Genomic DNA, 56281 nt, shown 5'->3' on the forward strand with positions numbered 1-56281 from the left:
CAAGCTTACAGGGACGTACTTGCAGCGTCCCCGCACTCCGACACCGCCCCGCCATCCCACGGAATACTCGCTTTTGAAGTTGACGTTGCCTTGGCTTGAAGCCTCTGCAGGTGCAGGGCGCAGCCCTGCCGAGCAACCCTTTACTTGACCTGCACCTCGATCACGCCGTCGCCAACACGGGCCTGCAGGGCGTCACCCGGCTGCACCTGGTCGACGTGCCGCACCAGGGCACCATCGTCACTGCGGGTCAGGATGCTGTAACCACGCGCCACGGTTGCCAGCGGGCTGACGGCTTCCAGCGAACGCGCCAATCCGCGCAGGCGCAGTGCATCGCGTTCCAGCAGGCGCTGCATCGCAATCTGCGGGCGCCCGCGCAGGGCTGCCAGGCGGCGCTGCATCGCGTCGAGCTGGCGTTGCGGATGGTGCCCGCGCAGCACCGCCGCCGCATGGCGCAGGCGTGCGGCACGGCGTTCCTGCTGCTGGTTGAACGCGGCATGCAGGCGTCGGCCCAGATCGAGCTGGCGACGGCGCAGCAGGTCCAGCCGCGCCTGCGGGCTCTGTGCGTTCAGGCGCAGCAGGGCACGATCGGCGCGCTGCATCGCCTGCTGCATCGCATGCCGTTGCAGCTGCACCATGCGCGCTGCAGTCCGGCGCAGGCGCAACGCCAGTTCGCGCTGGTCCGGCACCAGCAGTTCGGCCGCCACCGACGGCGTCGGTGCGCGCAGGTCGGCGGCAAAATCGCTAAGGCTGAAGTCGGTTTCGTGTCCCACCGCCGACACCACCGGGGTGCGGCTGGCGGCGATCGCTCTGGCCAGGGCTTCATCGTTGAAGGCCCACAGGTCTTCCAGCGAGCCGCCGCCGCGGGTCAGCAGGATCACGTCGTAGCGGCCACTGGCGTCGGCGGCCTGCAGCAGGCGGGTGATCTGCGCGGCGGCGCTGCTGCCCTGGACCAGGGTCGGCAGCAGGTCCACTTCCAGCAGCGGGAAGCGGCGGCCGAGCACGCTCAGCACGTCGCGCACGGCGGCACCGGTGGGCGAGGTGATCACTGCCAGGCGCTGCACGTGCGCCGGCAGCGGCCGCTTGCGTGCCGGGTCGAACAGGCCCTCGGCCTCCAGGCGTGCCTTCAGCTCCTCGAAGGCGCGGCGCAGCGCGCCTTCGCCGGCTTCTTCCATGTGGTCCAGCACCATCTGGTACTCGCCACGGGCGTCGTACAGGGTCACCTTGCCGCGCACCAGCACGCGCATGCCTTCGCGCGGCACGAACTTCAGGTACTGCGCCTTCATCCGGAACATTGCTGCGCGCAGCTGCGCACGTGCGTCCTTCAGGGTGAAATACAGGTGCCCGGAGGCAGGGCGCGCCACGCTGCCGAGTTCGGCCTCGACCCAGATCGCCGGGAAGCTGCCTTCCAGCAGGTCGCGGGCCAAGGTGTTGAGCTGGCTGGGGGTGAGGATGTCGTTGTTGCGTGGCTGCATGGGTACGGCGTGCGGCGGGTGGAACGGGCGCTCAGGATCGCACGTCAGCGCGGGGCGTGCTGGGCCAGCGCCCACTGCACGTGTTCGCGCACCAGCGGCGAGGGATCGTCGATGCGGGTGTGCAGCGCGGCCAGGACCTCGGCCGATGCCGGCGCGTTGCCCAGCGCCACAGCGATGTTGCGCAGCCAGCGTTCATGGCCGCTGCGGCGGATCGGGCTGCCTTCAGTGCGGCGCAGAAACTCGGCTTCGTCCCAGGCGAACAGCTGGTCGAGGTGCGCGGTATCGAGGTTGTTGCGTGCGCGGAAGTCGGCTTCGTCGGTGCGCTTGGCGAACTTGTTCCACGGGCAGACCAGCTGGCAGTCATCGCAGCCGTAGATGCGGTTGCCGATCAGCGGCCGCATGTCCTCGGGAATGGCGCCGTCATGCTCGATGGTCAGGTAGGAAATGCAGCGCCGCGCATCCAGCCGTTGTGGGCCGATGATGGCCTGGGTCGGGCAGACATCGATGCAGCGCGTGCAGGTGCCGCAGTGGGCGGTGGCCGGCGCGTCGATCGGCAGCGGGATGTCGATGTAGATCTCGCCGATGAAGAACCAGGAGCCGCCATGGCGGTCGATGAGACAGGTGTGCTTGCCGATCCAGCCCAGCCCGGCATTGCGTGCCAGCGCGCGTTCCAGCACCGGTGCAGAATCGACGAATACGCGGTAGCCCAGCGGCGCAACTTCGTCGTTGATCTGCGTGGCCAGCTTCTGCAGCCGGTTGCGCATCAGTTTGTGGTAGTCGCGGCCCAGCGCGTAGCGGGCCACATAGGCGCGACCCGGGTCGGCCAGGGTGGCCCATGCTTCGGTATCGTCCTTGTGGCTGTAATCCATGCCGACCGAGATCACCCGCACCGTGCCGGGCAGCAGTTCGGCCGGGCGCGCGCGCAGCGTGCCGTGGCGCGCCATCCAGTCCATCGTGCCGTACAGGCCCTGGCCAAGCCAGTCGGCCAGGTGCGCCTCATCCTCCCCCAGCTCGATGCCGGCGACGCCGCAGCGCTGGAAGCCATGCGCACGGGCCAGTTCGCGGATGCGTTGCACGGCCAGGGCCGGATCGACGGAGGCAGGGACGGGGGGCATGCGCACCAGTATAAAATCCCTGCATGCCCGATCTTTCCCTTCTGTTCGATTCCGCTGCCGCGCGCAGGCTTGATGGACGCGCATCGGCGCTGGCCGGCGACGGCGGCTGGAGCCTGATGTCGCAGGCCGGTCTGGCAGGTTGGCAGTGCCTGCTGCAGCAGTGGCCGGAGGCCCTTCAGCCATGCGTGCTGGTGGGGGGCGGCAACAATGGCGGCGACGGCTACGTGCTGGCCACCCATGCCGTGCGGTCGGGGCGCCGGGTTCAGGTGGTCTCGTTGCCCGGCAAGCCGCCCGCCACTGGACTGGCGGCCCAGGCAGCAGCGGAATTTGTTGAGGCCGGAGGCAGAATCGTCGAGTTCAGCGGCCAATTGCCGGTCGCCGATGTCTATGTGGACGCGCTGTTCGGGCTTGGCCTGGACCGGGCACCGGCCGGCATGGCCCAAGCGGTGATCGAGGCCCTCAACGCGGCGCACGGGCCGGTGCTGGCGCTGGATGTGCCCAGTGGCGTCGACGCCGACAGCGGATGTGTGCCTGGCGTGGCGGTGAGGGCGGATGTCACGTTGCAGTTCATCTGCTGCCATCGTGGCCTGTACACCGGCGATGCGCTGGAGCACGTGGGTCAGCGGCGCCTGGCGCCCCTTGAACTGGCCGATCAGGTATGGGGTGGCATTCAGGCCAGCGCGCAGCGCTGGACAGGCGACCGTTTGCCAGCACTGCTGCCACCGCGACGAGCCAATACCCACAAGGGGGAGTCGGGGCATGTGCTGTGCATCGGTGGAAACCATGGCAGCGGTGGCGCAGTGGCGATGGCTGCGGAGGCCGCGTTGCGTGCTGGCGCGGGCCTGCTGAGCATCGGCACCCGTCGCGATCATGTTGGCCCATTGCTGGCCCGCCTGCCCGAGGCCATGACGCACGCGATGGAGGATGGTGATGCGCTGTCCGCGTTGCTGGAAAAGGCAGGGGTGGTGGCGATCGGGCCCGGATTGGGGCAGGACGAATGGGCGCGTGCATTGCTTACGCGGGTGCTGGCCAGCACTTTGCCGCTGGTGGTCGACGCCGATGCACTGAACCTGCTCGCGCAGGATCCACGGGCGCTGCCGGCCACGATCCTCACACCGCACCCGGGCGAGGCCGCGCGCCTGCTTGGCTGCGGCAGCGCTGAAATCCAGGCAGACCGCTTTGCCAGCGCACAGGCCCTGGCCGAGCGTTTCCACGCGGTAGTGGTGTTGAAGGGGGCCGGCAGCATCGTTGCGGCGCCTGGACAGACACCGCGGCTGATCGCCGCAGGCAACCCCGGCATGGCCGTCGGCGGGATGGGAGATCTGCTCACCGGTATCATCGCCAGCCTGCGTGCGCAGGGCCTGGCAGCTTTCGATGCGGCCGCCGCCGGTGCGCTGCTGCATGCGCTGGCAGGCGATGCCGCTGCCGCCGACGGCGCGCGCGGCCTGCTTCCTACTGATCTGCTGGCGCCACTGCGGCGGCTGGCCAACCCGGAACGCTCTGCATGACCGACTTCTTCCTCGCCGACAGCAATGCCACTGAACTGCTCGGTCAGTGGCTGGCGGCTACCCGTCCGCCGCAGGCACTGATTGAACTGCGCGGTGACCTGGGGGCCGGCAAGTCCACAACGGCCCGCGCACTGCTGCGCGCGCTAGGCGTGCAGGGTGCCATCCGAAGCCCGACCTACACCCTGGTCGAGCGCTATCCACTGGCCAGCGGCGGTGAGGCCTGGCACCTGGACCTGTACCGGATCGGCCAGGCCGGCGAGCTCGATTTCCTCGGGCTGGACGAGGGCAGCGCGGTGTTGTGGCTGGTGGAATGGCCGGAACGCGGCGCTGGTGCGCTGCCACCGACCGACCTGGTGGTGGCACTGGAGATCGAGGGGCAGGGGCGTCGTGTCCATCTCACTGGGGCCAGCGACGCCGGACTTGAATGGCTGAAACGGCTTCCGCAAGGGGGCGACTTGCAGGCCATTTCTGTCGGCTGACGAGAACAAAGACCGGCAGGTTACGGATTATTAAGGAAAAAGGTGTTGCATTCCGTTCAGCGCGGTGATTGAATCCTGAGCCATGCGCCTGGGGAACCGTCTCATCGCCATCTTTGCCGCCGTCGGACTGGGTCTGGCGAGCGTCAGTGCGTGGGCTGGCGAAGTCCGCCAGGTCCTGCTGAATACGGGCGCCACCGGTACCCGTGCCGAGATTTCGCTCGTGGGCAGTGGCGGCTACAAGACCCTGTCGCTGGCGGGCCCGAACCGCCTGGTGGTCGATTTCCCGGACTCCAGCGCCATTCGCAACCTGAAGATGCCGGCCGCGCAGGGCGTGGTTACGGCGGTGCGTACCGGACAGCCGGTGCCGGGGACCTTCCGTGTCGTTTTCGACCTCGCTGAATCGGTGGCGCCGTTCCGCCCGCAGATGCAGCGCGAGGGCAATGAATCCAAGCTGGTCATCGAATGGCCGGGTGATGGCCCGGCCGTGGCTGCCAGCCGTCCTGCGATAACGCCGGCGGTACAGCCACAGGCACCGGTCAACGCGCCCGCGCCGACGCCGGCGGAGAACGCGCAGTCGCGTTCCGATGCCGCACGTGCCACCGCGCTGCTGACCGCGCAGGTACGGCAGCAGGCCAGCGCCACTGCCGCCGCACCGGCAACGCCGACCCCGGCGCCGTCCACCGCGCCGGCCCAGGTTGCGGCTGCCGGTACCGTAGCCAGCAGCTCGCCTTCTTCCTCGCCGGCCGCGATCCTCGCCGGCCAGCGCACCGCCGCCGTGGTGACCACGCCGCCTGCTAGCGTGCCTGCACCGGCGCCGACGCCGGTGGAGCCGCCGCGTCCAGCCATGCCAAGCGATGCCTCGCGCATCCGCATGCAGGCCGGGATGCGTCATCTGGTGGTCGCCATCGATCCCGGCCACGGTGGCCAGGATCCGGGCGCGATCGGCCCGACCGGCAAGCGCGAGAAGGATGTCACCCTGGCGGTGGCGCGTGAGCTTGCCCGCCAGGTCAACGCCACGCCGGGCCTGAAGGCGTACCTGACCCGCGACAGCGATGTGTTCATCCCGCTGCCGATGCGTGCGCAGAAGGCACGTGCGAACAAGGCCGACATCTTCATTTCGATCCACGCCGATGCGGCCGAGAACCGTTCGGCCACCGGCTCGTCGGTCTATGTGCTGTCGACCAAGGGTGCCTCTTCGCAGCGCGCCCGTTGGCTGGCGGACAAGGAAAACGCGGCCGACCTGGTGGGTGGCGTACGCCTGCAGCAGACCGAGGGCACGCTTGCCAACGTGCTGCTGGACCTGGCGCAGAGCGGTTACATGAAGGCCTCTGAAGATGCCGCCGGCCACGTGCTGGGAGGCCTGAAGCGGATTGGCAACAATCACAAGCCGAACATCGAACGCGCCAACTTCGCCGTGCTGCGCACCTCGGACATGCCGGCGATGCTGGTGGAAACCGCATTCATCTCCAATCCGGACGAAGAGCGCCGCCTGATCGACCCGGCCTACCAGCGCAAGATCGCCGGTGCCGTGCTCGATGGTGTGCACACCTTCTTCAGCCGCCAGCCGCCGCCGGGCACCTTGTATGCCGCGCGCGCCCAGGCCGAGATCGACGCAGCCGGCACCATGGCCGGCGGCAGCAAGTAACCCGCTTCCTGTAGAACGCGGTAGAGTCGACTGTTAGTCGACTACGCGCGCAGCGCGGGGTTTTCGGTGCCTGAGCGAAGGGCAGTCGACTGACAGTCGACTCTACCGCGCGCAGCGCGGGGTTTTCGGTGCCCGGGCGAAGGGCAGTCGACTGACAGTCGACTCTACAACGGACGGCTCCGCTATCATCGACCCATGAAGTCTGCTGCCCATCCTCTCCCATGAGCGCGCCCGGTCCGCGCCCGATCCGGCCGTTGCCGGAAATCCTGATCAACCAGATCGCCGCCGGCGAAGTGGTCGAGCGTCCTGCGTCAGTGGTCAAGGAGCTGGTCGAGAACGCGATCGATGCTGGTGCCAGCCGCGTCGATATCGACCTCGAGGAGGGGGGTGTCCGCCTGATCCGAATCCGCGACAACGGCAGTGGCATCGCGCCGGAACAGCTGCCGCTGGCGGTATCGCGCCACGCCACCAGCAAGATCGCCGATCTGGACGACCTCGAATCGGTGGCCACCCTCGGTTTCCGGGGGGAAGCGCTGCCGTCGATTGCATCGGTCAGCCGATTCACCCTGTCCTCGCGTCGCGCACATGACGACCACGGTTCGGCGCTGCAGATCGAAGGCGGCAAGATCGGCGAAGTGACCCCGCGCGCACATGCGCCGGGCACCACGGTGGAAGTGCGCGAGCTGTTCTATAACGTACCGGCGCGGCGCAAGTTCCTGCGCGCCGAGCGTACCGAGCTTGGCCATATCGAAGAATGGCTGCGTTCGCTGGCGCTGGCGCGACCGGACGTCGAACTGCGCGTGTCGCACAACGGCAAGGCCTCGCGCCGCTACAAGCCGGGTGATCTGTATTCCGATGCGCGATTGGCCGAAACGCTGGGCGAGGATTTCGCCAACCAGGCCGTGCGCGTCGACCACAGTGGTGCCGGCCTGCGCCTGCATGGCTGGATCGCGCAGCCGCATTATTCACGCGCGAGTGCCGACCAGCAGTACCTGTACGTCAACGGCCGTTCGGTGCGCGACCGCAGCGTCGCCCATGCGGTGAAGATGGCCTACGGCGATGTGCTGTACCACGGCCGGCAGCCGGCCTATGTGCTGTTCCTTGAGCTCGACCCGACCCGGGTCGACGTCAATGTGCATCCGGCCAAGCATGAAGTGCGCTTCCGTGATTCGCGGCTGGTGCATGACTTCGTCTACCGCACATTGAAGGATGCGCTGGCCGATACCCGCGCCGGGATGTCGGCGCAGGAGATCGGTGTGGGTCCGGTGCATCCGGTGGACGTCGCTGCTGCACCGACGGCATCGAGCGCGGGCGCGTCGGGTTTCGGACTGGTGCGTGGGCCTGCGCCCGGCGCAGGCGGCGGTGGTGGTGGTTTTTCCGGCTGGCGCCCGCAGCAGCCCCTTGGGCTGCAGGTGGCTGATGCACCGGCGGCCTACGCCGCGCTGTATGCCACGCCGGCCGGTGCCGAACGCGGGGCGGCGCTGCCGCCGATGCCCACCGAGAACGGCCTGCCGGTCACCAGTGCCGATGCCGGTGTGCCTCCACTGGGCTATGCGATCGCGCAGCTGCATGGCATCTACATCCTGGCCGAGAATGCAGAAGGCCTGATTGTGGTCGACATGCATGCCGCGCACGAGCGCATCGGCTACGAGCGCCTGAAGAACGCGCACGACGGTATCGGCCTGCAGTCTCAGCCGCTGCTGGTGCCGATCACGCTGGCAGTGGGCGAGCGCGAGGCCGACACTGCCGAAAGTGAAGCCGAAACGTTGGCGGCGCTCGGCTTCGAGGTGACCCGCGCCGGTCCTGGATCACTGCATGTGCGCAGCATTCCAGCGCTGTTGGCACATGCCGAACCGGAGGGGCTGCTGCGCGACGTGCTGACCGACCTGCGCGAGCATGGCCAGAGCCGCCGCGTGGCCAGCGCACGCGACGAACTGCTGTCGACCATGGCCTGCCACGGTGCGGTGCGCGCCAACCGGCGCCTGACGGTGCCGGAAATGAACGCGCTGCTGCGCGACATGGAAATCACCGAGCGGTCCGGCCAGTGCAACCACGGCCGGCCGACCTGGGCGCGTTTTTCGCTGGCGGAGATCGACCGCTGGTTCCTGCGCGGGCGTTGAGGGGAGCATCGATGCGTTATCGGGGAATGGGCGGCCTGCTGGTCGCCATGCTGTTGGTTGCCTGCAGCCCGGCGACACCGCCGGCGCCGAAGGTCACTGAAGATCCGGCTTACGCGGCCATGCAGCAGCAATGGCGGGTGGCCCGCTACCAGGACCTGACCCGACCCGACGGCTGGACGGCCCTGGTCGGTCTGCACTGGCTGCAGAACAAATCACACTTCGTCGGCAGCGGGGCCACCAATGGCATCCGCTTGTCGGTCGGCCCTGACAAGCTGGGCCTGCTGCGTCGCGAGGGCAGCCAATGGTGGTTCACGCCCGAAGCCGGTGCGAACGTCAGCCTTGATGGCCAGCCGGTGCGCAGCCGTATCCGTATCGACACCGACAAGGATCCGCAGCCGACACTGCTGGCCTTCGACGGTGGCAATGGCCAGCTCAGCATCATCCGGCGCGGGCCGCGCGATGCGCTGCGGGTCAAGCATGCCGATGCAGCGGCGCGCCGTGATTTCGCCGGTTTGGAGTACTGGCCGGGTGGCCCGGACTGGCAGGTGCAGGCGCGCTTTGTCGCACATCCGCCGGGCAAGACCCTGCCCATCGTTGACATCACCGGCCTGACCACCGAAATGCCCAATGCCGGCGCGGTCGAGTTCCAACGTGATGGCCGCAGTTGGCGGCTTGAGGCGATTGGTGCGCCCGGCCAACCGCTGTTTCTGATATTCGCCGACCGCACCAGCGGCCGCGGCAGCTATCCGGCCGGGCGTTACCTGGATACCGATGCGCCGGCTGCCGATGGCACGGTACGCATCGACTTCAATCATGCCTATAACCCGCCGTGTGCGTTCACCGCTTACGCGACCTGCCCGTTGGCGCCGCCGGAAAACCGGCTGGACCTGCGTGTGGAAGCAGGCGAGAAGGCCTACCACCTGCCTGAAGGAGAAGGCTGATATGCCGATCAGATCCCTGTTGCGTGCCGCCGTGCTGTTGGCGGCCTGTGTGTTGGCACCGCTGGTTGCAGCGCGTACCGTGCAAGCCGATACCACTGGCGCAGCGGCGACCAAGCCGCCGGTGCCGTTGCTGTGGAAAGTGACCGGCCCGGGTGACGCGCGCCTCTACCTGCTCGGCTCCTTCCACCTGCTGAAGCCGCAGGACTACCCGCTGTCGCCCGATGCCGAACAGGCCTTCGAGGCCTCGCAGCGAGTCGTGTTCGAGTTGTCGCCGGAGGACATGCAATCGCCGCAACTGGCGAGCCGCATGGTGCAGGCAGCGGTCCGTACCGATGGCAGCGAGCTGAAGCGTGATCTTGATGCGGCGACCTGGCAGAAGCTGCAGCAGTTCGCAACGGAGAACAAGCTGCCGCTGGCGCAGATGCAGGGCATGAAGCCCTGGTTCGTCGGCCTGAGCATTTCGGTCGGGCAGATGCAGAAACTGGGTCTGGACCCTGCATTGGGCCTGGACCGGCATTTCATGGAGCGTGCGCAGAAGACCGGCCGCAAGACTGCGGGACTGGAAGACATCGACACCCAGATCGGCATGCTTGATGGAATGACGCTGCAGGAACAGCGGCAGATGCTGGCCGAAGCACTGGATCAGGCCGGCAAGGCCGATGAGCAGGCGCGCCAGCTGCATGATGCATGGCGCCGGGGTGACGAGCGGCTGCTGTGGACCCGGATGGCGGCGGAGATGCGCCAGCAGTACCCGCAGCTGTATCAGCGCATCAATACTGGCCGCAATGACGCCTGGGTACCGAAGCTGCTGCCGTACCTGCAGGCCGGGCAGGGGGGCACGCTGGTGGTGGTGGGCACGTTGCACCTGCTGGGCAGTGACGGCGTGGTCGAGAAACTGAAGGCGAAGGGCTACAAGGTCGAACGCGTATGCACGGGGTGCAAGGCGAAACGTTGATGCTCCGCCGGGGACACAGAACAAAACGGCGCGCCATCGGGCGCGCCGTTTTCGTATCCGCCGGTGCAGCGGCTCAGCGGCGGGTCTTGCCGCCGGTGCCAGTGCCCGGTTCGTTCGGCTTGTTGCCGGTACCTGCGCCGGTTCCGGTGCCACCCGGGCGCGGACCACCGAAACCGGTGCCCATGCTGCGCTGGAATTCCTGCCACAGCTCGAGGTTGCGCTCGGTCAGCTGGTTCATCATCGCCCACGGGGTCTGGCCCAGCAGGTTGCCCATCTGCTGCCGGAACTGTTGCTGCTGGTCGAGGAAGACCTGCATGCTGCGCTCCAGGTAATTGCCCATGAAGCCCTGCAGGGAGTCGCCGTAGAAGCGGATCAGCTGGCTCAGCAGCTGGGTGGACAGCATCGGTTCGCCGTCCTGTTCCTGGTCGGCGATGATCTGCAGCAGGACCGATCGAGTGAGGTCGTCGCCGCTCTTGGCGTCGCGGACTTCGAAGTCTTCACCGTCCAGGATCAGCTGGCGCACGTCCTCGATGGTGATGTAGCTGGAGATCTCGGTGTCGTAGAGACGGCGGTTCGGATACTTCTTGATGATGCGGGTCGCAGCCATGAAGCGGTACTCGTCACAGTAGACGCGCAGCATGGCGCAGTGCAGCAGCCGTTGCAACCGCCTCAGCCCCCGCCAGGCTTGGCTTTCAGTGATGATCATGTTGCGCAACAAGGGTTTGCGTGCTGCGCAGCATGACTCTTGGCAGGGGCCGGCGGCGTTCACCGCGCGGGCCCGCTGCGCGGCTTACCAACCCATATGGTGGCCGCCGTTGATGTCCAGGTTGCTACCGGTGATCCACGAGGCCTCGTCGGCGACCAGGAACGAGACGCCGTAGGCGATTTCCTCCGGCTTGCCGAGGCGTCCGGTGGGGATGTCGGCAATGATCTTGGCACGCACTTCTTCTGGAACCGCCATCACCATGTCGGTGGCGACGTAGCCGGGCGAGATGGTGTTGACGGTGATGCCAAAGCCGGCGTTCTCGCGCGCCAGTGAGATGGTGAAGCCGTGCATGCCGGCCTTGGCGGCCGCATAGTTGGCTTGGCCGTACTGGCCCTTCAGGCCGTTGATCGAGCTGATCTGGATGACCCGGCCCCAGCCGCGGCGGCGCATGCCCTCGATCACCGGGCGGGTGACGTTGAACACCGAATTGAGATTGGTGTTGATCACATCGTGCCACTGGTCCGCGCGCATGCGATGGAAGGTGGTGTCGCGGGTGATGCCGGCGTTGTTGACCAGGATCTCGACCGGGCCCAGCTCAGCTTCGACGGCGCGTACCAGCGCTTCGGCGCTGTCGGGATCAGAGACATCGCCCGGGAAGATCGACACGCTGTAGCCGCGTTCGATCATCGCCTGCTGCCAGGCGCGGGCCTTGGCCTCGTCGCGGTAATTGGTGGCGACCCGGTGGCCCTGGTCGGCCAGACGTTGGCAGATGGCGGTACCGATGCCGCCGGTTCCGCCGGTGACCAGTGCGACGCGAGAAGTCATGGAGTGCTGTCCGGGTATCAGGTGGGGGAAGGGGGATTCTGCAACATCGGCGCGGAAAGTGCGTCGGCTGGCAGCAGGATGTCGGTACGTGGCAGCTGCGCCGGGTCGAACGCCCGTTGGGCCGCAGCCAGCAGCGTGTCCAGATCGTGCGCAGCTTCCAGCGCCCCAGGTGCCTGGCCGAGCAGCTGCCAGAGCTGGCGCAGCACCGGCAGCGGGCGCGAACTGTCCACCGGCACTGCGGCCAGCGACTTGGACAGTTTGTGGCCCGGCGCATCCAGCAGCAGCGGGAGGTGCCAGTAGTGCGGCACCACCAGCCCCAATGCCTGCTGCAGCAGGATCTGCCGCGCGGTGGAGTCAAGCAGGTCGGCGCCGCGCACCACTTCGGTCACGCCCTGCGCGGCGTCATCGACCACGACTGCCAGCTGGTAGGCCCAGCAGCCGTCTGCACGGCGCAGTACGAAGTCGCCGACCTCGGTGTGCACGTCCTGCTGCTGCGGTCCACGCAGGCCATCGGTGAAGTCCACGATGCTGTCCGGTTGCACGCGGAAGCGGACGGCGGGGTCCGGCCGAGGTTGCCGGGCGACGCAACGATGGTGGATGCCGCCGCTGGCGGCCAGTTCGCTGCGGCTGCAGTGGCAGACGAAGGCCTGGTCGCTGGCCAGCAGCGCGTCCAGCGCGGCCTGGTAGGCCTCGCCGCGCGCGCTCTGCCAGAGGATCGCGCCATCATGGGCCAGCCCGAACGCAGCCAGCGCCTGCAGCTGTGACTCGGCGGCGCCGGGCACGGTGCGCGGTGGGTCGACGTCTTCGATGCGCAGCCGCCACAGGCCACCGTGATGGCGTGCGAGCAGCCAGCTGCCGAAGGCGGCGAGCAGGGATCCGGGGTGGAGCAGGCCGGTCGGCGAGGGCGCGAAACGACCACAGGAAATGGGGGAAGTCATGCTGGCTGAATCGTCGGTCAGGTTGGCGCTTGAATTCAAGCTGACCACACCGCAAATTGACCGGTATCGACCCCTTCCGAGCCGGATTTTTCCATGTTTACCCGCATTGCCCTGTTCCTGGCGACCAACTTCGCGGTCCTGATCCTCGCCAGCATCGTGATGTCGCTGTTGGGAACCGACCCGAGCAAGATGAGCGGTCTGTTGATCATGGCCGGCATCTTCGGTTTCGGTGGTTCCTTCATCTCGCTGCTGCTGTCCAAGTGGATGGCCAAGCGCTCCACTGGTGCGGTGGTGATCACCGAGCCGCGCAACCAGACCGAACGCTGGCTGCTGGCCACCGTCGAGCGCCAGGCCAAGGCGGCCGGCATCGGCATGCCGGAGGTGGCGGTGTATGAAGGCCCGGAGATCAACGCCTTCGCCACCGGCGCCAACCGCAACAACGCGCTGGTGGCGGTGTCCACCGGCCTGTTGCACAACATGAGCGAAGACGAAGCCGAAGCCGTACTGGGCCACGAGATCGCCCACGTCGCCAACGGTGACATGATCACCATGGCGCTGCTGCAGGGCGTGTTGAACACCTTCGTGATCGTGCTGGCCCGCGTGGTCGGCGGCATCATCGACAGCGCGCTGTCGGGCAACCGCGAAGGCGGCGGCCGCGGCTTCGCCTACTACATCATCGTGTTCGTGCTGGAGATGGTGTTCGGCCTGTTCGCCACCATGATCTCGATGTGGTTCTCGCGCCACCGCGAGTTCCGCGCCGACGCGGGCGGTGCCTCGCTGGCTGGGCGCCAGAAGATGATCGCCGCGCTGGAGCGCCTGCAGCTGAACCACGGTCAGAGCACCTTGCCGACCCAGATCGCGGCGTTCGGTATTGCCGGTTCGACGGCGAAGAAACTGTTCATGAGCCACCCGCCGCTGGAAGAGCGCATTGCCGCGCTGCGGGCGTCGACGGCGGCGTAAGCCCCCGTACTTCCACAGTTGTGCAGGAACGCCTGGCCCCGCGCCGGGCGTTTTTGTTTGTGGGGATGCATGCGCCGTTAGCGCGGGGCCATGCCCGGCGAATCGTTTTCGCGCCTGCGGAGAGGTGTCACTTTCTTTGCTCGTGCACCGCGCTGCAGGAGCAGCGCGGAACGGCGCAGCCGGCCCGTAGGGTGGCGCACATGGATGCGCGCCATCAAGAAAGTAACCAAAGAAACACGCCGCCGGCCGCGAGCCGATGCTGCGCATCGGTACCCTGTGCTCCTCGGCCCGCCGAGGGACGGTGCGGGAACTCGCTGCGCTCATACACCCGCACCTCTTCGCCCTCGCCGGACCTGCGGTGCTCGGCTCGCTTGAAGTCGGACTGGAAGGTCAAGATCAAGAGCAACAGCATCCACGCATGGCGTGAATCTACGGGGTGCAGCTGTGGCATTTGACCCTGGGTCCGCCTTGAGCGAGCCGAGCATCGCAGGGGAATCAGGGGCGAAGAGGCACCGATGTTTGAGCGAAGCGAGTTCGGCGCCGCCCCCTGATTCGCCGAGAAGCACAGGGAACCGTCGCGTAGCGACGGCTCGCGGCCGGCGGCGTGTTTCTTTGGTTACTTTCTTTGCACGAGCAAAGAAAGTGACAAGCACGATCACCGCGGATACGAAAACGGCACCTTCGCAGGTGCCGTCTCCATGAACCGCTTTACACGGAACCTCAGAACTTCGCGTCGAACTCGGCAGCGTAACCGGTGTTCACCAGCACCTTCTGCAGCGACTCGGCCACCTTCAGGTTGCCGGCCACGATCTGGTGGGTCTCCGGGCCGCGGTTGTCCATGCGGCCCAGGGTCGCGCCCTTGAAGTCGCAGACCTTGCCGCCCGCTTCGCGGACCAGCAGCAGGCCGGCGGCGATGTCCCACGCCTTCACACCGGCTTCGAAGTAGGCGTCGGCACGGCCGCAGGCCACGTAGGCCAGGTCCAGCGCGGCCGAGCCGGTGCGGCGGATGTCCTCGCCGTGCACCAGCAGGGCGTCGACCGCCTTCAGCTGGGCGCTGGCACGGCTGCGCTCGCGCGGGGCGAAGCCGGTGTGGATCATCGTGCCTTCCAGGTCCTTGCGATCGGCCACGCGGATGCGGCGGTCGTTCAGCACCGCACCGGCGCCACGGCTGGCGGTGAACAGTTCATTGCGCAGCGGGTCGAAGATGACCGCATCGGTCGGCTCGCCGTTCTCCACCAGTGCGATCGACACGCAGTAGTGCGGCACCCCACGCAGGTAGTTGCTGGTGCCATCCAGCGGGTCGATGACCCACATCTGGCGGCGCTCGCCCTGCACGCCACCTTCTTCACCGAAGATGCCGTAGTCCGGGTAGGCGCGCTTGAGTTCCTTGACGATGACCTTTTCCGCGTCAGCATCCACTTCGCTGGCGTAGTCCATCCGGCCCTTCTGCACCACGTTCAGTGCCTCGAGCTTGTTGATGTTGCGCAACAGGACGTTGCCGGCGAGGCGGGCGGCCTTGACCATGACGGTTACGGCGGGTTTCTGCATGGCGTGGGCTCCCGGAAAGGCAGAAGAGATGGACTGGCGGGGGAAAAGAGCGGGTCCGGCGCAGTGGCCGGCCGCACAGTTTACCATTGGTCATCGTCCAGCTCGACCTTTTCCCTGTTCATGTCCCAGTTTCCCGCCGCCACCCGCCTCCGATTCGTCCTGGTCGGTACCCAGCACCCCGGCAACATGGGGGCTGCCGCCCGCGCCCTGAAGACCATGGGCATGGCCCGCCTGGTGCTGGTCGCCCCCGAAAAACCGCTCGACGAGGAGGCCTTCCGCCGCTCGGCCGGTGCCGAAGACGTGCTGGGGGACGCCCCGGTGGTGGCGACCCTGGCCGAAGCCGTGGCCGACTGCCGCCTGGTACTGGGCTGCACGGCCCGTGCCCGCCGCGTCCAGCTCGAGGAATACATGCCGGCCGATGCTGCCGCCCGTGCGGTGGCCAAGGCGGGCGAGGGGGCCGAGGTTGCCTTGGTGTTCGGCCGCGAGCGCACCGGCCTGACCAACGAGGAACTGCAGCTCTGCCATGCGGCGGTGCATATCCCGTCCGATCCGGACTTCAGCTCGCTCAACCTGGCTGCCGCCGTGCAGGTGCTGGCCTATGAAACGCGCATGCAGTTGCTGGGTGCGCAGCCAGCGTCCGGGGCCGAGCCTGGCTTCCGCGAGCAGGCGGCCAGCCACGAGCAGATGGAGAGCTTCTTTGCCCAGCTCGGCGACACCTTGGACGAGATCGATTTCCACAAGGGGCGCGCCCCGGAATCGGCGATGCGCAAGCTGCGCCGCCTGTTCCTGCGCAGCGAGCCGAGCGAGCAGGAAGTGCGCCTGTTGCGCGGCATTCTTGCCGACACACAGCGCATGGCCCGACTCGCTCAGGTGGGGCGCAAGGACAGCTGACGACGTTCTCATTTTTTGGGTTAGTCTGTCTGGATACCCAGGGGGGATGAAGCCTGTGTCGGGTCTGCGAAAGGCAATGCAGGGGGGACTGCTGAGCCTGGCCATGGTCCTGCTGGCCGGGACGGTGCGGGCAGCACCGGACCCGGTGCTGGTGCTGGGCCGGATCAGTGATGATCCCAAGGCCCATTACGAACAGCTGCAGCCATTGCTGGACTACGTGGTGGCGCGCATGCATGACGTCGGCATCAAGGAGGGGAGGATCCTGATGGCGCGCGATCCGCAGCAGATGGCCAGCTATCTGCGGCGGGGGCGGGTTGACTGGGTCACGGAAACGTCGGGCACGGCGGTCGCGCTGGGCCAGCGCAGCGGCGCCCGGCCGCTGCTGCTGACCGAGCGCAATGGGGTGCGTGAATACCAGACGGTGTTCTTCGTGCGCGGCGACAGCCCGATCCAGCGCGTGCAGGATCTGCGTGGCCATCGCCTGGCGCTGCAGAACACAGCGTCCACCAGCGCCTACCTGGTGCCGGTGATGACGCTGCTGCAGGACGGGCTGTCGCCGCAGATCCTGGCCGGTGCCTGGGACCTGCCAGGGCGGGACAGCGTGGGTTATGTGTTCGCGCGCAGCGAGTTGAACATCGCCACGTACGTACACAAGGGGATGGCCGATGCAGGGGCGGTGAGCAGCGTGGACTGGAATGACGAACGGCGGATGCCGGCGGCATTCCGGCGCGACTTCCGTGAACTGCTCCGCACTGAACCCTACCCGCGTGCGGTGGAGATGGTTCGCGCCGATCTGGATCCACGTGTACGCGAGCGCCTGCAGGAAGTCCTGCTGCAGGCAGCAAGCGACCCGCAGGCACAGGGGGCGATGCATCGGTTTTTTGGCACTTCCGGTTTCCACCGCATCGATGCGCATGCGCAGCAGCGGTTGGATGAATTGAAACAAGGATTGACGCGCGTGCGGATGGAAGTGGAATGAAGTGGCTCGGCTCAGGAATGCAGGCTCGGTTCCTGCTCGCAATGGGCGGGGCGATGGTCGTGGTGATCGCGATCCTGGCGGTACTGTTGGGGCGGCAGACGGCGATGCAGAGCGAGGTGCGCAACCTCAGCGGTGGCGTCATCCATGAATTGTTCGACCGCAGTGTGCGCAGCCGCGGTGAGGCGATGGCGCGCGAGTTGTCCGATGCGCTGGCCAATCCGCTGTACTACCGTGACCTGGACCAGGTCGGTGCACTGGTGCGCAGCACCGCGCGGCAGCCGGTGGTCCGGTATGTGCTGGTATTCGATGAACGTGGCCGGTTGGTCCATGACGGTTCGATCGAGGTCTCCGGGTACGGCCAGCCGATGACCGATCCGCTGGCGCACAAGGCTGCCGCTGCACAGGCGCTGGTGGTGCAGGAATCACCGAAGGTGCTCGACAACGCCATGCCGATCATGATCGGCAACCAACGCATTGGCGGCGTCCGTGTCGGCATGGCGCTGGACGAAGTCCAGCAGCGCGAACAGGCCGCCAACGCCACTCTGGGCGAACGTCTGCAGCAGGCCGGCAGCCGCCACCTTGGGTGGTTGCTGCTGATGCTGGGCCTGCTGGTGGTGATTGGCGTGGTGGTGATCCTGTATGTGCAGCGCACCCTGGTCGCACCGATCCGTGACCTGGCCGCTGCCGCACGGCGCATCGAAGCGGGTGACTACCAGGCACCGCTGGCCGAAAACACCCGCGATGATGAAGTCGGCGAGCTGGTGCGCGGGTTCGCCCGCATGCGTGATGCGATCGCCCGCCATGACCGCGAAGTGCGGCACATGGCCTATACCGACGCGCTGACCGGGCTGACCAATCGGCTGGCGTTCCGGGAGGCATTGGACCACCGCCTGATGGCCGCGCGCGCCTCCCACCATCGGCTTGGCCTGCTGTTTGCCGATATCGACGACTTCAAGCGGGTCAACGATACCCTCGGACATGAAGCCGGCGATGAGGCCCTGCTGCAGTTCGCGCAGCGTATCGGCCGTGCCGTCACCGAGGCCGGTGGCGACGAGACCCTGCTGGCGCGTTTCGGCGGCGACGAGTTCGTGATCCTGGTCGGCGATGGCGACGTGGCCGCCAATGCGCGGCTGCTGGCCGAGGTGCTGGTGCGCGAGCTGGGCAAGCCATTGGTGGTGCAGGGAAGGGAACTGTTCCTCGGCACTTCGATCGGTGTGACCCTGTTCCCCGACGATGCGGCTGATGCGACCACGCTGTTGAAGAATGGTGACATCGCCATGTACCAGGCGAAGATGGCTGGCAAGAACTGCTACCGCTACTACAGCCGCGCGATGGATCACGCTGTCGAGCGCCGGGTGCATATGGAGCAGGAGCTGCGCGGTGCCTGGGAGCGCGGTGAGCTGCGGCTGGCCTACCAGCCGATCTTCCGCATGCGCGACCGGCGCATGGTCGGCGTCGAGGTGCTGCTGCGCTGGCAGCATCCGACTCTGGGTACGATTCCGCCGTCTGTGTTCATCGAGGTGGCCGAGCAGAGTGGCCTGATCGAGATCATCGGCCCGAAGGTGCTGCGTGCGGCCTGCATGGAGGCGTCGCAGTGGCCGCGTGGCGTGGCCGGCGACGACCTGTTTGTATCGGTCAATGTGTCGCCACGCCAGCTGCGTGGTGGCGAACTGCCGGCGCTGGTCGCGCAATGCCTGCATGAGTCCGGGCTGCCGGCGTCTCGCCTGCACCTGGAACTGACCGAAACCGCAGTGATCGGTGATGAAATGGTCGCCGCGCAGTTGCTGGACAAGCTGCACCGCACTGGCGTGAAGGTGTGGCTGGATGACTTCGGTACTGGATTCTCCGGCCTCAGCCACCTGCGCCAGGTACCGGTGGATGGCGTGAAGATCGACAAGAGCTTTGTGGCCGACATGCAGCGCGACCCGGACGATCTGGCGCTGACTACGGCGATCATCGCCATGGCTCATGCGCTCGGGATCACGGTCGTGGCCGAAGGCATCGAGCAGCAGGCCCAGTTCGAGCTGCTGGTCCAGCGTGGCTGTGATCTTGGCCAGGGCTACTGGCTGAGCCACCCGGTCACCGCGACCGAAGTGGTGCGGATGATCGAATCCGGGCTCTGACACCCAAAAGGGGACGGAGGGAATTAAGTCGCAAATGCATAAGCGACTTAATTCCCTCCGTCCCCTTTTTTGTTACACCGGGCGCTTGCTCGGGTCGCCGGGCAGTTCGCGCACCAGTTTCGGGATCAGATAGCCGGACAGGCGCGCGGTCAGGCCGGCAATCAGCGCCTTGGCCTGGGCATCGTCCACTTCGAAGTGGGCCACGCCTTCGACCTTGTCCAGCTGGTGCAGGTAATAGGGCAGCACGCCGGCGGCGAAGCTGCGCTCGCTCAGGTCCTGCAGGGCCTGCACGCTGTCGTTGACCCCGCGCAGCAGCACGGCCTGGTTCAGCAGCTGGGCGCCGAGGCCGCGCAGGCGTGCCATCGCGGCATCCACGCTGGCATCGAACTCATTGGCATGGTTGGCGTGGACCACGATCGCCAGCGGCCACGGCAGGCTGCCCAGCCAGGAGACCAGTTCGTCGTCCACGCGCTCCGGCAGCACGATCGGCAGCCGGGTATGGATGCGCAGGCGGCGGATATGCGGGATCGCGCGCAGGGCGTCGGTCAGCTCGACCAGCTTGTGCGTGGCCAGGGACAGCGGGTCGCCGCCGGACAGGATGACCTCGTCGATGTCCGGATCGGCCGCGATGGCGGCTACGGCCTCCTGCCAGCCGCCCTTGGCGGCGTTTTCCGCGCCATAGTCGAAGTGGCGGCGGAAGCAGTAGCGGCAGTTGATCGCACAGCTGCCGGTGGCGACCAGCAGGGCGCGGCCACGGTACTTCTGGATGACGCCGGTGGCCTTCTTGGCGGCGCCATCGCCCACCGCATCGAAGCTGAACCCGGGTGCCGGGCGCATTTCCGCGTCGATCGGCAGTACCTGGCGCAGCAGCGGGTCGGCTGCATCGCCAGGGCGCATGCGGGCCACGAAGCCCTCCGGTACGCGCAGCGCGAACTGGGCCATGGCCGCCTCCGAGACGCCCAGCGCGGCCGGGTCCAGCTGCAGCCGGGCCAGCAGCGCGTGCGGGTCGCGCAGCGCCTGGCGCCAGAGCTGCTGCCAGCGCGCGGGCGCACCTGGCGACTGGGGCCGTGGGAAGGCGGAAAGCTGCATGGAGAGGGGGCCTGCGGTTATCATGGGGGCAGAAAAACAGTCGCCCACCGGCATCCGGTGGGCTTTCCATTCTAACGGCTCGCCGCACCCGCGGCGTTTTTGCCACTCAGGAGTTTACGCATGGCCAGCTACGGCATGAACGACGTCAAGAACGGGATGAAGATCCTGGTCAACAACCAACCGGCCGTCATCATCGACACCGAATACGTCAAGCCGGGCAAGGGCCAGGCCTTCACCCGCGTGAAGTACCGCCTGATCAAGGACGGCCGTACCCAGGAAGTCACCATGAAGTCGACCGACTCGCTGGATGCAGCCGACGTCGTCGATACCGACATGAACTTCATGTACAGCGACGGTGAGTACTGGCACTTCATGGACCCGGAATCCTTCGAGCAGGTCCAGGCCACCAAGGCCGGCATGGGCGGCGCCGAGAAGTGGCTGAAGGGCGAAGAGTCCTGCGTGGTCACCCTGTGGAACGGTGAGCCGATCTTCGTGCAGCCGCCGAACTTCGTCGAACTGAAGATCACCGAAACCGATCCGGGCGTCCGTGGCGACACCTCGGGCGGCGGCGGCAAGCCGGCCACCCTGGAAACCGGCGCCGTGGTCCGCGTGCCGCTGTTCGTGAACCAGGAAGAAGTGATCCGCGTCGACACCCGTTCGGGCGAATACTCCGCACGCGTCAAATAAGGTTCCGGCCATAGGCCGACCTGTTGTAGTGCCGGCCGCTGGCCGGGTACGCGCCCTCGCATTCGCGCTGGCGCTCCCATGATCTGCTTCGGCAGATCATGGGCCCGCTTCACGGGTCTCCAGACCCCGCCGCTTCGCGGCAGCCCCTGACTCAGGGGCGTGTCCCCCAGAAGTATCTCGCCGCCCCACAGCCAAGTGAGCCCGCATGAGCGATAGCCCGCACCTCCCCGAAGCCTGCGACCTGCTCATCGAAGCCGGTTACGTTGTTCCGATCGAGCCGCATGCGGTGGTGCTGGAAGACCATGCCGTTGCCGTGCGTGGCAGCGAGATCGTGGCCATCCTGCCGCGTGCCGAGGCGCGCGCACGGTTCCGCGCCACCCAGGTGGTCAGCCGCCCCGAGGCCGCGCTGATGCCGGGACTGGTCAACGCGCACACGCACAACCCGATGACCCTGCTGCGCGGCGTCGCCGACGACCTGCCGCTGATGACCTGGCTGCAGCAGCACATCTGGCCGGTGGAAGCGGCGGTGATCGGGCCGGAATTCGTGGCCGACGGCACCACCCTGGCCATCGCCGAGATGCTGCGCGGCGGTACCACCTGCGCCAACGAGAACTACTTCTTCGGCGATGTGCAGGCCGCGGTCTACAAGAAGCACGGTTTCCGCGCGCTGGTCGGTGCGGTCATCATCGATTTTCCCACCGCCTGGGCCAAGACCGACGACGAGTACTTCGCCAAGGCCGGTGAGCTGCACGACCAGTGGCGCACCGATCCGCTGATCGGCACTGCGTTCGCGCCGCATGCGCCGTACACCGTCAACGATGCCAACTTCGAGCGGGTGCGGATGCTGTCCGACCAGCTCGACATGCAGGTGCACCTGCACACCCACGAGACCGCGCAGGAAATCAACGATTCGATCAAGCTGCATGGTCAGCGCCCGCTGGCGCGGCTGGATCGCCTCGGCCTGGTCAACGACCGCCTGATTGCGGTGCACATGACCCAGCTGACCGATGCGGAAATCCACCTGTGCGCCGAGCGTGGCGTCAGCGTGGTGCATTGCCCGGAATCGAACCTGAAGCTGGCCTCCGGTTTCTGCCCGGCCTGCGCCCTGCAGCGTGCCGGCGTGAACCTGGCGATCGGCACCGACGGCTGCGCCAGCAACAACGACCTGGACATGTTCAGCGAGAACCGCACCGCGGCGATCCTGGCCAAGGCCGTGGCCGATGATGCCACCGCGCTGGACGCGGCCACCACGCTGCGCGCCTCCACCCTGGGCGGTGCCCGCGCGCTGGGCTTCGGCGAGCGGATTGGCTCGATCGAAGTCGGCAAGCAGGCCGACCTGGTCTGCGTCGATCTGTCCGCGCTGGAAACCCAGCCGCTGCACAACGTGCTGTCGCAGCTGGTGTACGCCACCGGCCGCCAGCAGGTCAGCGACGTCTGGATCGCCGGCAAGCCGAAGCTGGTGCAGCGCGAGCTGGTCGGCATGGACCTGCCGGGCATCATCGCCAACGCGCGCCAGTGGCGCGAGCGCATCCGTCATATCCGCGCCTGATCCCTGGCGCCGCAAGGACCCCTCATGACTGCCCCCCACGCTTCCTCCAATTTCGATCAGGCCGAGCTGGACAAGTTCGCCGCGCTGGCCAACCGCTGGTGGGACGCTGATGGCCCGCAGAAGCCGCTGCACGCACTGAATCCGGTGCGCCTGAAGTACGTGGCCGACCGCGTGCCGCTGCGCGATGCCCGCGTGCTGGACATCGGTTGCGGCGGCGGTCTGCTGAGCGAGGCGCTGGCGCAGGCCGGTGCCGACGTCACTGCCGTCGACCTGGCCCCGGAACTGGTCAAGGTCGCGCGCCTGCACGCGCTGGAAAGCGGCGCCAAGGTCGACTATCGCGTACAGGCCGCCGAGGATCTGGCCGCCGAGCAGCCGGGCAGCTTCGATGTGGTCACCTGCATGGAAATGCTCGAGCACGTGCCGGATCCGGGCGCGATCATCGAGGCCTGCAAGCGTCTGCTGAAGCCGGGTGGCCACCTGTTCCTGTCGACCATCAACCGGACTGCCGCCGCCTTCGCGGTGGCGATTGTCGGCGCCGAGTACGTGGCGCGGCTGCTGCCCAAGGGCACCCATCACTACCAGGAATTCATCAAGCCGGCCGAGCTGGCGCGCTGGCTGCGCGAGGCCGACATGCAGCTGGTGGATGTCAGCGGCATGGCCTATGAGCCGTGGCGCAACCGTGCCCGCCTGAGCAGCCGCACCGACATCAACTACCTGGCCTTCGCGGTCAAGCCGGAATGAGCGGCGCAGGCTTCCCCCGCGCGGTGCTGTTCGATCTGGACGGCACCCTGCTGGACAGCGCGCCGGACTTCGTCGCCACCTGTGATGCGATGCTGGCCGAACGTGGCCGCGCACCGATCGATCCGGCGCTGCTGCGCCCGGTGGTGTCGAAGGGCTCGCGCGCCATGATCTCGGCGGCTTTCCCCGAGCTTGACGCTGCTGCGCGCGACGCGCTGATCCCGGAATTCCTGCAGCGCTATGAAGCGTTGATCGGCCAGAACGCGGTGCTGTTCGATGGCGTGGCCGGCATGCTCGCCGCGCTGGATGCCGCCGGTACGGTGTGGGGCATCGTCACCAACAAACCGGAGTATCTGGCGCGTCTGATCGTGCCGCAGTGCGGCTGGCAGCAACGCTGTGCGGTGCTGGTGGGCGGTGACAGCCTGGCCGAGCGCAAGCCGCATCCGCTGCCGCTGCTGCACGCCGCGCAGGCGATCGGCATCGCTGCCGAAGACTGCGTGTACGTGGGCGACGACGAGCGCGACATCATCGCAGCACGTGCCGCGATGATGCCGTCGGTGGCAGCGCTGTGGGGTTACCGCCTGCACAGTGACGACCCGCTGGCCTGGCAGGCCGACGTACTGGTCGAGAATGCTGGGCTTCTGCAACTGGCCAGCCTCTGGCCGACCCGGCCGGCAACCCCGGCCCAGCCGTAAGGAATGACGTAGTGAGCAGTACCGCGCTGGACAGTTTCCTCGACAAGTGGCGCAGCCGTTGGCCGGAATGGTCGGTGGCCGCCCCGTTCGTGGCCGAATCGCAACGCGAGCTGGCAGTGGCGTGGTTCGCGCTGCTGCAGGAGTTCGACGACATGCTCAACACAGGCGGCGATCCCTTGCCGGCCGATGCCAAGCTGGCCTGGTGGGGCGAGGAGCTGCGCAGCTGGGCTGCGCACCGGTCGCGCCACCCGTTGGGCCGCCTGCTTGAGCCGGTGCGTGCACCGTGGGCGCAGCTGGCCGAGGCCCTGCCGGATCTGGTTGAAGCGCGCACGGTCGCGCTGGATGCGGCCAGCGCCGAGCGCGCGCTGGCCAACTACGCCGACGCGGTTGCCGCGGTGGAAGCGGCGCTGTTCAACGACACGCCGCGCACCGGCGCCGGTCGCGCGGTGCAGCTGCAGACCCTGGCCCAGCGCCTGCAGGACGCCGGCGTGGCCGGTGTACCGCGCAGCCTGTTGGATGAGGATTCCAGCACGGCCGCGCAGCGCTGGGCGCAGTACCTGTTGAAGGGGTGGGGCAGCCGCGTGCCCGGTCCGCGCCCGCGCCGCGTGTGGTCCAGCCTGGCGCGCGCACGCGTGGCCGCGCAGGCCGCAGGCAAGCCGATTGAAGCGACACCGGTGCGCACGCTGTTGCGCGTGTGGTGGGCGGCGCGCGGTTGATCCCGGGGCTGCGGTCTAGAAGTTCCGCACTGAATCGATGAGGGTGCCCAGGGCTTCCACGTCCAGCGTACTGCGCGATGCGTCGCACACGCCACGATGCTGGCTGTCGGCAGCGTCAACAATGCGGATCCAGGCGTTGCAGATGTCTTCGCATGCCGTGGTGTCGATGAAGCCCGAGCGCTGATCCAGCGCATTGAAACCTTCGGCGAAGGCGACGCCGGCCGACGCCAGCGCCTTGTGCAGTGCGGTGGGAGTGCCTGCCAGTGTGGCCACGGCTTTCAACGCATCGGTATGTGCCTTGCGGTACAGCGCCACCGCCTTTTTGACCTGTGTGGGCGTGATGTGCGCGGCGCCTTCCCAGTCGCGGAAGGGATTGTCCAGGTTGGCCGCGCGCCATTCCGGCCTGCGCGGTTGCCGTACATCCAGCACCAGGCCGGCATCAGCCTGTTCCTGGAACGCCTGCTTGACCTGCGTTGCCAGCGCGACGGGGATGCTGTCAAGCGACAGGCTCAGCAACTGCGGCCACTGCGATGGCGCCGGAAAACGTGCATCGTCCGGTGGGAACACATCGAGCAGTTTCAGGTGTTCCAGTGACGCCAGTTCACCCAGCCGCGGCAGGTTGGCCAAGGTGCAGGGGGCGCCGTGCACCGTCAATGCGCGCAGCCCCGGCAGGCGTTCAGCAATCCGTGCTGCGTCCAGCTGCCGCATGCCGTGCAGCGTGATCTGCTGCAGATCGGGCAGGCCGGACCAGTGCAGGCCGGGATCGGTGCAGAACACATCGAGCCAGCGGCCGCCGTGGTCATCATGGATGACCAGATCCGGACTGGCAGTGCCACGCAGGATCAGCGTATCCAGGTCACCGTTGAGATGGATCGCGTGCATGCCGGTGACGTCGACGCTCAGGCGCGACAGCGCGGTGCCGCGTACATCCAGGACCGCGTCCTGCGCGCAGCAGATGATCAGCTGGTGGATCAAGGGGCGCGTCTTCAGCCAGTCCAGCAGGCCGGGCACCGGCACGTCGATATCCAGGTTGGTGAGCACCGGCATCTGATTGAACAGCTCCAATGCGGGTGCAGCGTTCATGGCCGTACCCTGCAGCGATGACGCGCCACGCACCACCGAGAAGCCTTTACCTTTGAGAATGACGGTGTCGTCGTAGCGGTCCCGCGCCTTTTCCTGCTTGTAGGCGCGGGTGATGGTCGGGTCCAGCGTGTTCCAGGCCTGTTGCTGCTGCAGGCAAGCACCATCGGGCCAGTTGCCGTGGCTACGGACCTCGCCACGCACCATCGGTTCGCGCCAGCCGATGTGCGTGATGGCGGAGGGCAGATCGTGGCCGACCCAATGCAGCTCGTGCTTGTTGTTCCAGCCCATGAAATCGAGCATGGCTGGCTTCAGGTCGGGCAGCGTGGCGGCATCGGGCGGGGTCTGTGCCCACCAGTCCAGCAGCAGCACGGCATGGCCGTCTTCGTCATCATGATGGGTGAACTGGAACGCGAAGCAGCGATCGAAACGCAGATTGCGCGCGGTGTAGATGTCGCCGGGCCTGGGCATTGAACGTCCTTGTCTGATAACGGCCGGGGGGGGGGGGCGGTGGCACCATGCATGCCGACATGGGGGCCTTTGCGTGGGTTATTTCCGCTCCAGCACCAGCAGCGGGTCGATGCGGGTATCGAACCAGTTCATGCCCCAGTGCAGGTGCGGGCCGGTGGCACGCCCGGTGGCGCCGACCGCGGCGATCACCTGGCCCTGTTCCACCCGGTCGCCGACCTTCACGTCGATGCGCGACAGGTGCAGGAAGTTGGAGCTGACCCCGAAGCCGTGGTCGAGCAGCAGCGTGCCACCGGTCAGGTACAGGTCCGGGCCGGCGAAGGTGACGATGCCGGCGGCCGGTGCCTTCACCGGGGTGCCGGTCGGCACCGCGATGTCCATGCCGGAATGACCTGCGCCGGGCTGTCCGTTGTACACGCGTGCGTTGCCGAAGCGGCCGCTGATGCGGCCCTGCACCGGCCAGATGAAGGTCTGGGTGAAGTCGGTGCGATCGTCATCGCGGGCACGCGCGGCGGTCACCTGTGCCTGTTCGCGCTTGATCCGCTCGGCAATCGCCGGCGGCGGGTTGACCGTCTTCGGCGGCACGCCGTTGACCCGCTCGGTGGGCCAGTCGCGCGGGGTCACCGCAATGGTCGCGGTCTCGCTGCCACCATCAGGGCGTTGCACCTGCACGCGCAGCGGACCCTTCTCGTCGCGGCCGATGCCGAACACCACGCTGCCATAGCCGCTCACCCGCAGTTGGCGGCCGGCGTACTGCACGCGGCTGCCGGCGGGTACCTTGCCGATCACCAGTGCGCCCTGCGATGCGCTGGCCGGGAACACCACGCGGCTGTCGATCAGGCTGCCGATGCCGTCCTGTGCCTGCGCCGACGGTGCGGTGAACAGGGGCGCGGCCACCAGCAGCGCCCCGATCAGAAGTGCGGAGCGCATCAGCGGTCGTAGGTCATGCGCTGGCCGGCCGGCTCGCCCACCAGTTTGCTGCCGTCCCACACCAGTTGGCCATTGACCCAGGTGGAGGCCACGCGCGAACGGAAGGTGGTGCCTTCAAACGGCGACCAGCCGCACTTGGACAGCACGTCCTCGCGCTTGACCGTGAACGGCACGTCCTCGACCAGCACCAGGTCGGCGAAGTAACCCTCGCGCAGGAAGCCACGTTCTTCCACGTCGAACAGCTGCGCCGGGGCGTGGGCGAACTTCTGTACCACCTGCTCGCGGGTCAGCTTGCCCTCGTGCACGCGCTCAAGCGCAGCCACCAGTGCGTACTGCACCAGCGGCAGGCCGGACGGCGCCTGCGCGTAGGGCTTCTGCTTTTCTTCCCAGGTGTGCGGCGCGTGGTCGGTGGCCAGCACGTCCAGCACGTCATCGGCCAGCGCGGCGGTGATCGCCTCGCGGTCGGACACTTCCTTGATCGCCGGGTTGCACTTGATCAGGTTGCCCTTGGTCGCATAGTCCGGGCGCGCGAAGTGCAGGAAGTGCACGCAGGTTTCGGCGGTGATCTGCTTGCGGCTGCCGTCGGCGCGGATCAGCGGACCCTTCTCGAACAGCGCCAGCTCATCGGCGGTGGAGATGTGCAGCACATGCAGGCGGGTGCCGTGCTTGCGCGCCAGCGACATCGCCAGGCGGGTCGACTTGATGCAGGCCTCGCGCGAGCGGATGTCCGGATGCATGTCCGGGGTCAGCGCATCGCCGTATTTCTCCTGGAAGGCCTTCAGGTTGGCGTCGATCATCGGCGTGTCTTCGCAGTGCGTGATGATCGGCGTCGGGCATTCGCGGAAGATCGCGTCCAGCGTTTCCGGATTGTCCACCAGCATGTTGCCGGTGGAGGCGCCCATGAACACCTTCACGCCCGGGGCCTTCTTCGGGTCCAGCGCACGGATGGCGTCCAGGTTGTCATTGCTGGCGCCGTGGTAGAAGCCGTAGTTGGCCCAGGCGCGGCCGCGCGCGAGCTCGTATTTGGCTTCCAGGATGGTCGAATCCAGTGTCGGCGGATTGGTGTTGGGCATGTCCATGAAGCTGGTCAGGCCACCGGCCACCGCAGCTGCCGATTCGCTGGCGATGTCGCCCTTGTGGGTCAGGCCCGGTTCGCGGAAATGCACCTGGTCGTCGATCATGCCAGGCAGCAACCAGCGTCCGGCTGCGTCCACCACCTGCTCGCCGTCGCGCGGCGCCAGCCCGTTGCCGATCTGCGCGATGCGGCCGTTCTCGATGCGCAGGTCGCCGTCGAAGGTGCGGCCTTCGTTGACCATGCGGGCGTTGGTGATGAGGGTGGAGGACATGTCAGTGTTTTCCTGTGCAACGGCAAGAGGGGGCGTTGGGGGACTCGGGCACGGGGTCGAAGCCGCCGGGATGGAACGGGTGGCAGCGGCCCAGCCGGCGCGCAGCCAGCCAGCTTCCGCGCAGCGGGCCGTGCCGCGAGATGGCGTCCATCGCGTATTCAGAACAGCTCGGCACGAAACGGCAGCGTGGCCCCAGCAGGGGGCTGATGAAGCGCTTGTAGAAGCGCAGCAGGGCAATGAGCAGGCGCGAGATCACCCAGTCATCTTATGCCAGTTGGCATGAAGGCCGCATTTGTGCAGGATGGGCCGTTGGTCGCATGTCGCCGATGGCCTGCGATCGGTACCAGTACCTTCGGGTGCTGGCCAGGTTCCGTACCGCGCAAGGCGGTCCGTGTTCGTCGGACTGCCTCCAAGGGCGCCTTGACTCCAGGACTGAATGGAGCAGGGGCCCGAGGTTGCTGCTGCGGGTCGGGTAGGCTATAAAGGCCCGCTTTCCCGGGCCCCGGGGAATCCAAGGAAGAGCGTTTCGTGGCTGCTAAAAAAACTGCAAAGAAGGCCGCAACGGCCGCCAAGAAAACCGCCAAGCCTGTTGTGAAGAAGTTGGCGGCAAAGCCCGTTGCCAGGAAACCGGCCAGCAAGCCGGCGACCAAGGCAGCGTCCTCGCAACCGGCGGCCAGGAAGGCCACCGCAAAGAAAGCGCCGGCCAAGGCAACCAAGCCGGTGGCGAAGAAGGCCGCTGCACCTGCCAAGGCCAAGCCTGCCGCTGCCAGCAAAAAGGCACCGGTGGTGAAGAAGGCCGCCAGCAAGGCCGCACCGGTGAAGAAGGCCGCTGCCAAGCCGGTGGCGAAAAAGGCAGCAGCCAAGCCGGCGCCGAAGGCGGTGGTGAAGAAAGCTGCGGTCAAGCCGGTCGCCAAGCCCGTAGCAAAGAAGGTCGCCGCGGCTAAACCGGTCGCCACGCCTGCCGCTGTAAAGAAGGTTGCCAAGAATGTTGCCGCGCCGGCCGCAAAGCCAGCCCCGGCCCCAGTAGTGAAGTCCGCACCGAAGCCTGCTGCCAAGCCGGCTCCGGCCAAGCCTGTCCCGGCCAAGACCGTGGCAGTGGCAGCAGCCCAACCGGCCTCCAAGCCGGCCCCTGCAGCCGCTTCTGCCGCCTCGAAGGCCCCGCAATCCAAGAATCCCGTGCCCGTTTCGAAATCGCCTGCCAAAACCGCCGTGAAATCCGATTCCGCCCCGAAGACCGTGTCGCGCCCTGTCGGCAAGGTTGCCGTGGCCGTCGCCGCCCGCTCGGCGGCACCGGCCCCGCGCAGCAAGTACAAGGTGGTCGAATACAAGACCGACGAGGCCACTGGCCGCCCGATCCTGCCGGCTGGCTACAAGCCGTCCTCGGAAGAGGAATACATGAGCCCGCTGCAGCAGGAGTACTTCCGCCAGCGCCTGCAGAACTGGCGCGCGGACCTGGTGGAAGAGTCCAAGCAGACCATCGAGAACCTGCGTGAGGAAGTGCGTGACATCGGCGACGAAGCCGAGCGCGCGACCCGCGAGACCGAGAACTCGCTGGAACTGCGTACCCGCGACCGCTACCGCAAGCTGATCGGCAAGATCGACAGCACCCTGAAGCGCCTGGAAGCAGGCGACTACGGCTACTGCGTGGACACCGGCGAAGAAATCGGCCTGGAGCGCCTGGAAGCGCGCCTGACTGCTGAGCGCACCATCGACGCCCAGGAACGTTGGGAGCACCTGCAGAAGCAGCAGGGTGACTGATTCCTGATCGTTGTAGGGTCATGCGAAAAACCCGGCCTCGGCCGGGTTTTTTGTTGGGTTCGGGTTGGCTGCGAAGAGCAGCGCCTTCCGGGTATCGGGGTGAGCCTGCGGGTGGGTCCGGGCAGGACACGCTGCAAGTACATCCCTGTAAGCTCGGCCGCGGCATCCATGCCGCGGACGGTCCTGTCTGGACCCAGCCGCAGGCTCTCGACGCTTCCCTGCGTGCGCGGCCGATGTAGAAGCCGAGCCCACGCTCGGCTCAGGCCGAAGCCGGAGGGCAAGGAAGAGCAAAAGCAAAAGCAAAAGCAAAAGCAAAAGCAGCCAAGCACGGCTTGGCTCTACCAGGAGCGGTCAAGCGTGCGCTCGCGGCTGTTGGGTCCGCCTTGTAGCGAGCCGAGCACCGCAGGGGAATCAGGGGCGAAGAGTCGCGGCTGTCCTGTAGAGCCGACTGCTAGTCGGCTGGCTCTCCGCGCCGTCCCCTGATTCACCGAGGAGCACAGGGCACCGGCGCGCAGCGCCGGCTCGCGGATGGCGGCGTGTTTCTTTGGTGACTTTCTTTGCACGAGCAAAGAAAGTTACACCCCACCGCGGTCGCGGAAAGAGTCCGCCGGGCGCGGCCCGGCGCTACCGGTGCGTGGGCGCACGGAAATGCGCAGCCGAGCATCGGCTCGGCTCTACAGGTTCATTGCAGGTCGCGAAGATTCAACTTCCGCAGCGTCGGGTTCTTCCACGCGGTGATCCCGGCCACGCTCAGTACCGCGAAGCCGCCCAGCACCACGGCCGGCACCAGGCCCAGCAGCTTCGCCATCGTGCCTGCATAGAACGCGCCCAGCTCGTTGGACGAGCTGATGAAGATGCCGTTGATCGATGATACCCGTCCGCGCATTTCTTCCGGCGTGGCCAGCTGCAGGATGGTCGAGCGGATCACCACCGAGACGCCGTCGAACGCTCCGTAGAACAACAGGATCAGCGCCGACAGCCAGAAGTGCTGCGACAGCCCGAAACCGATCACGCACAGGCCGAAACCGGCCACCGCGAACAGCAGCACGCGGCCGGCATTACGGTGCAGCGGATGGCGTGCCAGCCACAGGCCCACGCACACCGAACCCAGCGCCGGCATGGCCCGCAGGATGCCCAGGCCTTCCGGGCCGTGGTGCAGGATTTCGTGCAGGAACGCCGGCAGCATCGCCACCACGCCGCCCAGCAGCACCGAGAACATGTCCAGCGCCATCGCGCCGACCATGATCCGGTTGCCGACCACGAATCGCGCGCCTTCGGCAATGCTCTTGAAGATGGGTGCGGCCGGACCGGAATGCACCGGCTCTTCCACCTTCAGTGTGGCCAGGCAGGCCATCGCCACCAGCGCGAAGCCGGTGGCTACCGCGTACGACAGGCCCTTGCCGCCGAAGCCGACCAGCACGCCGCCCAGCGCCGGGCCGGCGACCATGCCGGCCTGGAACACCACCGCACCCAGGCCGGCGCCGCGTGCAAACTGGTCACGGGCCAGCACCCGCGCGAACAGCGCGTTGTAGATGGGCGAGAGGAACGCACGGACCATGCCGGTCAGGGCGATTGCCGCATAGATCGGCCACACTCCTTCGAACGGCAGCCAACCGGTGGCGACGCCGGTCAGCACCAGCGCGGTGGCGATCAGCCCGGAACAGGCCACCATGCCCAGCCGGCGCCGTGGCAGGTGGTCGACCAGATAACCGGCGAACGGCGCGACGCAGAAGAACGGCAGCACTTCGGCCAGGCCGACCAGGCCCAGCGAGAACGGATTGCGGGTGACTTCGTAGATGTGCCAGCCGACGGTGACCGCCACCACCTGGTAGGACAGCATCGCGAAGATGCGGTAGGCCAGCAGCTTGGCGAAACCGGGCCGGGACAGCAGGCCCAGCGCGGTGTCCTCGGCTGTGGCTGGCTCGCTCACGACGGGTCGCGCTGCAGCTGGGCCTGCGCGGTCTCGCGGATGAAGGCCAGCATCGCCGCCACGCCGTTGCTGCGGGTGGGCGACAGATGGCGGGCCAGGCCGATGTCCTGGATATAGCTGGGCTCGGTGTCCAGGATCTCCTGCGCCGAGCGCCCGGAGTACACGCGCAGGGCCAGGAAGATCAGGCCGGAGACGATGGCCGAATCGCTGATGGCATGGAAGCGCAGCGACTGCGCGCTGCCTTCCGGCACGATCCAGACCATCGACTGGCAGCCCAGCAGGCGGTGTTCTTCGGTCTTCCATTCATCCGGGAAGGCCGGCAGCTTGCGGCCGAGGTCGATCAGGTACTGGTAGCGCTCGGACCAGTCGCCGAAGAAGCCGAATTCCTCGGCGATGGCGGTCTGGGCCTCGGCGGCGGTGGGTTCAAGCGGGAACGGGGAGTCAGTCACAACAGTCTCTACAGTGGGGGCGTGGCCGGCGCACCGGCCACGGGGCAGGGCAGGTCAGCCGCGCTTGCGCGACCAGCGAACGCCCTGCGGGGTGTCATCCAGCACGATGCCTTCGGCGGCCAGCTGGTCGCGGATGGCGTCGGCACGGGCGAAGTCACGCGCCTTCTTGGCCGCAGCGCGCTCGTCGATCAGGCTCTGGATGCGCGCATCGTCACCATCATCGCCGGCGGCGGTACCGAACCACTGCGCCGGATCGGCCTGCAGCAGGCCCAGCGCCAGGCCCGCACCGAGCAGCTCGCCCTTCAGGCGCGCCTGTTCGGCCGGATCGGTGGCACGGCGCGCGTCGGCGGCGATGCGCGCCACTTCGGCCAGCGCCTGCGGGGTATTCAGGTCGTCATCCAGGGTCGCCTCGACGCTGGCCGGGATCACCGCGCTGGCTTCGATCGACGCCAGCTCGCGCAGCGTGCCGTACAGGCGGTCCAGGGTGCGCACCGACTGCTCGATCAGCCCGTCGGTCCAGTCCAGCGGCTGCCGGTAGTGGGCCGACAGCAGGGCCAGGCGCAGCGCCTCGGGCGGATGCTGGCGCACCAGGTCGTGCACCCGCTCGATGTTGCCCAGCGACTTGCTCATCTTGGCGCCGCCGAAGTTGAGCATGCCGTTGTGCAGCCAGAAGCGGGCGAAGATCCTGCCGCCATGCGCGCACTCGCTCTGCGCGATCTCGTTTTCATGGTGCGGGAACTGCAGGTCAACGCCACCGGCATGGATGTCGATGGTCTCGCCCAGGTGGGCGGCGGCCATGGCCGAGCACTCGATGTGCCAGCCCGGGCGGCCACGGCCCCAAGGCGAATCCCAGCCGGGCAGGTCGTCGCTGGACGGCTTCCACAGCACGAAATCGCCTGGATCACGCTTGTAGGGGGCGACATCGACACGGGCGCCGGCCAGCATCTCTTCCGGATCACGGCGCGAGAGCTTGCCGTAGCCGTCGAAGCTGGCCACCGCGAACAGTACGTGGCCCTCGGCGGCATAGGCATGGCCGTTGGCGATCAGCTGCTCGATCATGGTGATGATCTGCGGCATGTGCGCGGTCACCTCCGGTTCGATGTCCGGCGGCACCACGCCCAGCGCGGCCATGTCTTCACGGTAGGCCGCGGCGAAGCGGTCGGTGATGGTGCTGATCGGCACGCCCTGCTCACGCGCGGCGTTGTTGATCTTGTCATCCACGTCGGTGATGTTGCGGGCGTAGCGCAGGGCGCCGAAGCGGCGCCGCAGAAGGTCGGCCAGCACCCCGAACACCACCGGGCCACGGGCGTTGCCGATGTGCACGTAGTTGTAGACCGTGGGGCCGCACACATACAGGGTCGGACAGGCCGGGTCGAGCGGGGTGAACGGTTCGAGCTGGCGAGTCAGGTTGTTGTGCAGGCGCAGGGTCATGGGGCTGTGGCTGGGGGACAAGCCTGTGATTTTAGAACGTGTCGGGACCCTTTGGGGGACGCCGATTGCCACCGGTGGACGCCGGCTCCACCCAGGGTGGGGTGGGCAGAAGCGGCGTGGACGGGTAATGTTCAGCCCCTTGCGCTCGCCACTGCCTACACTATTGCCGTGTCCTTGCTCCCGTCGCCAATGAAATCCACCGCGCTGCTGACCCTGGCCTGCCTGTCGGCGCTGCCCGCTGTGGTGCTGGCGCAGGAGGCCGAGCCGCGTAACCGGGTGGTGATCGTTGAGAACGTGAAGTTCGACTACGCCCAGGTACTGAATGTCGAACCGGTGTTCCAGACCCTGCGTGCGACCCGCACGGAAGAGCATTGCGAGCCGATCTCGACCCGCACCCTGGCCCCGGTCAATGTCACTGGCGAAGAGCCTGTGGAGGACAAGGGCAGGATCAGCCGTTTCTGGGACTCGGTGCGCTCGATGTTCAAGCGCAGTGACGAGGAGGTCTCCGAGGAGACTGCGGTGGAGACGCCAGCCCCGGCGCCGGCCAACAACGGCCCGATGCTGACCCGCGACTGCCGCATCGTGCCGGTGGGGCGTGAATTCCGCCGGCCCATCGCCTACGACGTGGATTACGTCTACAAGGGCACCAAGTACCGCTCGCGGCTGCCGGAAGACCCAGGCAACCGGCTCAAGATCCGGGTCTCGATCACCCCCTGGGTCGGCCCCGAGCAGGGCGCCGCCGGCAATCCCTGATTCTGCGCCCCCGGCCCCTTGCGCCGGCTCCGGCCACATGCAAAGATTGTCGGCCATGAAGCTCACCGACTTCCAGCACGACAGCAGCGCAGCCCGACAGGCGTCGGGCATGACCTCGCGTGCGCGTCGACCGGAACCCCACATCCTCGCTGGGTAACCGGAGCTTTCTGCTGTTCGTCCGAAAAAAACCCAGCCCGCCGGCTGGGTTTTTTCGTTTACGCGTTCTGAAAGCTTCAACTGCAACCTTTTCGATCCACCTTTGGTCCCTGCTTTTCCCTTCCACCGCGTCGAACCCGGCGCCGCCACGCAAGGAAAGATGATGTCCCCCAAGCACTTCCTGAACACCCAGGACTGGAGCCGCAGCGAACTTGACGCGCTGCTGACCCAGGCCGCGCTGTTCAAGCGCAACAAGCTCGGCGACCAGCTCAAGGGCAAGTCGATCGCGCTGGTGTTCTTCAACCCGTCCATGCGCACCCGCACCAGCTTCGAGCTGGGCGCGTTCCAGCTGGGGGCCCACGCGGTGGTGCTGCAGCCGGGCAAGGATGCGTGGCCGATCGAGTTCAACCTCGGCACGGTGATGGATGGCGATACCGAAGAGCACATCGCTGAAGTGGCCAAGGTGCTGGGCCGTTACTGCGACATCATCGCCGTGCGTGCGTTCCCCAAGTTCATCGACTGGGCCTACGACCGCCAGGACATCGTCCTCAACAGCTTCGCCAAGTATTCGCCGGTGCCGGTCATCAACATGGAGACCATCACCCACCCGTGCCAGGAGCTGGCCCACATCATGGCCCTGCAGGAGCACTTCGGTACCCAGGACCTGCGCGGCAAGAAGTACGTGCTGACCTGGACCTACCACCCCAAGCCGCTGAACACCGCCGTGGCCAATTCGGCGCTGACCATCGCCACCCGCATGGGCATGGACGTGACCCTGCTGTGCCCGACCGCCGACTACATCCTCGACGACCGCTACATGGGCTGGGCCGAGCAGAACGTGGCCGAGAGCGGCGGCTCGCTGAAGATCAGCCATGACATCGACAGCGCCTACGCCGGCGCCGACGTGGTCTACGCCAAGAGCTGGGGCGCGCTGCCGTTCTTCGGCAACTGGGAACCGGAAAAGCCGATCCGCGACCAGTTCAAGCACTTCATCGTGGACGAGCGGAAGATGGCGCTGACCAACAACGGTGTGTTCAGCCACTGCCTGCCGCTGCGCCGCAACGTGAAGGCCACCGATGCGGTGATGGATTCGCCGCAGTGCATCGCCATCAACGAAGCCGAGAACCGCCTGCACGTGCAGAAGGCGATCATGGCGGCGGTTGCCGGGCGCTGATTCCCAAGCATTGAAACAATCCGCCGGGCATGGCCCGGCGCTACCCCACCTGATTGGACATTACCCCCATGAGCAAAGATGTCGTTCTCGCCTTCTCCGGCGGCCTGGATACCAGCTTCTGCGTGCCGTACCTGCAGGAGCGTGGCTACAACGTGCACACCGTGTTCGCCGATACCGGCGGCGTGGATGATGAAGAGCGCGATTTCATCGAGAAGCGCGCCGCCGAGCTGGGCGTGACCAGCCACGTCACCGTCAACGGTGGCCCGGCCATCTGGGAAGGCTTCGTCAAGCCGTTCGTGTGGGCCGGCGAAGGCTACCAGGGCCAGTACCCGCTGCTGGTCTCGGACCGCTACCTGATCGTCGATGCGGCGCTGAAGCGTGCCGCCGAACTGGGCACCAACATCATCGCCCACGGCTGCACCGGCATGGGCAACGACCAGGTCCGCTTCGACCTGGCGGTGAAGGCCCTGGGTGACTACCAGATCATCGCGCCGATCCGCGAGATCCAGAAAGAACACACCCAGACCCGTGCCTACGAGCAGAAGTACCTGGAAGAGCGCGGTTTCGGCGTGCGTGCCAAGCAGCAGGCCTACACCATCAACGAAAACCTGCTGGGCGTGACCATGTCCGGTGGTGAGATCGATCGTTGGGAAGCCCCAGGCGAGGGCGCGCGTGGCTGGTGCGCGCCACGCAGTGAGTGGCCGGAGCAGGCCTTGACCGTCACCCTGAAGTTCGTCGAGGGCGAAGCCGTCGAACTGAACGGCAAGGCGCTGCCGGGCGACCAGATCCTGGCCCAGCTCAACAAGCTGTTCGCCCCCTACGGCGTCGGCCGCGGCGTGTACACCGGCGACACCGTGATCGGCCTGAAGGGCCGCATCGTGTTCGAGGCCCCCGGCTTGGTTTCGCTGCTGGCCGCGCACCGCGCGCTGGAAGATGCCGTGCTGACCAAGCAGCAGAACCGCTTCAAGCCGGACGTGGCGCGCAAGTGGGTGGAGCTGGTGTACGAAGGCTTCTACCACGACCCGCTGAAGACCGACATCGAGGCGTTCCTGAAGTCCTCGCAGGCCAAGGTCAACGGCGAAGTGGTGCTGGAAACCCGCGGTGGCCGCGTCGACGCTGTGGCCGTGAAGTCGCCGCACCTGCTCAACACCAAGGGTGCCACCTACGCGCAGTCGGCCGACTGGGGCGTGGAAGAGGCGGAGGGCTTCATCAAGCTGTTCGGCATGAGCTCCACGCTCTATGCGCAGGTGAACCGCTGAGACCCTGGTGCCCTGGCCCGCTGTGGGCCAGGGTGCGCAGCAAACGGATGAATCGATGAGCGCACTCCGCATCAGCACCGATCCGCAGCACTTGGACGTTGCCCTGATCCACCAGTTCCTGTCTACCCAGGCCCATTGGAGCCTGGGCATCGGGCGCGAACTGGTGGAACGGGCCATTGCCGGTTCGCTGTGTTTTGGCGCCTATCTGGACGCGTCCGGCCAGGTTGCGTTTGCGCGCGTCATCACCGACGGTGCCACCTTTGCTTATCTGGCTGACGTGTTCGTGCTGCCGCAGCATCGCGGCCAGGGCTACAGCAAGCAGCTGCTGCAGGCGATCATGGCCCATCCGCAGCTGCAGGGCCTGCGCCGCTTCATGCTGGCCACCAGCGATGCACATCGGCTCTACGCCCCCTTCGGCTTCAGCGCGCCGGCACGGCCAGAGTTGCTGATGGAAATTGTGCGCCAGAACCTCTATGCCCCGGCTACGCCCGGGCAAACACCTTGTTGATTCCCATGACCGACCTGCTTGCTTCCACCCTGCAGCACCTGCAGGCCCTGGTGTCCTTCGACACCCGCAACCCGCCGCGTGCGATCACCACCGGTGGCATCTTCGATTACCTGCGCGCGAACCTGCCCGGCTTCAACGTCGAGGTGATCGACCATGGCGCCGGTGCGGTCAGCCTGTACGCCGTGCGCGGCACGCCGAAGTACCTGTTCAACGTCCATCTGGACACTGTGCCGGACTCGCCGCACTGGAGTGCCGATCCGCACGTGATGCGGCGCCTGGACGACCGCGTGGTCGGCCTGGGCGTGTGTGACATCAAGGGCGCCGCCGCTGCACTGGTGGCGGCGGCCAACGCCAGCGATGGCGATGCCGCCTTCCTGTTCTCCAGCGACGAAGAAGCCAACGATCCGCGCTGCATTGCTGCGTTCCTGGCCCGTGGCCTGCCATACGACGCGGTGCTGGTGGCCGAGCCGACCATGAGTGAGGCCGTGCTCGCGCACCGTGGCATCAGCTCGGTGCTGATGCAGTTTGCCGGCCGTGCCGGGCACGCGTCAGGCAAGCAGGACGCGGCCGCCAGCGCGCTGCACCAGGCGATGCGCTGGGGCAATCGCGCGCTGGACCATGTGGAATCGCTGGCGTCGGCACGCTTCGGTGGGCTGACCGGCCTGCGCTTCAACATCGGTCGCGTCGAAGGCGGGATCAAGGCCAACATGATCGCACCGGCTGCCGAAGTACGGTTCGGGTTCCGCCCGCTGCCGTCGATGGACATCGATGGCCTGCTGGCGACCTTCGCCGGTTTTGCCGAACCGGAAGCGGCGTTGTTCACCGAAACCTTCCGTGGCCTCAGCCTGCCGGCCGGTGACATCGCCGAAGCCGAAAACCGCCGCCTGCTGGCGCGCGACGTGGCCGATGCACTGGACCTGCCGATCGGCAACGCGGTGGACTTCTGGACCGAAGCCTCGCTGTTCTCGGCCGGTGGTTACACCACGCTGGTGTTCGGCCCGGGTGACATCGCCCAGGCCCACACCGCCGATGAGTTCGTGACGCTGGAGCAGCTACAGCGCTACACCGACGCCGTGCACCGCATCATCGCCGCCGGCGCCTGATCGACCCCACAACGCCGCCCGGCCCTGGCCGGGTGGAACTGCAACGCGGCGACCGCCGCCTGTGACGAAACCGAAATGTCTCCTGCCCTCCAGCCCCACCGCCAGACCCGCCAGACCATCGTGCGCCTGCTTTCCAGCATGGCCAGCGCGAAGGAGATCAGCCAGTACCTCAAGCGCTTTTCGCAGCTGGACGCCAAGCGCTTCGCCGTGGTCAAGGTCGGCGGCGCGGTGCTGCGCGACGATCTTGAAGCGCTGACCTCTTCGCTGTCGTTCCTGCAGGAAGTCGGGCTGACCCCGATCGTGCTGCACGGCGCCGGCCCGCAGCTGGATGCCGAACTGTCGGCCGCCGGCATCGACAAGCAGACCGTCAATGGCCTGCGCGTGACTTCGCCGGAAGCGCTGGCGATCGTGCGCCGGGTGTTCCAGCAGTCCAACCTGCGCCTGGTCGAGGCGCTGCAGCAGAACGGCGCGCGTGCCACCTCGATCACCGGCGGCGTGTTCGAAGCCGAGTACCTGGACGTGGATACCTACGGCCTGGTCGGCGAGGTGAAGAAGGTCAACCTCGCGCCGATCGAGGCCAGCCTGCGCGCCGGCTCGATTCCAGTCATCACCAGCCTGGGCGAAACCGCCGGCGGCCAGATCCTCAACGTCAACGCCGACTTCGCCGCCAATGAGCTGGTGCAGGAACTGCAGCCGTACAAGATCATCTTCCTGACCGGCACCGGCGGCCTGCTGGACGAGCAGGGCAACGTGATCGATTCGATCAACCTGTCCACCGAGTACGACCACCTGATCGCACAGCCGTGGATCCACGGCGGCATGAAGGTGAAGATCGAACAGATCAAGGATCTGCTCGACCGCCTGCCGCTGGAATCGTCGGTGTCGATCACCCGCCCGGCCGACCTGGCCAAGGAACTGTTCACCCACAAGGGTTCGGGCACGCTGGTGCGCAAGGGCGAAAAAGTGCTGCGCGCCACCGCTTGGGACGAACTGGACCTGCCGCGCCTGAAGGGCCTGATCGAATCCAGCTTCGGCCGCACGCTGGTGCCGGACTATTTCCAGAAGACCAAGCTGTTGCGTGCCTACGTCAGCGAGAATTACCGCACCGCAGTGATCCTCACCGACGAGGCAGAGGGCGTGTACCTGGACAAGTTCGCCGTGCTCGACGACGCGCAGGGCGAAGGCCTGGGCCGTGCGGTCTGGAACGTGATGCTGGAGGAAACCCCGCAGCTGTTCTGGCGCTCGCGCCACGGCAACCCGATCAATCACTTCTACTACGCCGAATCCGAGGGCTGCTACAAGCAGGACCACTGGAAAGTGTTCTGGTTCGGTGCCGATGGCATTGATCGCATCCGCACCTATGTCGACCACTGCGCCAAGCGCACCCCGAGCCTGCAGGGCTGAGCGATGAGCAACCCGGACGCCTGGGCCACCGTTCCCACCCTATGCGGCCAGCACGTGACCCTGCAGCCGCTGCAGATGGAGCACGTGCCCGGCCTGCGTGCTGCGCTGGAAGGCAGTGGCCTGGACCAGCTCTGGTACACCCAGGTGCCGTCACCGCAGCGGGTCGAGCACTATGTTCAGGCCGCACTGCAGGCGCAGGCCGAAGGCAGGGTGCTGCCGTTCGTGATCCGCGATGCCGCCGGTGAGACCATCGGCAGCACGCGCTTCTACGACATGGATGCCGGCGTGCCCAAGCTCAGCCTCGGCTACACCTGGTATGCGCCGCGCGTGCAGCGCACCGGCGCCAACACCGAAGCCAAGCTGCTGCTGCTGCAGCATGCCTTCGAGGCCATGGGCTGCATCAGCGTGGTGCTGGAAACCAGCTGGTTCAACTTCACCTCGCGCACCGCCATCGCGCGCCTCGGCGCCAAGCAGGATGGCGTGCTGCGCAACCACAAGCGGCATGCCGACGGCACGCCGCGCGACACCGTCATCTTCTCCATCATCGATGCGGAATGGCAGGGCGTGAAGCGCCACCTGCAGTACCGCCTGGACAGTCACGCATGAACGATTCGACTTTCACCCTGGGCATCGTGGGTGCCCGCGGCCATACCGGCGCCGAGCTGATCAAGCTGGTGGCCGCCCATCCGCGGCTGAAACTGGCTTTCGTCTCCTCGCGCGAGCGCGCCGGGCAGCGCCTGTCCGACCATCACCCGGAATTCCAGGGCGATCTGCAGTACGAGAACCTGGACGCCGACGCGGTGGCGGCCAAGGGCGTGGATGCGGTGATCCTGGCCCTGCCCAACGGCCTGGCCGCACCGTTCGTGGCTGCGCTGGAAGCGGCGAAGCCGGACACCGTCATCGTCGATCTCTCGGCCGACTACCGTTTCGACAACAGCTGGTACTACGGCCTGCCGGAGCTGACCCGCGGCCGCTACAACGGCCAGAAGCACATCAGCAACCCGGGCTGCTATGCCACGGCGATGCAGCTGGCGGTGCATCCGCTGCTGGACCTGCTGGCCGGCCCACCGCAGTGCTTCGGTGTCTCCGGCTACTCCGGCGCCGGTACCACGCCGTCGGACAAGAACAACGTCGAACTGCTGGCCGGCAACCTGATGCCGTATGCGCTGACCAACCACGTGCACGAGCGCGAGGTGTCGGTGCAGCTGGGCGTGGCCGTCGAATTCATGCCGCATGTCGCGCCGCATTTCCGGGGCATCACGCTTACCGCCAACCTGTGGCTGAACCGCGTGCAGACACGCGAACAGATCGTCGAGCGCTTCCAGCAGGCCTATGCCGGCGAACCCCTGATCGAAGTGGTGGATGAAGCACCGTGGGTCAGCCGCATCGCCGGCCGACACGGCGCCCAGGTCGGTGGCTTCACCCTGGCCCCGGGCGGAAAGCGGGTCGTCGTGGTGGCGACCCTGGACAACCTGCTCAAGGGCGCGGCCACCCAGGCCATGCAGAACCTCAACCTCGCGCTGGCCATCGACGAACTGACGTCGATCCCGCACTGAACACGCCTTCCGGAGCCCCCATGGCAGACCTTCTTTGGCAGAAGCCCGGCGTCGCTGTCGACGCCCAGATCCAGACCTTCCTCGCCGGTGACGACGTGATCCTCGACCGCGAGTTCTTCCTGCATGACATCGCCGCCAGCGCCGCACATGCACAAGGCCTGCAGCACATCGGCATCCTCAGTGCCGACGAGCTGGACGGCCTGCTGCGCGAACTGGAGATCCTGGCGCAGGACTTCCGCGAAGGCCGCTTCGTGCTGGATACGCAGTACGAAGATGGCCACTCGGCGATCGAAGCGCGCCTGACCGAACGCCTCGGCGATGCCGGCCGCAAGATCCACACCGGCCGCAGCCGCAACGACCAGATCCTGGTCGCCACCCGCCTGTGGCTGAAGGAGAAGCTGCAGCGCGTGGCACAGCTCAGCGCGGAAGTGGCCAAGGTCGCGCTGGACCGCGCACAGGCCGAGAAGGACCTGCCGATTCCCGGTTACACCCACATCCAGCGTGCCGTGGTGTCCTCGGCCGGCATGTGGTGGGCCGGCTGGGCCGAGGCCTTCATCGACAACGCCGTCCGCGCGCGCGACACCCATGCGCTGGTTGATGCCAATCCGCTGGGCACCGCTGCCGGCTACGGCGTTAACCTGCCGCTGGATCGCGAGCACACCACGGCCGCGCTCGGTTTCGCGCGCATGCAGATCTCGCCGATCTACGCACAGCTGTCGCGCGGCAAGTTCGAGCTGGCCGCGCTGGAAGCACTCGGTGGCGCTACGCTGGACCTGCGCCGCATCGCCTGGGACCTGTCGCTGTTCACCAGTGCCGAGTTCGGCTTCGTCGCGCTGCCGGCGCAGTACACCACCGGCAGTTCGATCATGCCCAACAAGCGCAACCCGGACGTGATCGAGCTGATGCGTGCCACCCACGCCAGCGTCGCCGCCGCGCGCACCGAGATCGAGCAGCTGCTGTCGCTGCCGTCGGGCTATCACCGCGACCTGCAGTCGTCCAAGGGCGCCATCTTCCACGGCTTCGGCCGCGGCCTGGCCGCGCTGGAGCTGCTGCCGGCGCTGCTGGCCAACCTGGAATGGCGTGACGACAAGCTGCGTGCGGCCATCGATTCGGGCATGTATGCCACCGACGTGGCGGTGGAAGCGGCCGTGGCCGGCGTGCCGTTCCGTGAGGCCTACAAGGCCGCTGCGGCCGGTGCCGACAGCGCAGGGCAGGGGCGGACCCCGGAAGGCAGCCTGGCCGCACGCGTGTCGCCGGGTTCGGCCGCCGACCTGCGCTTGGACGAACTGCGCGCGCGCTGGCAGGCGCTGTCCTGATGGCGGGCACTGTCTACCTGGTGATGGCGATGCGCCGGCCGGACTTCAACGATGCAGCGGTGCAGCCGCACCGCGATTTCCTCGATGCGTTGCAGGCGCAGGGCAAGCTGCAGCTGACTGGTGGTTTCGCCGACGGCAGTGGTGGTGCCTATGTGCTGTGCAATGTCGAGAGCCTGGCGCAGGCCCAGGCCATCATCGCCACTGATCCGCTGGTGACGATGCAGGCCTCCGACCTGACCGTGCACGAATGGAACACCCGCTGAGAGCCTGACCGATGATCCAGCACGCTGCCCACGTCGCCTCGCCGTTCCCCGAACAAGCGCTGCCGCCGTGGCGGCGTGCAGTGCTGAAGGTCGGCAGCAGCCTGCTGGCGGCCGATGGGGGCGGCCTGTCGCCACGCCACGCGCTGGGCCTGGCCCAGTTTGTTTCCGCCAACGTCCTGGCCGGGCGCGAGGTGGTGATCGTCTCCTCCGGTGCGGTTGCGGCGGGGCGCGCGATCCTGCCGCGGGCCGATGAACCCGGTGCGGCGATGGCGGCGCGGCAGGCCCTGGCCGCGCTCGGCCAGGCGCAGCTGATCGGGCTCTGGCAGCGCTTCTTCGAGCGCCCTGTGGCGCAGGTGCTGCTGACCCACGACGACCTGCGCAACCGCCGCCGCTACCTCAACGCACGCGCCACGCTCAATGAGTTGCTGCGGCTGGGCGCGTTGCCGGTGGTCAACGAGAACGACACCGTGTCGGTGGACGAACTCAAGCTCGGCGACAACGACAACCTGGCCGCCACCGTGGCCGCGCTGGTCGATGCCGATGCACTGTTCATTGCCACCGACATCGACGGCCTGTACAGCGCGGACCCGCGCACCGTGGCCGATGCGCGGCCACTGCACGACGTGCCGGAACTGAGTGACGAGGTGCTGGCGATGGCCGGCGGCGCAGGGTCGCGCGCCGGTACCGGCGGCATGCGGACCAAGCTTGAGGCGGCGGCCAAGGCGGGTCGTCTCGGCATCGAGACCTACCTTTTCAACGGCCGCAGCAGCGACGTGGTGCGTGCACTGGCGCAGGACCGCCTGTTCGGCACCCGCATCCACGCCGCGCGCAGCCGCGAGGCGGCCCGCAAGCACTGGCTGCGGCATGCACCGCTGACCGAAGGCGCGATCGTGATCGATGCCGGTGCGGCACAGGCCATGCGTGAGAAGGGCGCCTCGTTGCTGCCCGGTGGCATCACCGGTGCGGAGGGCGCGTTCCGGCGTGGCGATATGGTGCAGGTGTGCTGGAATGCACCAGAGGGCCGTGTCTGCATCGCCCGCGGTGTCAGCCAGTACGCCGCCGATGATGTGCGCCGGATCGCCGGTCGCCATTCGCGCGACATCGAGGCCGTGCTGGGCTACAACTACGGTGGCAGTGTCGTCCATCGCGACGATCTGGTGCTGCCATGACCGGTTTGAAGGACTCCCCGATGAGCGAAATCGAAGCGCAGGCGCGTGCCTGCCGTGACGCGGCCCAGATCGTTGCCGGCCTCGACAGTGCGGCGCGCCGCACGCTGCTGCTGGCAATGGCGCAGGCACTGGAAGTGAATGCCGGGCTGATCCTGGCCGGTAATGCGCGTGACCTTGCTGCCGCGCGCAACAAGGGCGTTGGCAGTGCCATGCTCGACCGCCTGGCGCTGGACCCGGCACGCCTGTTCGCGATGGCCGAAGCCGTGCGTGAGGTCGCCGCGCTGCCCGATCCGGTCGGCCAGATCACCCGCGACGATGTGCGTCCAAACGGCATCCGGGTGCAGAAGGTGCGCGTTCCGCTGGGGGTGATCGCGATGATCTACGAGGCGCGCCCGAACGTGACCGCCGAAGCGGCCGCCCTGTGCCTGAAGGCCGGCAATGGCGTGATCCTGCGCGGTGGTTCCGAGGCGATCCACTCCAACACCGCCATCGCCCAGGCGCTGTCCGGCGCATTGAAGGCCAACGGCGTACCGCCGGCTGCGGTGACCGTGCTGACCGACCTGCGCCGCGAAGCGATGCTGGAACTGCTGCAGTTGCATGAGCTGATCGACCTGGCCATTCCGCGTGGCGGCGAAGGCCTGATCCGCTTCGTCGCCGAGCATGCGCGGGTGCCGGTGATCAAGCATTACAAGGGCGTGTGCCATCTGTTCGTGGATGCCAGCGCCGACCTCGGCAAGGCCATTGACCTGCTGGTGGATGGCAAGTGCAGCCGCCCTGCAGCCTGCAACTCGCTGGAAACGCTGCTGGTGCACCGCGAGGTGGCCGAAGCGTTCCTGCCGCGCGTGGCGCAGGCGCTCGGCGAGCGCGGCGTGCAGCTGCGCGCCGATGCGCAGGCGCAGCCGCTGCTACCGGGAAGCATCGCCGCCAGCGAGGACGACTACGCTGCCGAGTTCCTGGATCTGGTGCTGGCCGTGCGGGTGGTGGATGACCTCGATGCGGCCATCGCACACATTCGCCGCTATACCTCCGACCATACCGAAGTGATTGCGACCGAAGACGCGGGCCACGCCGAGCGCTTCGTCAACGCACTGCGCTCGGCGGTGGTGATGGTGAATGCCTCATCGCGCTTTTCCGATGGTGGGCAGTTGGGCCTGGGCAGCGAGATCGGTATTTCCACCACGCGCCTGCACGCCTACGGCCCGATGGGCCTGGAGGCACTCACCGTCGAACGATTTGTCGTGCGCGGTGAGGGGCAGACGCGCAAGTAGATCCACGCCATGCGTGGATGCTCTGCGCGGTAGACCCCGGTGCCGACCAAGGTCGGCACCCACCATGCCCAAGCGCCGACCAAGGTCGGCATCTAGCAAGGCAAGCGCCGGCCAAGGCCGGCACCCACCGGGCGATCGGTTTACACCACCTCGCGGCGGATGCCGACCGGACGTGCCTGCTCGTCCATGTGCAGCGTGGCCGCCTTGCATTGGGCCAGGCGCTCGGCCAGGCCGGTGCTGGCGCCCAGATCCGCTGCCACCTCGTTGAGGCTGGCCAGCGGCCGCGGCAGGCGCCGGTCCCGCCCGCGGAAGCGCGCACGGTTGTACTCGGCCCAGCTGATCAGCAGCACACTGGCGCACAACAGCATCACCGGCAGCGCCACCAGCACGTAGGGGTCGAACTGGTTCTGCCGCTCATACAGCTGCTGCCATGCCATCTGGCCGCCGACCAGCCACGACACCAGCGTGACCAGCGGTGCCCACAGGTAGAAGTAGAAGCCCCAGAACGCAAGGGTGACAAATCCCCAGGCCGTGCGCTGGAACCGCGGCTGGCGGTGTGGCTTGCGGATCATCCGCGAATCAAATCGGTTGGACGGGTGCTGTGCGTTCATCGTATTCCCCGATCAGGGCTGGTCCAGGTGGCGCGCTTGCGACGGCGTCGCAGCAGCGTCTTCGGCAACGCCACCAGGGTGGTGGAAAGGCTGATCAGCCAGTACGCCATCGGGTACCAGATGACCCAGAAGTAGTTGCGTCCAATCTGAGTTTCGTAACGCCGGTCGATGATCAGGCTGCTGGCGAACTGCAGCAGGCAGACCAGCGCCAGGATCACGCCATGCCACTGGGGAAGCAGGCTGGCGATGTACAGCTGGGGCGGCATCGGGAAGAACCTGCCCAGCACCCACAGCACGACGATGAACAGCATCGTGTAGGCCCAGATCACGCTCAGTACGTACTCCAGCAGTACGCCCCACATCCGGCGCTCGCGCCAGTTCAGCAGAGAGCGGGCGTGGCGCAGCATGACTTCCACGCCGCCCTGCGCCCAGCGCAGGCGCTGCCGCCACAATCCCTTCAGTGTTTCCGGCATCAGGATGAAGCACAGGGCATTGGGCTCGTAGCGGATGTCCCAGTGCCCGCGCTGCAGGCGCCAGCTGATGTCGATGTCCTCGGTCACCATGTCGTCCGACCACCAGCCCACCTGGTGCAATGCAGTGCGACGGAAGCCGGCAATCACCCCGGAGATGGTGAAGATGCGCCCGTACACGCGCTGCGCCCGCTTGATCATGCCGATGATGGAGGAGAACTCGGCCACCTGCAGGCGGCCGAGCAGGGTGGAACGGTTGCGGATGCGCGGATTGCCGGTGACCGCGCCGACCCGGTTGCCGCTGACCAGGTGCCAGACCATCCAATGCAGGGCGTGTTCCTCCAGCATGGCATCGCCGTCGATGCACACCAGGTATTCCGAGCGCGCCGCCAGCGCGCCCATGCGCAACGCGTTGGCCTTGCCCAGATTACGGTCCAGGTGCAGCACGCGCAGCCGTGGATGCTGGGCCGCCAGCGCGTCCAGGCGCGCGCCGGTGTCGTCACTGCTGCCGTCATCGATGGCGATCACCTCGTAATCGGTCGGGTAGCGCTGGTTGAGCGCTGCGCCGAGGGTGTCGTCAAGATTCTCCGATTCGTTGTGGCAGGGAATCAGCAGGCTTGCGAACGGCGGATCGACCATCAGGGGCGGGTCGTTGCGTGGGCGCGAATGACGCTCACGCCGGAAGTAGTAGTACAGGCCGCCTGACATCCAGAAGAACGCCATCACCATCGGGTAGTAGAAGGCGAACTGGAACAGGACCTGCAGCAGCGGATGCATGTCCATGTCACTTCTCCGGGTACGGGAAGTTGCCGGCGGACATCGCCGCGCGGGCATCGCGGGTGGAGGGCTGGTCGGCGATGAAGTCGTCCGGGTACCAGGCGAAGTGGTGCACACCCTGTGCCTGCAGCTGGCGGATCTGCGCGCGCAGCCGGTCGGCGGGAATCGGCTGGCCAGTGCGCCAGTCGACCGTCTGCAACTCGAACAGCGTGTGCTGCAGTTGCGGATCCTGACGGCGTACGGCGGCCAGCAGCTGATCAAGCCAACGCTCCGGATGCTTGCTGCCCTCCATCCACGGCATCGCCATCAGTGCGGTCTGATCATAGGCCTTGTTGAACAGGTCCAGGCGTTGCGCGAACCAGGCTTCGCTCTGCGGGCGCAGCACCGGTTCGGCATACAGGTTGCGCACGGTGGCCAGTTTCGGCCGCCAGCGTTGCGCGCGGTCGCGCAGGGCCAGGGTGAAGTCGATCAGCGCCTGGGTGCGCGCGCTGCCATCGCTCCCCGCCTGCAAAGACGGCAGCTCGGTGTCGCGCAGGTAGCCATCGTCATGGAACAGCAGGCCTTCGAAGTAGGAATTGACTGCCAGGTCCTCGTAGAGGTCGAGCATGATCCGGCGCGCCTTCGGGTTGGTGAAGTCCAGCCGGTACATGCCATCGGCATCGCCGTTGTGGATCGCCAACGTCTTGCGCTGCACCGGGTCGGGCAGCTCGAAGCCCAGCACCGGCAACCACGCATATACCTTCACACCTGCGCGGGACTTCAGCTGCCAGGCCACGCGGCTGAACAGGTCCGCGCGCATCGGCATGTGGCGATTGGGGAAGTACAGCGCGTCGGCGGTGTTGTTGCCGTCGGCGTCGGCGAAGGCCTGCAGGTAGACATGGGTAGGTGCGATGCGCTTGACCCGTTCGATCAGCGCGTCGAGGTTGCGCGCCTGCTGCGCCGGGTTGCGGTCATACACATCATCCAGGTCGATCTGCAGGGCGCGGATGCCATCGAGTGCCACGTCGCGGCGCAGTTCGAACGCCAGTCCTTCCACGGTCAGGTTGTCGCTGACCAGGAAGCGCGCCAGACCGTGCAGGTCACGGGTGACCGGTGTGCTGCGCCCCTCCAGGTCGAACGACACCGGCATGCCCAGCTGCTCGGCGATGTCGTTGCTCAGCTGGTTGTAGGCGGCGTACGGCCACACGATCGCGCGGGGGCGTACGCCAAGGTGCTGCTCGATCCGCTGTGCACTGCGGGTCAGGTCGGTGCGCAGGCGCTGCTCGTACTGCGTCTCGGTCTCATAGCTGCGCGTGGAAGGCGAGTAGACCCGGGTCACGACGGCCGGAGTGGAGTTTCCCTGCGGATTGGCAAGCACGCCATGGTGCAGGTTGTCGGTATGGCTGGCCACTTCGATCAGGCCGCTGTCGTGCATCTGCTTCAGCTGCGCCCAGGTGAGGAAATCGTCGTGGCCGAACGGGCGGTAGCCGTAGTCGATGGTGCGCCCCGGTGCCATGTCCATGTAGTCGGTGATCACCGCCACCAGGGCCGGGTAGCGATAGGCCTGAAGCAACGGGAACGCCTTGTCGTAGACACTGCGCAGGCCGTCATCGAAGGTCAGCAGCACCGGCTGCGGTGGCAGCGTGGCGCGGCCCTGCGAAGCATCGATCACCTGCGACAGCGATACCGGGTGGTAGCCATGCGCCCCCAGCCAGTCCAGGTGTGCGGCGAAGTTCTGCGTGCTCACCGCGTAGGTATCTGCATCGCCCTTGGCGGCCACCTGGTCGCGGATATCGTGGTAGCTGAGGATCAGCAGCCCGTTGTCGGCCGCATCGAGATGCGCGGCCTGCTGTGCCAGCGCGGTCGGTGCGTTGCTGAGCAACAGCAGCAGGATCAGTCGCAGGATGCGGGCCATGTCAGTCTCCCCAGCGCAATGCGGCTTCGAAGCCGAAATGGCGTTCGCGATGGCCGTCGTAGACCGGCCGCGACCAGCGCACGCCGTACTCGAGCACACGGCCCGGCCCCAGCTGCCACTCATGCTGGTAGGACACCGATGGCACCAGCGCGCTGCCGAAGCCGTCCTGCCAGTAGTCCCCCAGCGAAACCGTCAGCCGGTGCCGGAAGTGGCGTTCGTAGTGCCGCCACAGTTGCTGGTCGATGCGCAGCCCGATCTCGACCATGCGGTCGCGCGACGGGTTGAAATAGGGCGCATCATCGCGGCTGCCGCGACTGGTGTAGGCACTGGCCAGGCCGTCGACCAGCCAGCGCGGTCGGGTCAGCAGGCGCTGCTCGAGGGCGGTACTGAACAGCTCGCGATGATTGCCGTCGTCGTAGCGGAAGCGGCTGGCGCCGAACATCCAGTGGGTCAGCTCACTGCGCCGGTAGTCCACCCGCGCGCTCAGGCTGTCTGCGGTGATGCCGGCAACGCGCGCCTGCATCGACGCTTCCGGATCATTGCGCGCGGCCACCAGGCCGGCGTGCCAGTAGTCGTTGAACTGCCAACCCACGCCGGCGCGCAGGCCGGTATCACCCACATGGTCATTGGCGCGCAGCACCGCCGCTTCCGCATCCAGCTGGCCGAAGCGGTAACGCACGCCTGCACCGAGCCAGAGTGGGTCGATGCGCTGGTCCTGGAAGTCGACCGAGCGCCGGTCGGCAAAGGCAAACAGCCGCCAGCGATCGTCCATGATCGGCGACTGCACCTCCACGCCATAGCGACGATCGTTGTTGCCCAAGGGTGAAGTGCCGCCACCACCGGAACTGCGCCCGATGTCGGTCCATGCCTGCACCTGCCAACCGCGATGCACGCGCCATGCCTGGTCCATGCGCTGCACCGCCGGCTGGCTCGGGTAGCGCGCGACCAGGTCTTCGTGCAGCGGTCGCGCCAGGTCATCGCGTTGCAGGGCGACGTAGGCCTCTTCCATGCCCAGCCGCGCTTCCACGTCACGCGGGTCGAGCGCGTGCGCCATCTGCTGCCGCTGCAGGGCCCGGCGTGGCCAGCCGCGCATCATGTACACGCTGCCCAATGCGCTCTGCAGGCCGCCGTTGCCCGGCGCGATATCCACCATCGATTCCAGGTCGTGCTGCGCGGTGGACAGGTCACCGCTGTAGGCGCGCACCATCGCCAGATTCAGGTCGGCCTCGTAGCGCGACCAGTTCGCATACGGTGATTTGCCGTTGCTCCAGCGCCAGGCCGGCTCCTTGTCACGCCACGCCTGCAACAGTTCAATGGCTTTCTCCTGCTGCTCGCTTTCCAGGTAGGCGTAGGCCAGTTGCGAGTGCGAGGCATCGCGTGTGGGATCGCCGGTCACCGCGGCCTGCAGCACCGGAATGGCTTCCTGCGGGTGCAGCGTTCCCATCAGTGAATCGCCCACCGCAGGCAGCACGTAGTCGGGCAGCGTGTGACCCTCGGCTTGCAGGGCGCGTGCTTCCTCGCGCACCTGGGTGTGGCGCCCCAGGCGGTTGAGCAGGATCAGGCGGTCCATGCGGATGCGCAGCGGGGCCTGGGCCGGTGGCGTGCCTTCGCCGCCAAGATAACGCTGCATGCGCGCCAGCGTGGATTCGGCCTCTTCCAGGCGGCTGTCTTCGCTGCGGCTGTAGGCCAGGCTCCAGACCACCAGCTTGGCCAGATAGTCGCCCTCCAGGCGTTGCTTCTGGGCATCGTCGAACAGCTGCGGCCGCTGCTGGTAGAGCTCCCAGGCGCGCCACGCATTGCCGATGTCGCCCAGGGTCAGGACGCGCAGTTTGAACAGCAGGTCGTCATTGGGCTGTTGTTGGCTCGCACGTTCGATCGCGCCCAGCGCGTCCAGCCAGCGGGCCTGGTCACGGTAGCGGCCGATCTCGGCCAGCGCCGCCTCGCGGCCGGGCGGGGCAGCACTGCTGGCCCAGGCCAGGGCGGAGCAGGCAAGGCCGACGCAGAGCGCCAGCCGGCGGTGGACAACCATTGGGGACCCCCTTGGCTTCCGAACCAGACAACCATAAAAACTGTGACGCACATCACATGCCAAGATTTGGAATGGCCGTGGCCCGCGTCACTCCCTTCGTGCATTCCCGCCCAGCCAGGACGGGTACAACCCGGACAGCGACCTGCAATGTCTTGTCTGAAACGAGAGTCCCCCGCACACCGAGTGGTGGCCTGGGCGGCGCGACCGCCCCCATGCCCGATGCCGGCACGCGGCAAGGATGGGCATTCGTGGGCACTATCCGCCCGGAATTGTCAGCCCGGCGTCAAAATGCGCAAACGGGCTGACGAGCGGTAGGTGGGGCCGGTTGCGGGGCCCAGGTGGCTTACCAGAGGTCTTCCAGCTTGCGCGGCTTGCAGGCCACCCACGAGGCGCACAGCATCAGGGTGGCGCAGCCGAACAGGAAGCTGAATGGGATCGTCCAGCCGTCGCTGACGGTGTGCAGCCAGCCGACCAGGAACGGGCCCAGGCAGCTGAAGCTGTAGCCCACGCCCTGCATGAAGCCGGACAGCGCCGCCGAACCGGTCGGGGTGCGCGTGCGCAGGTTGATCAGGGTCAGTGCCAGCGGGAAGGTGGACGGGCCGACGCCGAGCAGGCAGGCCCACAGCAGTGGCGCCTTCATCGGTGCCAGCAGCAGGCCGGTGAAGGCGATCACGAACGAGAAGAAGCCGATCAGCACCAGCGGGAACGGGTTCTGCAGGCGCACCGCCATCGATGGAATGACCAGCGACGGCAGCAGGCCCAGCGCCGAGAACACGGCGACCATCACGCCGCCGAACGCCGGCGTGCCACCGGCCTCGACCACGATGCGCGGCAGCCAGGTGAACATCGAGTAGGTCATCAGCGATGTCATGCCGAACATCAGCGTCATGCTCCAGCCCAGCGACGTGCGCCAGACCTTGCCGTGCGGCTGCGCGGTCGGATCGGACGCATTGGACTGCGGCTTCGGCGCGCGCGTGGCCAGCACCAGCCACGGCAGCGCGGCAGCCAGCGCCAGCAGTGCCCACATGCCCAGCGAGACGCGCCAGCCTGCGGCGTTGGCCACTGGTACCGCCAGCAGCGCGGGCAGCATCGTGCCCAGCTGCAGCACGCTGATGTAGAGCGTGCTCATGGTGCCGACCTTGTTGGCGAAATAGCGCTTCACCAACGGCGGCACCACCACGTTGCCGATGCCCATGCCGGCCAGTGCCACCACCGAACCCAACAGCAGCGTGCCGACGTTGCCGGCGCTGGAACGCAGCAGCAGGCCGGCCATTGCCATCACCATCGCCAGCAGCGTGGTGCGCTCCAGCCCGAGGCGCCGGGCCAGTGCCGGCGTGGCGACGCCGAACAGCGCGAACGAGGCGGTCGGCAGCATGCCCAGTACACCGGTCATGGTGGTGCCGAAGCCGAACTGCTGGCCGAGCACGTCCAGCAGCGGGGTGATCGAGGTGACCGCGGTGCGCAGGTTGATCGCTGCCAGCAGGATCGCGGCGAACGCGAGGACGCGCCCGTGCAGCAGCGACGGCGAATCGGAAGGGGAGGAACTCATCGGTGGTCCTTGCAGGTGTCGCACGCCGCAGCAACGGCATGCAGCGCCGGCATCGGTCTACGCCGAAGCGGCAGGTGGGGGTGGGGGCTGCAGGAGGGCCGGCAGCGCGGCCATTGTACGTGCGCTGCGCGGCAAGGTCCCGTCACGCGGGCGGCCTGGCGCTTGATACAAAAAAACCCGGAGGACAGTGATGTCTTCCAGGCTTCTTGGTGACCACCGAAGTGGTCGGGGAGACAGGATTCGAACCTGCGACCTCTACGTCCCGAACGTAGCGCTCTACCAGACTGAGCTACACCCCGAAGGGAGCCGCCTATTTTAGCGATTCACCCCGATGGCGGCAAGGGGTGAATGCTGTTTTCTTCACACTGCCGAAGCAGTGCCACTTCAGGGAACAAAAAAGCCTGGACGACTTCACCAGGCTTCAATGCGACCACTTKAGTGGTCGGGGAGACAGGATTCGAACCTGCGACCTCTACGTCCCGAACGTAGCGCTCTACCAGACTGAGCTACACCCCGAAGGAGCCGCCTAAGATACCGTGTGAAGGCCCTGTCGGCAACCCTTTTTTACAGTTTCAATGCACGTCGTTGTCGGTGCGGGCGCTTTCGCGCGCTTCGAACCACATCCCGTTGAGGATGGCCACGACCGAGGCCAGTCCGGCACCGAGAATCCAGGCGAAATACCACATGGTCAATCTCCTATGTTCAAGGGATGTGCCGACCGTAGGCCGGCACACCGGCAATCAGTAAGCGTTGGGGTTGTCGCCCATTTCCTCGACCGTCGTCTTGCCCTTCAGTACGCGGTACACCCAGGTGGTGTAAGCGATGATGATCGGCAGGAAGATGGCCGTGGCCAGCAGCATGACCCACAGCGTCAGATGGCTGGACGAGCTGTCCCAGACAGTCAGGCTGGAGGTGGGCTGGCTGGAGGACGGCAGCAGGAACGGGAAGATCGCAAAGCCGACGGTCAGGATGATGCCGGCGATCGAGGCGCCCGAGGCGATGAAGGCCAGGCCACCACGACGCGCGCGCAGCAGTACCGCGCTGGCCAGTGCGCCCAGCAGGCCCAGCACCGGGAACACCAGCGTCGCCGGCATGGAGCTGTAGTTGCGCAGCCAGCCACCGGCGGCCGTGCCCAGTTCGGCGGTCTTCAGCAGCGGATTGGTCGGGCCATCGGTGACCACCTGCGAGGTGATCTGGTAACCCGGCAGGCCGAAGGCCACCCAGGCACCGGCGACAGCGAACAGCACGAAGCTGATGATGGCGGCGACGCTGCCGTAACGTGCGGCTCGTTCGGCCACCGGGCCGTCGGTCTTGATCACCAGCATGGCCGCACCATGCGAAACCAGCATGGCCACGCTGATCAGGCCGGCGATGAGCGCGAACGGGGTGAGCAGGCCGAAGAACGAACCGGTGTAGGTCACGCGCAGGGTGTCATCGAAGTGGAACGGCACACCCAGCAGCACGTTGCCCACGGCGACGCCGGCAATCAGGCCCGGCAGCAGGCCGCCGATGAACAGCACGCGGTCCCAGTTGTCGCGCCAGCGCTTGGACGGCAGCTTGCTGCGGTACTTGAAGCCGACCGGGCGCAGGATCAGCCCGAACAGCATCGCAAACACCGCCAGGTAGAAGCCGGAGAAGCTGACCGCATACAGCGGCGGCCATGCGGCGAAGATCGCGCCACCACCCAGCACCAGCCAGACCTGGTTGCCTTCCCACACCGGGCCGACGGTGTTGATCACCAGCCGGCGTTCTTCATCGGTCTTGGCCACGAACGGCAGCAGTGTGCCGACACCAAGATCGAAACCATCCATCACGGCCCAGCCGATCAGCAGGATGCCGAGCAGCAGCCACCAGATCACGCGGAGCGTGGTGTAATCAAGTGCAATGAATTCCATCTGGATTCTCCTGCCTCAGGCCTGGCCGGGGGCGACTGCATTGGGGGAAGCGGGGCGGATATCGGCCTGCAGCGAGGGCAGGATGTCGTCCGGACCCTTGCGGACCGCCTTCAGCATCAGCTTGATCTCGATGATCAGCAGCACCGTGTACAAGCTGGTGAACACCGCCAGCGTGGTCAGGATTTCATGCAGTGCCAGGCCCGATGCCGCGTAGAAGGTGGGCAGCACACCATCCACCGCCCACGGCTGGCGGCCGTACTCGGCGACGAACCAACCGCACTCGATCGCGATCCACGGTGCCGGCAGCGACCACACGGCCAGCTTCAGGAACCAGCGCTTGTCCTGGAAGTTGTTGCGGCACGAGAAGTAGAACGCCAGTGCGAAGAAGGCGATCAGGTAGAAGCCCAGGCCCGCCATGATGCGGAAGGTCCAGAACAGCGGGGCCACGCGCGGGACGGTATCCATCGCGGCCTTGGAGATTTCCTCCGGCGTCGCGTTGAGGATGTCTTCGCGGTAGCGCTTCAGCAGCAGGCCGTGGCCGAGATCCTGCCAGTGGCGATCGAACATCTCGCGTGCTTCGAGGTCGTTGCGGTTCTTCTTCACGCGTTCCAGTGCGCCATAGGCGATCTGGCCGCCGCGGATGCGGTGCTCGGCACGCTCCACCAGTTCCAGGATGCCCGGGATCGGCTGGTCCAGCGAACGGGTGGCGATCAGGCCCATCAGGTACGGGATCTTCACCGCGTAGTCGTTCTGGTGGGTGTCCTGGTTGGGAATGCCGAAGGCGGTGAAGTCGGCCGGCGCACGCTCGGTTTCCCACATTGCTTCGATCGCGGCCAGCTTCATCTTCTGGTGTTCGCTGGCGGCGTAACCACTCTCGTCACCCAGCACCACCACCGACAGCGAGGACAGCAGGCCGAAGGCTGCGGCCACCGCGAACGAACGGCGGGCCATGTCCCGATGCTTGTTGCGCAGCAGGTACAGGGCGCTGATCGACATCACGAAGATCGCACCGGTGACGTAGCCGGCACTGACGGTGTGCACGAACTTGGCCTGGGC

The 56281-nt window shown here is 67.0% G+C and carries 50 protein-coding genes and 2 tRNA genes (1 of these 52 cut by a window edge); 28 read left to right on the top strand and 24 right to left on the bottom strand.

Going from position 1 to position 56281, the window contains the following annotated elements:
* Positions 1-140 precede the first annotated feature (140 nt).
* Entirely contained in the window at positions 141-1472 is a 1332-nt protein-coding gene (gene xseA, locus D7Y61_RS10850; RefSeq protein ID WP_049463075.1) for an exodeoxyribonuclease VII large subunit, read from the bottom strand.
* A gap of 44 nt (positions 1473-1516) precedes the next feature.
* Entirely contained in the window at positions 1517-2587 is a 1071-nt protein-coding gene (gene queG, locus D7Y61_RS10855; RefSeq protein WP_180866251.1) for a tRNA epoxyqueuosine(34) reductase QueG, read from the bottom strand.
* A gap of 23 nt (positions 2588-2610) precedes the next feature.
* On the opposite strand from queG, the gene D7Y61_RS10860 reads away from it, so the two are divergent.
* The 6 genes from D7Y61_RS10860 (at position 2611) to D7Y61_RS10885 (ending at position 10235) form a co-directional block, all read left to right on the top strand.
* On the top strand, positions 2611-4095 hold the full coding sequence (locus D7Y61_RS10860) for an NAD(P)H-hydrate dehydratase (protein ID WP_180866252.1): 1485 nt from the start codon (positions 2611-2613) through the stop codon (positions 4093-4095).
* Positions 4092-4574 carry a tRNA (adenosine(37)-N6)-threonylcarbamoyltransferase complex ATPase subunit type 1 TsaE gene (gene tsaE, locus D7Y61_RS10865; protein WP_180866253.1) on the top strand — a complete coding sequence of 161 codons (483 nt, stop codon included), beginning with the start codon at positions 4092-4094 and terminating at the stop codon, positions 4572-4574. The genes D7Y61_RS10860 and tsaE overlap by 4 nt, the downstream gene beginning before the upstream one ends.
* An 82-nt stretch (positions 4575-4656) precedes the next feature.
* Entirely contained in the window at positions 4657-6219 is a 1563-nt protein-coding gene (locus D7Y61_RS10870; protein WP_180866254.1) for an N-acetylmuramoyl-L-alanine amidase, read from the top strand.
* A gap of 221 nt (positions 6220-6440) precedes the next feature.
* A complete protein-coding gene (gene mutL / locus D7Y61_RS10875; protein ID WP_180866255.1) occupies positions 6441-8339 on the top strand; it encodes a DNA mismatch repair endonuclease MutL in 1899 nt (632 codons plus the stop codon).
* 11 nt (positions 8340-8350) lie between these two features.
* Positions 8351-9280 (top strand): DUF1684 domain-containing protein, encoded by a 930-nt coding sequence (locus D7Y61_RS10880; protein WP_180866256.1) that lies wholly within the window; start codon positions 8351-8353, stop codon positions 9278-9280.
* A 1-nt stretch (position 9281) separates the two neighbouring features.
* Positions 9282-10235 carry a TraB/GumN family protein gene (locus D7Y61_RS10885; protein WP_180866257.1) on the top strand — a complete coding sequence of 318 codons (954 nt, stop codon included), beginning with the start codon at positions 9282-9284 and terminating at the stop codon, positions 10233-10235.
* 73 nt (positions 10236-10308) lie between these two features.
* On the opposite strand, the gene phaR is transcribed toward D7Y61_RS10885, so the two are convergent.
* From phaR to gluQRS, 3 genes are all read right to left on the bottom strand, one after another.
* Positions 10309-10842, bottom strand: a complete 534-nt coding sequence (phaR, locus tag D7Y61_RS10890) for a polyhydroxyalkanoate synthesis repressor PhaR (RefSeq protein ID WP_180866302.1) — start codon at positions 10840-10842, stop codon at positions 10309-10311.
* Positions 10843-11025: 183 nt separating this feature from the next.
* A complete protein-coding gene (gene phbB, locus D7Y61_RS10895) occupies positions 11026-11766 on the bottom strand; it encodes an acetoacetyl-CoA reductase (protein WP_180866258.1) in 741 nt (246 codons plus the stop codon).
* 17 nt (positions 11767-11783) lie between these two features.
* On the bottom strand, positions 11784-12704 hold the full coding sequence (gluQRS, locus tag D7Y61_RS10900; protein WP_180866259.1) for a tRNA glutamyl-Q(34) synthetase GluQRS: 921 nt from the start codon (positions 12702-12704) through the stop codon (positions 11784-11786).
* 93 nt (positions 12705-12797) lie between these two features.
* Between gluQRS and htpX the strand changes: the two genes are divergently transcribed.
* Entirely contained in the window at positions 12798-13664 is an 867-nt protein-coding gene (gene htpX / locus D7Y61_RS10905; RefSeq protein ID WP_180855208.1) for a protease HtpX, read from the top strand.
* 720 nt (positions 13665-14384) lie between these two features.
* Here htpX and D7Y61_RS10910 read toward each other — a convergent pair.
* Positions 14385-15212, bottom strand: coding sequence for an inositol monophosphatase family protein (locus D7Y61_RS10910; protein WP_005417749.1), 828 nt, complete (start codon positions 15210-15212; stop codon positions 14385-14387).
* Between the two features lie 120 nt (positions 15213-15332).
* Between D7Y61_RS10910 and D7Y61_RS10915 the strand changes: the two genes are divergently transcribed.
* From D7Y61_RS10915 to D7Y61_RS10925, 3 genes are read left to right on the top strand one after another with little or no spacing between them, the layout of a single operon-like run.
* Positions 15333-16103 carry an RNA methyltransferase gene (locus D7Y61_RS10915; RefSeq protein WP_180866260.1) on the top strand — a complete coding sequence of 257 codons (771 nt, stop codon included), beginning with the start codon at positions 15333-15335 and terminating at the stop codon, positions 16101-16103.
* Between the two features lie 46 nt (positions 16104-16149).
* Positions 16150-17082 (top strand): phosphate/phosphite/phosphonate ABC transporter substrate-binding protein, encoded by a 933-nt coding sequence (locus D7Y61_RS10920; RefSeq protein ID WP_180866261.1) that lies wholly within the window; start codon positions 16150-16152, stop codon positions 17080-17082.
* Positions 17079-19205, top strand: coding sequence for a putative bifunctional diguanylate cyclase/phosphodiesterase (locus tag D7Y61_RS10925; RefSeq protein WP_180866262.1), 2127 nt, complete (start codon positions 17079-17081; stop codon positions 19203-19205). The genes D7Y61_RS10920 and D7Y61_RS10925 overlap by 4 nt, the downstream gene beginning before the upstream one ends.
* Positions 19206-19277: 72 nt before the next feature.
* On the opposite strand, the gene epmB is transcribed toward D7Y61_RS10925, so the two are convergent.
* Positions 19278-20318, bottom strand: coding sequence for an EF-P beta-lysylation protein EpmB (gene epmB / locus D7Y61_RS10930; protein ID WP_180866263.1), 1041 nt, complete (start codon positions 20316-20318; stop codon positions 19278-19280).
* A 96-nt stretch (positions 20319-20414) separates the two neighbouring features.
* On the opposite strand from epmB, the gene efp reads away from it, so the two are divergent.
* The 5 genes from efp (at position 20415) to D7Y61_RS10955 (ending at position 24679) form a co-directional block, all read left to right on the top strand.
* The gene (gene efp, locus D7Y61_RS10935; protein ID WP_014037874.1) at positions 20415-20981 is read left to right on the top strand and encodes an elongation factor P; all 567 of its coding nucleotides are present in this window, start codon (positions 20415-20417) and stop codon (positions 20979-20981) included.
* 205 nt (positions 20982-21186) lie between these two features.
* Entirely contained in the window at positions 21187-22530 is a 1344-nt protein-coding gene (locus tag D7Y61_RS10940) for a TRZ/ATZ family hydrolase (protein ID WP_005410380.1), read from the top strand.
* A 24-nt stretch (positions 22531-22554) separates the two neighbouring features.
* Positions 22555-23271, top strand: a complete 717-nt coding sequence (gene ubiG, locus D7Y61_RS10945; RefSeq protein ID WP_180866264.1) for a bifunctional 2-polyprenyl-6-hydroxyphenol methylase/3-demethylubiquinol 3-O-methyltransferase UbiG — start codon at positions 22555-22557, stop codon at positions 23269-23271.
* Positions 23268-23963, top strand: a complete 696-nt coding sequence (locus tag D7Y61_RS10950; RefSeq protein WP_180866265.1) for a phosphoglycolate phosphatase — start codon at positions 23268-23270, stop codon at positions 23961-23963. Before ubiG ends, D7Y61_RS10950 begins: the two co-directional genes overlap by 4 nt.
* Before the next feature lie 11 nt (positions 23964-23974).
* Positions 23975-24679 carry a squalene/phytoene synthase family protein gene (locus D7Y61_RS10955; RefSeq protein WP_180866266.1) on the top strand — a complete coding sequence of 235 codons (705 nt, stop codon included), beginning with the start codon at positions 23975-23977 and terminating at the stop codon, positions 24677-24679.
* 15 nt (positions 24680-24694) lie between these two features.
* On the opposite strand, the gene D7Y61_RS10960 is transcribed toward D7Y61_RS10955, so the two are convergent.
* From D7Y61_RS10960 to yidD, 4 genes are all read right to left on the bottom strand, one after another.
* A complete protein-coding gene (locus D7Y61_RS10960) occupies positions 24695-26230 on the bottom strand; it encodes a hypothetical protein (protein WP_180866267.1) in 1536 nt (511 codons plus the stop codon).
* Between the two features lie 78 nt (positions 26231-26308).
* On the bottom strand, positions 26309-27157 hold the full coding sequence (locus D7Y61_RS10965; RefSeq protein ID WP_180866268.1) for a M23 family metallopeptidase: 849 nt from the start codon (positions 27155-27157) through the stop codon (positions 26309-26311).
* Positions 27157-28503: a dihydroorotase gene (locus tag D7Y61_RS10970; RefSeq protein ID WP_010486624.1), complete on the bottom strand. Its 1347-nt coding sequence runs from the start codon at positions 28501-28503 to the stop codon at positions 27157-27159. The genes D7Y61_RS10965 and D7Y61_RS10970 overlap by 1 nt, the downstream gene beginning before the upstream one ends.
* 1 nt (position 28504) lies before the next feature.
* Positions 28505-28759 (bottom strand): membrane protein insertion efficiency factor YidD, encoded by a 255-nt coding sequence (gene yidD, locus D7Y61_RS10975; protein ID WP_014037867.1) that lies wholly within the window; start codon positions 28757-28759, stop codon positions 28505-28507.
* Between the two features lie 272 nt (positions 28760-29031).
* Between yidD and dksA the strand changes: the two genes are divergently transcribed.
* Positions 29032-30261, top strand: a complete 1230-nt coding sequence (dksA, locus tag D7Y61_RS10980; RefSeq protein WP_180866269.1) for an RNA polymerase-binding protein DksA — start codon at positions 29032-29034, stop codon at positions 30259-30261.
* A gap of 682 nt (positions 30262-30943) precedes the next feature.
* Here dksA and D7Y61_RS10985 read toward each other — a convergent pair.
* The 3 genes from D7Y61_RS10985 to cysS are packed head-to-tail and all read right to left on the bottom strand — an operon-like array spanning position 30944 to position 34071.
* Positions 30944-32191 carry an MFS transporter gene (locus D7Y61_RS10985; protein ID WP_180866270.1) on the bottom strand — a complete coding sequence of 416 codons (1248 nt, stop codon included), beginning with the start codon at positions 32189-32191 and terminating at the stop codon, positions 30944-30946.
* Positions 32188-32640 carry a SufE family protein gene (locus D7Y61_RS10990; RefSeq protein ID WP_180866271.1) on the bottom strand — a complete coding sequence of 151 codons (453 nt, stop codon included), beginning with the start codon at positions 32638-32640 and terminating at the stop codon, positions 32188-32190. The genes D7Y61_RS10985 and D7Y61_RS10990 overlap by 4 nt, the downstream gene beginning before the upstream one ends.
* Positions 32641-32694: 54 nt before the next feature.
* On the bottom strand, positions 32695-34071 hold the full coding sequence (cysS, locus tag D7Y61_RS10995; RefSeq protein ID WP_180866272.1) for a cysteine--tRNA ligase: 1377 nt from the start codon (positions 34069-34071) through the stop codon (positions 32695-32697).
* A 189-nt stretch (positions 34072-34260) separates the two neighbouring features.
* Between cysS and D7Y61_RS11000 the strand changes: the two genes are divergently transcribed.
* The 12 genes from D7Y61_RS11000 (at position 34261) to D7Y61_RS11055 (ending at position 46000) form a co-directional block, all read left to right on the top strand.
* Positions 34261-34824: a hypothetical protein gene (locus D7Y61_RS11000; RefSeq protein ID WP_180866273.1), complete on the top strand. Its 564-nt coding sequence runs from the start codon at positions 34261-34263 to the stop codon at positions 34822-34824.
* A gap of 319 nt (positions 34825-35143) precedes the next feature.
* Positions 35144-36154 carry an N-acetylornithine carbamoyltransferase gene (locus tag D7Y61_RS11005; protein WP_032129398.1) on the top strand — a complete coding sequence of 337 codons (1011 nt, stop codon included), beginning with the start codon at positions 35144-35146 and terminating at the stop codon, positions 36152-36154.
* 68 nt (positions 36155-36222) lie between these two features.
* On the top strand, positions 36223-37413 hold the full coding sequence (locus D7Y61_RS11010; protein ID WP_100473397.1) for an argininosuccinate synthase: 1191 nt from the start codon (positions 36223-36225) through the stop codon (positions 37411-37413).
* Between the two features lie 55 nt (positions 37414-37468).
* Entirely contained in the window at positions 37469-37921 is a 453-nt protein-coding gene (locus tag D7Y61_RS11015) for a GNAT family N-acetyltransferase (protein WP_071229716.1), read from the top strand.
* A 5-nt stretch (positions 37922-37926) separates the two neighbouring features.
* Complete coding sequence (locus D7Y61_RS11020; protein ID WP_180866274.1) at positions 37927-39024, top strand: acetylornithine deacetylase; 1098 nt, start codon at positions 37927-37929, stop codon at positions 39022-39024.
* Between the two features lie 75 nt (positions 39025-39099).
* Positions 39100-40428, top strand: coding sequence for an acetylglutamate kinase (locus D7Y61_RS11025; protein WP_180866275.1), 1329 nt, complete (start codon positions 39100-39102; stop codon positions 40426-40428).
* Positions 40429-40431: 3 nt separating this feature from the next.
* A complete protein-coding gene (locus D7Y61_RS11030) occupies positions 40432-41034 on the top strand; it encodes a GNAT family N-acetyltransferase (protein WP_180866276.1) in 603 nt (200 codons plus the stop codon).
* Positions 41031-41984 carry an N-acetyl-gamma-glutamyl-phosphate reductase gene (gene argC / locus D7Y61_RS11035; protein WP_180866277.1) on the top strand — a complete coding sequence of 318 codons (954 nt, stop codon included), beginning with the start codon at positions 41031-41033 and terminating at the stop codon, positions 41982-41984. The genes D7Y61_RS11030 and argC overlap by 4 nt, the downstream gene beginning before the upstream one ends.
* Before the next feature lie 20 nt (positions 41985-42004).
* On the top strand, positions 42005-43300 hold the full coding sequence (gene argH / locus D7Y61_RS11040) for an argininosuccinate lyase (RefSeq protein WP_005410363.1): 1296 nt from the start codon (positions 42005-42007) through the stop codon (positions 43298-43300).
* Positions 43300-43563 (top strand): YciI family protein, encoded by a 264-nt coding sequence (locus D7Y61_RS11045; protein WP_180866278.1) that lies wholly within the window; start codon positions 43300-43302, stop codon positions 43561-43563. The genes argH and D7Y61_RS11045 overlap by 1 nt, the downstream gene beginning before the upstream one ends.
* Before the next feature lie 11 nt (positions 43564-43574).
* Complete coding sequence (gene proB / locus D7Y61_RS11050; protein ID WP_180866279.1) at positions 43575-44732, top strand: glutamate 5-kinase; 1158 nt, start codon at positions 43575-43577, stop codon at positions 44730-44732.
* Positions 44729-46000, top strand: coding sequence for a glutamate-5-semialdehyde dehydrogenase (locus D7Y61_RS11055; RefSeq protein ID WP_180866280.1), 1272 nt, complete (start codon positions 44729-44731; stop codon positions 45998-46000). Before proB ends, D7Y61_RS11055 begins: the two co-directional genes overlap by 4 nt.
* A 140-nt stretch (positions 46001-46140) precedes the next feature.
* Here the strand turns inward: D7Y61_RS11055 and pgaD are convergent, their stop codons facing one another.
* The 10 genes from pgaD to D7Y61_RS11105 form a co-directional block, all read right to left on the bottom strand.
* Positions 46141-46611 carry a poly-beta-1,6-N-acetyl-D-glucosamine biosynthesis protein PgaD gene (gene pgaD, locus D7Y61_RS11060; protein WP_180866281.1) on the bottom strand — a complete coding sequence of 157 codons (471 nt, stop codon included), beginning with the start codon at positions 46609-46611 and terminating at the stop codon, positions 46141-46143.
* A complete protein-coding gene (gene pgaC / locus D7Y61_RS11065) occupies positions 46608-47864 on the bottom strand; it encodes a poly-beta-1,6-N-acetyl-D-glucosamine synthase (protein WP_180866282.1) in 1257 nt (418 codons plus the stop codon). The genes pgaD and pgaC overlap by 4 nt, the downstream gene beginning before the upstream one ends.
* Before the next feature lies 1 nt (position 47865).
* The gene (pgaB, locus tag D7Y61_RS11070; RefSeq protein ID WP_180866283.1) at positions 47866-49752 is read right to left on the bottom strand and encodes a poly-beta-1,6-N-acetyl-D-glucosamine N-deacetylase PgaB; all 1887 of its coding nucleotides are present in this window, start codon (positions 49750-49752) and stop codon (positions 47866-47868) included.
* 1 nt (position 49753) lies between these two features.
* Positions 49754-51781, bottom strand: a complete 2028-nt coding sequence (gene pgaA / locus D7Y61_RS11075) for a poly-beta-1,6 N-acetyl-D-glucosamine export porin PgaA (RefSeq protein WP_180866284.1) — start codon at positions 51779-51781, stop codon at positions 49754-49756.
* A gap of 343 nt (positions 51782-52124) precedes the next feature.
* Complete coding sequence (locus D7Y61_RS11080) at positions 52125-53330, bottom strand: CynX/NimT family MFS transporter (RefSeq protein WP_180866285.1); 1206 nt, start codon at positions 53328-53330, stop codon at positions 52125-52127.
* Between the two features lie 222 nt (positions 53331-53552).
* Positions 53553-53629: transfer RNA gene (locus D7Y61_RS11085), tRNA-Pro, on the bottom strand.
* Between the two features lie 140 nt (positions 53630-53769).
* Positions 53770-53846 (bottom strand) — tRNA-Pro (locus D7Y61_RS11090).
* Positions 53847-53902: 56 nt separating this feature from the next.
* The gene (gene cydX / locus D7Y61_RS11095) at positions 53903-54016 is read right to left on the bottom strand and encodes a cytochrome bd-I oxidase subunit CydX (protein WP_032129411.1); all 114 of its coding nucleotides are present in this window, start codon (positions 54014-54016) and stop codon (positions 53903-53905) included.
* Between the two features lie 54 nt (positions 54017-54070).
* Positions 54071-55225, bottom strand: coding sequence for a cytochrome d ubiquinol oxidase subunit II (gene cydB, locus D7Y61_RS11100; protein ID WP_049401140.1), 1155 nt, complete (start codon positions 55223-55225; stop codon positions 54071-54073).
* Between the two features lie 15 nt (positions 55226-55240).
* Positions 55241-56281, bottom strand: partial view of a cytochrome ubiquinol oxidase subunit I gene (locus D7Y61_RS11105; protein ID WP_032129413.1) — the 3' portion only. It continues 543 nt past the right edge of the window; only the last 1041 of its 1584 coding nucleotides appear in the window; its start codon lies beyond the right edge, outside the window; its stop codon occupies positions 55241-55243.

Origin of the sequence: Stenotrophomonas maltophilia (genome assembly GCF_013464485.1) — a bacterium.
Lineage (GTDB): Bacteria > Pseudomonadota > Gammaproteobacteria > Xanthomonadales > Xanthomonadaceae > Stenotrophomonas > Stenotrophomonas maltophilia_AW.

What these genes read in the sequence shown, in the direction of transcription:
- pgaD (WP_180866281.1), bottom strand. Translation starts at nt 46,611, where the DNA reads ATGAACGCACAGCACCCGTCCAACCGATTTGATTCGCGGATGATCCGC.
- D7Y61_RS11030 (WP_180866276.1), top strand. Translation starts at nt 40,432, where the DNA reads ATGAGCAACCCGGACGCCTGGGCCACCGTTCCCACCCTATGCGGCCAG.
- tsaE (WP_180866253.1), top strand. Translation starts at nt 4,092, where the DNA reads ATGACCGACTTCTTCCTCGCCGACAGCAATGCCACTGAACTGCTCGGT.
- D7Y61_RS10950 (WP_180866265.1), top strand. Translation starts at nt 23,268, where the DNA reads ATGAGCGGCGCAGGCTTCCCCCGCGCGGTGCTGTTCGATCTGGACGGC.
- pgaA (WP_180866284.1), bottom strand. Translation starts at nt 51,781, where the DNA reads ATGGTTGTCCACCGCCGGCTGGCGCTCTGCGTCGGCCTTGCCTGCTCC.
- D7Y61_RS11020 (WP_180866274.1), top strand. Translation starts at nt 37,927, where the DNA reads ATGACCGACCTGCTTGCTTCCACCCTGCAGCACCTGCAGGCCCTGGTG.
- cysS (WP_180866272.1), bottom strand. Translation starts at nt 34,071, where the DNA reads ATGACCCTGCGCCTGCACAACAACCTGACTCGCCAGCTCGAACCGTTC.
- D7Y61_RS11055 (WP_180866280.1), top strand. Translation starts at nt 44,729, where the DNA reads ATGACCGGTTTGAAGGACTCCCCGATGAGCGAAATCGAAGCGCAGGCG.
- queG (WP_180866251.1), bottom strand. Translation starts at nt 2,587, where the DNA reads ATGCCCCCCGTCCCTGCCTCCGTCGATCCGGCCCTGGCCGTGCAACGC.
- ubiG (WP_180866264.1), top strand. Translation starts at nt 22,555, where the DNA reads ATGACTGCCCCCCACGCTTCCTCCAATTTCGATCAGGCCGAGCTGGAC.
- phbB (WP_180866258.1), bottom strand. Translation starts at nt 11,766, where the DNA reads ATGACTTCTCGCGTCGCACTGGTCACCGGCGGAACCGGCGGCATCGGT.
- D7Y61_RS11045 (WP_180866278.1), top strand. Translation starts at nt 43,300, where the DNA reads ATGGCGGGCACTGTCTACCTGGTGATGGCGATGCGCCGGCCGGACTTC.
- phaR (WP_180866302.1), bottom strand. Translation starts at nt 10,842, where the DNA reads ATGGCTGCGACCCGCATCATCAAGAAGTATCCGAACCGCCGTCTCTAC.
- D7Y61_RS10970 (WP_010486624.1), bottom strand. Translation starts at nt 28,503, where the DNA reads ATGTCCTCCACCCTCATCACCAACGCCCGCATGGTCAACGAAGGCCGC.
- cydB (WP_049401140.1), bottom strand. Translation starts at nt 55,225, where the DNA reads ATGGAATTCATTGCACTTGATTACACCACGCTCCGCGTGATCTGGTGG.
- epmB (WP_180866263.1), bottom strand. Translation starts at nt 20,318, where the DNA reads ATGATAACCGCAGGCCCCCTCTCCATGCAGCTTTCCGCCTTCCCACGG.
- D7Y61_RS10870 (WP_180866254.1), top strand. Translation starts at nt 4,657, where the DNA reads ATGCGCCTGGGGAACCGTCTCATCGCCATCTTTGCCGCCGTCGGACTG.
- D7Y61_RS10910 (WP_005417749.1), bottom strand. Translation starts at nt 15,212, where the DNA reads ATGCAGAAACCCGCCGTAACCGTCATGGTCAAGGCCGCCCGCCTCGCC.
- D7Y61_RS10925 (WP_180866262.1), top strand. Translation starts at nt 17,079, where the DNA reads ATGAAGTGGCTCGGCTCAGGAATGCAGGCTCGGTTCCTGCTCGCAATG.
- D7Y61_RS10860 (WP_180866252.1), top strand. Translation starts at nt 2,611, where the DNA reads ATGCCCGATCTTTCCCTTCTGTTCGATTCCGCTGCCGCGCGCAGGCTT.
- efp (WP_014037874.1), top strand. Translation starts at nt 20,415, where the DNA reads ATGGCCAGCTACGGCATGAACGACGTCAAGAACGGGATGAAGATCCTG.
- D7Y61_RS11025 (WP_180866275.1), top strand. Translation starts at nt 39,100, where the DNA reads ATGTCTCCTGCCCTCCAGCCCCACCGCCAGACCCGCCAGACCATCGTG.
- D7Y61_RS11005 (WP_032129398.1), top strand. Translation starts at nt 35,144, where the DNA reads ATGTCCCCCAAGCACTTCCTGAACACCCAGGACTGGAGCCGCAGCGAA.
- pgaC (WP_180866282.1), bottom strand. Translation starts at nt 47,864, where the DNA reads ATGGACATGCATCCGCTGCTGCAGGTCCTGTTCCAGTTCGCCTTCTAC.
- cydX (WP_032129411.1), bottom strand. Translation starts at nt 54,016, where the DNA reads ATGTGGTATTTCGCCTGGATTCTCGGTGCCGGACTGGCCTCGGTCGTG.
- D7Y61_RS11015 (WP_071229716.1), top strand. Translation starts at nt 37,469, where the DNA reads ATGAGCGCACTCCGCATCAGCACCGATCCGCAGCACTTGGACGTTGCC.
- D7Y61_RS11000 (WP_180866273.1), top strand. Translation starts at nt 34,261, where the DNA reads ATGAAATCCACCGCGCTGCTGACCCTGGCCTGCCTGTCGGCGCTGCCC.
- mutL (WP_180866255.1), top strand. Translation starts at nt 6,441, where the DNA reads ATGAGCGCGCCCGGTCCGCGCCCGATCCGGCCGTTGCCGGAAATCCTG.
- gluQRS (WP_180866259.1), bottom strand. Translation starts at nt 12,704, where the DNA reads ATGACTTCCCCCATTTCCTGTGGTCGTTTCGCGCCCTCGCCGACCGGC.
- D7Y61_RS10965 (WP_180866268.1), bottom strand. Translation starts at nt 27,157, where the DNA reads ATGCGCTCCGCACTTCTGATCGGGGCGCTGCTGGTGGCCGCGCCCCTG.
- proB (WP_180866279.1), top strand. Translation starts at nt 43,575, where the DNA reads ATGATCCAGCACGCTGCCCACGTCGCCTCGCCGTTCCCCGAACAAGCG.
- pgaB (WP_180866283.1), bottom strand. Translation starts at nt 49,752, where the DNA reads ATGGCCCGCATCCTGCGACTGATCCTGCTGCTGTTGCTCAGCAACGCA.
- D7Y61_RS10920 (WP_180866261.1), top strand. Translation starts at nt 16,150, where the DNA reads ATGAAGCCTGTGTCGGGTCTGCGAAAGGCAATGCAGGGGGGACTGCTG.
- D7Y61_RS10885 (WP_180866257.1), top strand. Translation starts at nt 9,282, where the DNA reads ATGCCGATCAGATCCCTGTTGCGTGCCGCCGTGCTGTTGGCGGCCTGT.
- argC (WP_180866277.1), top strand. Translation starts at nt 41,031, where the DNA reads ATGAACGATTCGACTTTCACCCTGGGCATCGTGGGTGCCCGCGGCCAT.
- D7Y61_RS10915 (WP_180866260.1), top strand. Translation starts at nt 15,333, where the DNA reads ATGTCCCAGTTTCCCGCCGCCACCCGCCTCCGATTCGTCCTGGTCGGT.
- D7Y61_RS11080 (WP_180866285.1), bottom strand. Translation starts at nt 53,330, where the DNA reads ATGAGTTCCTCCCCTTCCGATTCGCCGTCGCTGCTGCACGGGCGCGTC.
- D7Y61_RS10940 (WP_005410380.1), top strand. Translation starts at nt 21,187, where the DNA reads ATGAGCGATAGCCCGCACCTCCCCGAAGCCTGCGACCTGCTCATCGAA.
- argH (WP_005410363.1), top strand. Translation starts at nt 42,005, where the DNA reads ATGGCAGACCTTCTTTGGCAGAAGCCCGGCGTCGCTGTCGACGCCCAG.
- htpX (WP_180855208.1), top strand. Translation starts at nt 12,798, where the DNA reads ATGTTTACCCGCATTGCCCTGTTCCTGGCGACCAACTTCGCGGTCCTG.
- D7Y61_RS11010 (WP_100473397.1), top strand. Translation starts at nt 36,223, where the DNA reads ATGAGCAAAGATGTCGTTCTCGCCTTCTCCGGCGGCCTGGATACCAGC.
- D7Y61_RS10960 (WP_180866267.1), bottom strand. Translation starts at nt 26,230, where the DNA reads ATGCCCAGGCCCGGCGACATCTACACCGCGCGCAATCTGCGTTTCGAT.
- xseA (WP_049463075.1), bottom strand. Translation starts at nt 1,472, where the DNA reads ATGCAGCCACGCAACAACGACATCCTCACCCCCAGCCAGCTCAACACC.
- D7Y61_RS10880 (WP_180866256.1), top strand. Translation starts at nt 8,351, where the DNA reads ATGCGTTATCGGGGAATGGGCGGCCTGCTGGTCGCCATGCTGTTGGTT.